54 protein-coding genes, 2 pseudogenes and 1 riboswitch (2 of these 57 running past the window's edge) are annotated in these 56592 nt (G+C 72.6%); of the genes and pseudogenes, 13 read left to right on the top strand and 43 right to left on the bottom strand.

The genetic code is table 11. From position 1 onward, the window contains the following. Positions 1-654 carry the 3' portion of a transketolase family protein gene (locus ACZ404_RS28875; protein WP_468444850.1) on the top strand. Its footprint begins 264 nt before the window's first position, so only the last 654 of its 918 coding nucleotides appear in the window; its start codon lies beyond the left edge, outside the window; the stop codon is at positions 652-654. 18 nt (positions 655-672) lie between these two features. On the opposite strand, the gene ACZ404_RS28870 is transcribed toward ACZ404_RS28875, so the two are convergent. The 12 genes from ACZ404_RS28870 to ACZ404_RS28815 all read right to left on the bottom strand — a co-directional run bounded on the left by ACZ404_RS28870 (position 673) and on the right by ACZ404_RS28815 (position 11134). Next, positions 673-1032: an MmcQ/YjbR family DNA-binding protein gene (locus tag ACZ404_RS28870; protein WP_468444848.1), complete on the bottom strand. Its 360-nt coding sequence runs from the start codon at positions 1030-1032 to the stop codon at positions 673-675. Between the two features lie 30 nt (positions 1033-1062). Then, positions 1063-1593: a GNAT family N-acetyltransferase gene (locus ACZ404_RS28865; protein WP_468444846.1), complete on the bottom strand. Its 531-nt coding sequence runs from the start codon at positions 1591-1593 to the stop codon at positions 1063-1065. Further along, positions 1590-2162 (bottom strand): helix-turn-helix domain-containing protein, encoded by a 573-nt coding sequence (locus ACZ404_RS28860; protein ID WP_468444844.1) that lies wholly within the window; start codon positions 2160-2162, stop codon positions 1590-1592. Before ACZ404_RS28860 ends, ACZ404_RS28865 begins: the two co-directional genes overlap by 4 nt. 46 nt (positions 2163-2208) lie before the next feature. Then, positions 2209-3111: a LysR family transcriptional regulator gene (locus ACZ404_RS28855; protein WP_468444842.1), complete on the bottom strand. Its 903-nt coding sequence runs from the start codon at positions 3109-3111 to the stop codon at positions 2209-2211. A 31-nt stretch (positions 3112-3142) separates the two neighbouring features. Then, the gene (locus tag ACZ404_RS28850; protein WP_468444841.1) at positions 3143-4342 is read right to left on the bottom strand and encodes a glycine C-acetyltransferase; all 1200 of its coding nucleotides are present in this window, start codon (positions 4340-4342) and stop codon (positions 3143-3145) included. Positions 4343-4377: 35 nt separating this feature from the next. Then, complete coding sequence (gene tdh / locus ACZ404_RS28845) at positions 4378-5406, bottom strand: L-threonine 3-dehydrogenase (RefSeq protein WP_468444839.1); 1029 nt, start codon at positions 5404-5406, stop codon at positions 4378-4380. A gap of 178 nt (positions 5407-5584) precedes the next feature. Further along, positions 5585-6160, bottom strand: a complete 576-nt coding sequence (locus ACZ404_RS28840) for a GAF domain-containing protein (RefSeq protein ID WP_468444837.1) — start codon at positions 6158-6160, stop codon at positions 5585-5587. Positions 6161-6221: 61 nt separating this feature from the next. Further along, positions 6222-6821, bottom strand: coding sequence for a GTP-binding protein (locus ACZ404_RS28835; protein WP_468444835.1), 600 nt, complete (start codon positions 6819-6821; stop codon positions 6222-6224). Continuing rightward, the gene (locus ACZ404_RS28830) at positions 6799-7170 is read right to left on the bottom strand and encodes a DUF742 domain-containing protein (RefSeq protein ID WP_468444833.1); all 372 of its coding nucleotides are present in this window, start codon (positions 7168-7170) and stop codon (positions 6799-6801) included. The genes ACZ404_RS28835 and ACZ404_RS28830 overlap by 23 nt, the downstream gene beginning before the upstream one ends. Positions 7171-7172: 2 nt before the next feature. Further along, positions 7173-7607, bottom strand: coding sequence for a roadblock/LC7 domain-containing protein (locus ACZ404_RS28825; RefSeq protein WP_468444832.1), 435 nt, complete (start codon positions 7605-7607; stop codon positions 7173-7175). Between the two features lie 104 nt (positions 7608-7711). After that, the gene (locus ACZ404_RS28820; RefSeq protein ID WP_468444830.1) at positions 7712-9997 is read right to left on the bottom strand and encodes a sensor histidine kinase; all 2286 of its coding nucleotides are present in this window, start codon (positions 9995-9997) and stop codon (positions 7712-7714) included. Between the two features lie 273 nt (positions 9998-10270). Beyond that, positions 10271-11134 carry a UbiA family prenyltransferase gene (locus tag ACZ404_RS28815; protein ID WP_468444828.1) on the bottom strand — a complete coding sequence of 288 codons (864 nt, stop codon included), beginning with the start codon at positions 11132-11134 and terminating at the stop codon, positions 10271-10273. Positions 11135-11180: 46 nt separating this feature from the next. On the opposite strand from ACZ404_RS28815, the gene ACZ404_RS28810 reads away from it, so the two are divergent. Genes ACZ404_RS28810 through ACZ404_RS28800 form a run of 3 tightly spaced genes read left to right on the top strand, consistent with a single transcriptional unit; the run spans position 11181 to position 13870 of the window. Beyond that, positions 11181-12317 carry a type III polyketide synthase gene (locus ACZ404_RS28810; protein WP_468444826.1) on the top strand — a complete coding sequence of 379 codons (1137 nt, stop codon included), beginning with the start codon at positions 11181-11183 and terminating at the stop codon, positions 12315-12317. Positions 12318-12326: 9 nt separating this feature from the next. Next, positions 12327-12842: an isoprenylcysteine carboxyl methyltransferase family protein gene (locus ACZ404_RS28805; RefSeq protein ID WP_468444824.1), complete on the top strand. Its 516-nt coding sequence runs from the start codon at positions 12327-12329 to the stop codon at positions 12840-12842. After that, a complete protein-coding gene (locus ACZ404_RS28800; protein WP_468444822.1) occupies positions 12839-13870 on the top strand; it encodes an NAD(P)/FAD-dependent oxidoreductase in 1032 nt (343 codons plus the stop codon). Before ACZ404_RS28805 ends, ACZ404_RS28800 begins: the two co-directional genes overlap by 4 nt. A gap of 319 nt (positions 13871-14189) precedes the next feature. On the opposite strand, the pseudogene ACZ404_RS28795 reads toward ACZ404_RS28800, so the two are convergent. From ACZ404_RS28795 to ACZ404_RS28780, 4 genes and pseudogenes are all read right to left on the bottom strand, one after another. Then, a pseudogene (locus tag ACZ404_RS28795) lies at positions 14190-14882 on the bottom strand (polysaccharide deacetylase family protein); the annotation flags it as partial. Further along, complete coding sequence (locus ACZ404_RS28790) at positions 14879-15550, bottom strand: glycoside hydrolase family 11 protein (protein ID WP_468444820.1); 672 nt, start codon at positions 15548-15550, stop codon at positions 14879-14881. The gene ACZ404_RS28790 and the pseudogene ACZ404_RS28795, both read right to left, overlap by 4 nt. Positions 15551-15792: 242 nt before the next feature. Then, complete coding sequence (locus ACZ404_RS28785) at positions 15793-18960, bottom strand: amidohydrolase family protein (RefSeq protein WP_468444818.1); 3168 nt, start codon at positions 18958-18960, stop codon at positions 15793-15795. A gap of 92 nt (positions 18961-19052) precedes the next feature. Next, on the bottom strand, positions 19053-19421 hold the full coding sequence (locus ACZ404_RS28780; protein WP_468444816.1) for a bleomycin resistance protein: 369 nt from the start codon (positions 19419-19421) through the stop codon (positions 19053-19055). A 154-nt stretch (positions 19422-19575) separates the two neighbouring features. Here ACZ404_RS28780 and ACZ404_RS28775 point away from each other — a divergent pair, with 154 nt between their 5' ends. Continuing rightward, on the top strand, positions 19576-20316 hold the full coding sequence (locus ACZ404_RS28775; RefSeq protein ID WP_468444814.1) for a VOC family protein: 741 nt from the start codon (positions 19576-19578) through the stop codon (positions 20314-20316). 22 nt (positions 20317-20338) lie between these two features. Here ACZ404_RS28775 and ACZ404_RS28770 read toward each other — a convergent pair. Then, a pseudogene (locus ACZ404_RS28770) lies at positions 20339-21156 on the bottom strand (class I SAM-dependent methyltransferase). A 104-nt stretch (positions 21157-21260) separates the two neighbouring features. On the opposite strand from ACZ404_RS28770, the gene ACZ404_RS28765 reads away from it, so the two are divergent. After that, on the top strand, positions 21261-22238 hold the full coding sequence (locus tag ACZ404_RS28765; RefSeq protein ID WP_468444812.1) for an L-threonylcarbamoyladenylate synthase: 978 nt from the start codon (positions 21261-21263) through the stop codon (positions 22236-22238). Between the two features lie 118 nt (positions 22239-22356). Here ACZ404_RS28765 and ACZ404_RS28760 read toward each other — a convergent pair whose 3' ends face one another. Both ACZ404_RS28760 and ACZ404_RS28755 read right to left on the bottom strand, forming a co-directional pair. Next, positions 22357-22998 (bottom strand): carbonic anhydrase, encoded by a 642-nt coding sequence (locus ACZ404_RS28760; RefSeq protein ID WP_468444810.1) that lies wholly within the window; start codon positions 22996-22998, stop codon positions 22357-22359. Positions 22999-23143: 145 nt separating this feature from the next. After that, positions 23144-24328, bottom strand: a complete 1185-nt coding sequence (locus tag ACZ404_RS28755; protein ID WP_468444808.1) for an MBL fold metallo-hydrolase — start codon at positions 24326-24328, stop codon at positions 23144-23146. Between the two features lie 193 nt (positions 24329-24521). On the opposite strand from ACZ404_RS28755, the gene ACZ404_RS28750 reads away from it, so the two are divergent. The 3 genes from ACZ404_RS28750 to ACZ404_RS28740 are packed head-to-tail and all read left to right on the top strand — an operon-like array spanning position 24522 to position 26656. Then, the gene (locus ACZ404_RS28750) at positions 24522-25703 is read left to right on the top strand and encodes a glutamate dehydrogenase (RefSeq protein WP_468444806.1); all 1182 of its coding nucleotides are present in this window, start codon (positions 24522-24524) and stop codon (positions 25701-25703) included. Between the two features lie 17 nt (positions 25704-25720). Continuing rightward, a complete protein-coding gene (locus ACZ404_RS28745) occupies positions 25721-26026 on the top strand; it encodes a hypothetical protein (RefSeq protein ID WP_468444804.1) in 306 nt (101 codons plus the stop codon). A 9-nt stretch (positions 26027-26035) separates the two neighbouring features. After that, entirely contained in the window at positions 26036-26656 is a 621-nt protein-coding gene (locus ACZ404_RS28740) for a TetR/AcrR family transcriptional regulator (protein ID WP_468444802.1), read from the top strand. Between the two features lie 76 nt (positions 26657-26732). Here ACZ404_RS28740 and ACZ404_RS28735 read toward each other — a convergent pair whose 3' ends face one another. From ACZ404_RS28735 to ACZ404_RS28725, 3 genes are all read right to left on the bottom strand, one after another. Then, a complete protein-coding gene (locus tag ACZ404_RS28735; RefSeq protein ID WP_468445066.1) occupies positions 26733-27518 on the bottom strand; it encodes an SGNH/GDSL hydrolase family protein in 786 nt (261 codons plus the stop codon). Positions 27519-27684: 166 nt separating this feature from the next. Beyond that, a complete protein-coding gene (locus ACZ404_RS28730; protein ID WP_468444800.1) occupies positions 27685-28599 on the bottom strand; it encodes a M23 family metallopeptidase in 915 nt (304 codons plus the stop codon). Between the two features lie 3 nt (positions 28600-28602). Further along, positions 28603-28763, bottom strand: a riboswitch (cyclic di-AMP (ydaO/yuaA leader). Positions 28764-29071: 308 nt separating this feature from the next. Then, on the bottom strand, positions 29072-31144 hold the full coding sequence (locus ACZ404_RS28725; protein WP_468445064.1) for an alpha-galactosidase: 2073 nt from the start codon (positions 31142-31144) through the stop codon (positions 29072-29074). A gap of 172 nt (positions 31145-31316) precedes the next feature. On the opposite strand from ACZ404_RS28725, the gene ACZ404_RS28720 reads away from it, so the two are divergent. Continuing rightward, complete coding sequence (locus ACZ404_RS28720) at positions 31317-32114, top strand: tyrosine-protein phosphatase (RefSeq protein WP_468444798.1); 798 nt, start codon at positions 31317-31319, stop codon at positions 32112-32114. A 7-nt stretch (positions 32115-32121) separates the two neighbouring features. Here the strand turns inward: ACZ404_RS28720 and ACZ404_RS28715 are convergent, their stop codons facing one another. The 20 genes from ACZ404_RS28715 to ACZ404_RS28620 form a co-directional block, all read right to left on the bottom strand. After that, positions 32122-32244 carry a DUF6126 family protein gene (locus tag ACZ404_RS28715; RefSeq protein ID WP_468444796.1) on the bottom strand — a complete coding sequence of 41 codons (123 nt, stop codon included), beginning with the start codon at positions 32242-32244 and terminating at the stop codon, positions 32122-32124. Then, the gene (locus tag ACZ404_RS28710) at positions 32241-32864 is read right to left on the bottom strand and encodes a helix-turn-helix domain-containing protein (RefSeq protein ID WP_468444794.1); all 624 of its coding nucleotides are present in this window, start codon (positions 32862-32864) and stop codon (positions 32241-32243) included. Before ACZ404_RS28710 ends, ACZ404_RS28715 begins: the two co-directional genes overlap by 4 nt. Positions 32865-32931: 67 nt before the next feature. Beyond that, a complete protein-coding gene (locus ACZ404_RS28705; RefSeq protein WP_468444792.1) occupies positions 32932-34317 on the bottom strand; it encodes an aspartate aminotransferase family protein in 1386 nt (461 codons plus the stop codon). After that, positions 34314-36212 (bottom strand): 1-deoxy-D-xylulose-5-phosphate synthase, encoded by a 1899-nt coding sequence (dxs, locus tag ACZ404_RS28700; protein WP_468444791.1) that lies wholly within the window; start codon positions 36210-36212, stop codon positions 34314-34316. The genes ACZ404_RS28705 and dxs overlap by 4 nt, the downstream gene beginning before the upstream one ends. A gap of 36 nt (positions 36213-36248) precedes the next feature. Beyond that, entirely contained in the window at positions 36249-37382 is a 1134-nt protein-coding gene (ispG, locus tag ACZ404_RS28695; protein WP_468444789.1) for a flavodoxin-dependent (E)-4-hydroxy-3-methylbut-2-enyl-diphosphate synthase, read from the bottom strand. A 4-nt stretch (positions 37383-37386) separates the two neighbouring features. Next, positions 37387-38409: an adenosyl-hopene transferase HpnH gene (gene hpnH / locus ACZ404_RS28690; RefSeq protein WP_468444787.1), complete on the bottom strand. Its 1023-nt coding sequence runs from the start codon at positions 38407-38409 to the stop codon at positions 37387-37389. Positions 38410-38414: 5 nt separating this feature from the next. Continuing rightward, complete coding sequence (locus tag ACZ404_RS28685; RefSeq protein ID WP_468444785.1) at positions 38415-39056, bottom strand: phosphorylase family protein; 642 nt, start codon at positions 39054-39056, stop codon at positions 38415-38417. 2 nt (positions 39057-39058) lie between these two features. Next, positions 39059-41086 (bottom strand): squalene--hopene cyclase, encoded by a 2028-nt coding sequence (gene shc / locus ACZ404_RS28680; protein WP_468444783.1) that lies wholly within the window; start codon positions 41084-41086, stop codon positions 39059-39061. 116 nt (positions 41087-41202) lie between these two features. Continuing rightward, positions 41203-42339 (bottom strand): polyprenyl synthetase family protein, encoded by a 1137-nt coding sequence (locus tag ACZ404_RS28675; RefSeq protein WP_468444781.1) that lies wholly within the window; start codon positions 42337-42339, stop codon positions 41203-41205. Next, a complete protein-coding gene (gene hpnE / locus ACZ404_RS28670; protein ID WP_468444779.1) occupies positions 42339-43763 on the bottom strand; it encodes a hydroxysqualene dehydroxylase HpnE in 1425 nt (474 codons plus the stop codon). The genes ACZ404_RS28675 and hpnE overlap by 1 nt, the downstream gene beginning before the upstream one ends. Beyond that, positions 43760-43864 (bottom strand): DUF6380 family protein, encoded by a 105-nt coding sequence (locus ACZ404_RS28665; protein WP_468445062.1) that lies wholly within the window; start codon positions 43862-43864, stop codon positions 43760-43762. The genes hpnE and ACZ404_RS28665 overlap by 4 nt, the downstream gene beginning before the upstream one ends. Before the next feature lie 35 nt (positions 43865-43899). Beyond that, positions 43900-44850: a presqualene diphosphate synthase HpnD gene (gene hpnD / locus ACZ404_RS28660; protein ID WP_468444777.1), complete on the bottom strand. Its 951-nt coding sequence runs from the start codon at positions 44848-44850 to the stop codon at positions 43900-43902. Next, a complete protein-coding gene (gene hpnC / locus ACZ404_RS28655; RefSeq protein ID WP_468444775.1) occupies positions 44847-45773 on the bottom strand; it encodes a squalene synthase HpnC in 927 nt (308 codons plus the stop codon). The genes hpnD and hpnC overlap by 4 nt, the downstream gene beginning before the upstream one ends. A 329-nt stretch (positions 45774-46102) precedes the next feature. Continuing rightward, positions 46103-46900, bottom strand: a complete 798-nt coding sequence (locus ACZ404_RS28650; RefSeq protein ID WP_468444773.1) for an ABC transporter ATP-binding protein — start codon at positions 46898-46900, stop codon at positions 46103-46105. Further along, positions 46893-47822: an ABC transporter permease gene (locus ACZ404_RS28645; RefSeq protein ID WP_468444771.1), complete on the bottom strand. Its 930-nt coding sequence runs from the start codon at positions 47820-47822 to the stop codon at positions 46893-46895. The genes ACZ404_RS28650 and ACZ404_RS28645 overlap by 8 nt, the downstream gene beginning before the upstream one ends. A gap of 78 nt (positions 47823-47900) precedes the next feature. Further along, positions 47901-48773, bottom strand: coding sequence for a glycosyltransferase family 2 protein (locus tag ACZ404_RS28640; RefSeq protein WP_468444769.1), 873 nt, complete (start codon positions 48771-48773; stop codon positions 47901-47903). Positions 48774-48781: 8 nt separating this feature from the next. Further along, positions 48782-49561, bottom strand: coding sequence for a CDP-alcohol phosphatidyltransferase family protein (locus ACZ404_RS28635; RefSeq protein ID WP_468444767.1), 780 nt, complete (start codon positions 49559-49561; stop codon positions 48782-48784). Next, positions 49539-50600 carry an iron-containing alcohol dehydrogenase family protein gene (locus ACZ404_RS28630; protein WP_468444765.1) on the bottom strand — a complete coding sequence of 354 codons (1062 nt, stop codon included), beginning with the start codon at positions 50598-50600 and terminating at the stop codon, positions 49539-49541. The genes ACZ404_RS28635 and ACZ404_RS28630 overlap by 23 nt, the downstream gene beginning before the upstream one ends. After that, a complete protein-coding gene (locus ACZ404_RS28625) occupies positions 50588-51340 on the bottom strand; it encodes a phosphocholine cytidylyltransferase family protein (RefSeq protein WP_468444763.1) in 753 nt (250 codons plus the stop codon). The genes ACZ404_RS28630 and ACZ404_RS28625 overlap by 13 nt, the downstream gene beginning before the upstream one ends. Further along, entirely contained in the window at positions 51337-53136 is a 1800-nt protein-coding gene (locus tag ACZ404_RS28620) for a DUF5941 domain-containing protein (protein ID WP_468444761.1), read from the bottom strand. The genes ACZ404_RS28625 and ACZ404_RS28620 overlap by 4 nt, the downstream gene beginning before the upstream one ends. Before the next feature lie 274 nt (positions 53137-53410). On the opposite strand from ACZ404_RS28620, the gene galE reads away from it, so the two are divergent. The 3 genes from galE (at position 53411) to idi (ending at position 56267) form a co-directional block, all read left to right on the top strand. Beyond that, complete coding sequence (gene galE, locus ACZ404_RS28615) at positions 53411-54385, top strand: UDP-glucose 4-epimerase GalE (RefSeq protein WP_468444759.1); 975 nt, start codon at positions 53411-53413, stop codon at positions 54383-54385. A gap of 164 nt (positions 54386-54549) precedes the next feature. Then, on the top strand, positions 54550-55491 hold the full coding sequence (locus tag ACZ404_RS28610; protein WP_468444758.1) for a cation diffusion facilitator family transporter: 942 nt from the start codon (positions 54550-54552) through the stop codon (positions 55489-55491). Positions 55492-55673: 182 nt separating this feature from the next. Then, a complete protein-coding gene (gene idi / locus ACZ404_RS28605) occupies positions 55674-56267 on the top strand; it encodes an isopentenyl-diphosphate Delta-isomerase (protein WP_468444756.1) in 594 nt (197 codons plus the stop codon). A 17-nt stretch (positions 56268-56284) separates the two neighbouring features. On the opposite strand, the gene ACZ404_RS28600 is transcribed toward idi, so the two are convergent. Next, a protein-coding gene (locus tag ACZ404_RS28600; protein WP_468445060.1) for an ATP-binding protein crosses the window boundary here: on the bottom strand, positions 56285-56592 show its 3' portion. The gene runs 187 nt beyond the window's last position; 308 of the gene's 495 nt are visible here — the last part of the coding sequence; its start codon lies beyond the right edge, outside the window; its stop codon occupies positions 56285-56287.

The following is a 56592-nucleotide window of genomic DNA, read 5'->3' as shown; positions in this document are numbered from 1 at the left end:
GACCTCGGGCACCAGGACACGGGGGCGGTGCTGGTCAGTGCGGCGGCCTCCTTCGACTGGCCGGCCGGTGGCTACACCCACATGGCGCCCGCCGACGTGGCGCTGCTCGACACCCTGGACGGCTGGACCGTGCATGTGCCCGGGCATCCCGACGAGGCCGAGACGCTGCTGCGGCACGCGGTGGCCGCCGGGGACGACAAGGTGTACGTCCGGCTCTCCGTGCAGGCCAACGGGCAGGGCCGGACCGTCGACGGGGAGCACTTCCTGACCGTGCGCGAGGGGCGCTCCGGTGTGGTCGTCGCGGTCGGTCCGATGCTGGACGCGGTGCTCGCCGCCACGGAGGGGCTGGACCTGACCGTGCTGTACGCCACGACGGTACGGCCCTTCGACACGGCCGCACTCCGCCGGGCCACCGGGGCGTCGGGCACCGACGTGGTGCTCGTCGAGCCGTACCTGGAGGGCACCTCGACGCGCGCCGTCGCCGAAGCCCTGACCGACGTCCCGCACCGCGTCCTCGCCCTCGGGGTCCCCCGCCGCGAGCTGCGCCGCTACGGCACGATCGAGGAGCACGTGTCCGCCCACGGCCTGGACGCGGGAGCCCTGCGGGAGCGGATCGCGGCGTTCACGGGCGTGGGACCGTCCGCACGCGCGTGACCGCAGTCGCCGGGGCGGTCAGTGCCCGCCCGGCGCGCCCAGATCCGGGTGGGCCTCGACGAGGCGGGGCGGGGCGGCCTGGCGCCAGGAGTCGGTGAGGATGTCGCGCAGCTCCACCTCGTCCTCCAGCGCGGAGAGTCTCGCTCTCACCCAGGCGAACTGGGCCTCGTGGTCGGCGACCCAGAACTTGCCGGGCTCGGCCAGCACCAGTTCCGCGCGCTCCTCCTTCGGACAGCGCACGGCGATGGACGTCTCGTCCTCCGGGAGCGTGGCGAACATCTTCCCGGCCACCCGGAACGTCGGCATGCTCCAGGCGATCTTCTCCGTGGTGTCCGGCAGGGACAGGGCGATACGGCGTACGTCGTCTGCGTTCGGCATGCCACGCACCGTAGCCCGTGCCACTGACAGTCACCCCGGGAGAAGGCCCACCCGCTTGTAGTAGAGGGTCGTGGGGCGCAGGGCGCCGGACGGGTTCGCCGCGTAGTCGGGGATGGTGCCCGCGCGGGTCCAGCCTGCCGAGCGGTAGAGGTGCTCGGCGGGGCTGCCGGTCTCGGTGTCGAGGTGGAGGAGCGTGATGCCGGCGGAGGCGGCGGCCTCCTCGGCGGTGCCGAGGAGCCGGCGGCCGAGGCCCTGGCCGCGGGCGGAGCGGTGCACCATCAGCTTCACGAGTTCGGCGCGGTGCGAACTGTTGGGCTTGTCGGGCAGGTCCAGGCCGACGGTGCCGGTCACCCGGTCCGTGCCGTCCACGGCCACCCACACCGCCACCCGGCCGGCCGCCACCCCCTCGGCCCGCTGCCGCCACCAGGCGGCGGCCTCGGCCCGCCCGAGCGGCGCGAGGAAGCCGACCGAGGCGCCTCCGGCCACGGTGTCGGCCAGCAGGCTTCCCAACTCGTCGCTGCCCGCGCGTACATGGCCGGCGTCCCAGCGCAGCACCCTCACGGCCGCACCACCGCCAGCGCATAGCGCGCCTCGTCGGGCCCGGGGCAGCGGAACCCGGTCGGCCCGAAGACGCGCATCCGCAGACAGTCCCCGGCGTCGAGGTGGTGGGCCGTCTGCCCGATCGTCACCTCCAGCGCGCCCGCCAGGACCCACAGGTGCTGTTCCAGGCCGGGCACGGGCGGGCGGTCGTAGGCGAGGTCGGCGCCCGGGGTGAGCCTGCCCTCGACCAGTTCGCCGCGCAGGCCCGCGTGCGGCGGGGAGACGGAGCGCCGTACGAAGCCGGAGGCGCGGTCCTGCCACACCTGCTGCTCGGCCGCCCGGACCAGCGCGGCCGGCTCGGCCTCGACCTCGCTGAGGAGCTGGGACATGGTGCGCCCGTAGACGTGGCACAGCCGGTTGAGCACGGCCGCGGTGGCGCTGGTCTCGGCGCGCTCGGCGCGGGACAGGGTGGACCGGCTGACCCCGCTGCGCTCGGCCAGTTCGCCCAGGGACCAGCCGTGCTGGGCCCGCAGTTCGGCGAGCCGGGCGCCGATGCGGGCGTCGACGGGGTCGGATTCCTCGTTTCTCATATCCGGGACGCTATCCCTGAGATGAGACGGGCAGGTTACGGAAGCCTCACGCCCGCCCCGCCCAGGCCAGGGCCTCCAGCACCGGGCGGATCAGCGGATGTCCCTCGGCTCCGCGTCGCACGGCCGCGAAGACCCGGCGGGTCGGGGCCACGCCGTCGACGGGCCGGACGACCACGCCCGTGAGGTCCATGCCGCGCAGGGCCGAACGCGGCACGAGAGCCACGCCGGCGTCGGCCGAGGCCAGCGCGACCACCGCCCGGAAGTCGTCGGAGGAGTGTTCGAGGCGGGGCTGGAACCCGGCGCTCTCGCAGGCCAGCACGACCACGTCGTGGCAGGGGTTGCCCGGGTACGGACTGATCCACGGGTCCTTGGCCAGCTCCGCCAGCGGCACCTCGGAGGCGTCGGCGAGGCGGTGGCCGACCGGGACGACCGCGTCGAAGGGCTCGGCGTAGAGCGGGACGTGGGTGAGCCGGGGGTCGTCCGCGGGCGGCGCCCCCCGGTACTCGACGGCCACCGCCACGTCCACCTGCCGGTCCAGCACCATCGGCAGGCTGGCGTCGCCCTCGGCGTCCTGCACGCGGATGCGGATGCCGGGCGCGCAGTCGGCGAGCCGCGCCACGGCCGGGGCCACGACCTGGGCGATGCCGGTCGCGAAGGCGGCCACGGTGACCGTGCCGGCCTCCCCCGAGCCGTAGGCGGCCAGCTCCGCCTCGGCCCGCTCGAGCTGGGCGAGGACCGCGTTGGTGTGGCTGAGCAGGATCTCGCCGGCCGGGGTGAGCCGCACGCCCTTGGCACCGCGTTCGACCAGGCGGTGGCCGGTCTCCTGCTCCAGGGCCGTCAGCTGCTGGGAGACGGCGGAGGGGGTGAGATAGAGCGCGGCGGCTGCCGCCGTCACCGTGCGGTGGTCGGCCACCGCACGGAGGATGTGGAGCCGCCGTGCCTCGATCATGGGGTCAATTATCGCAAGCTGTCCGCGCTGGTCAGGCCTGAAGTTCCGCGCGGGCGGCGACGAACGCGGCCACGGCGCGGTCGACGTCCTCGGTGGAGTGCGCGGCGGAGAGCTGGACCCGGATGCGGGCCTGGTTCTGCGGGACGACCGGGTAGGAGAAGCCGATGACGTACACGCCCCGCTGCAGCAGGAGTTCGGCCATCCGGCCGGCCTTCGCCGCGTCCCCGATCATGACCGGGGCGATGGCGTGGTCGCCGGGGAGGATGTCGAAGCCCTCCTCGGTCATCCGGCGGCGGAACAGCGCGGTGTTCTCGGCGAGGCGGACGCGCAGGTCGTCGGCCGACTCCAGCAGGTCGAGGACCTTCAGGGAGGCGGCGGCGATCACCGGGGCGAGGGTGTTGGAGAACAGGTACGGGCGGGAGCGCTGGCGCAGCAGGGCGACGATCTCGGCGCGGGCGGCGACGTAGCCGCCGGAGGCGCCGCCGAGCGCCTTGCCGAGGGTGCCGGTGACGATGTCGACGCGGTCCATCACGCCGTGCAGCTCGGGGGTGCCGCGGCCGGAGGGGCCGACGAATCCGACGGCGTGCGAGTCGTCGACCATGACCATCGCGTCGTAGCGGTCGGCGAGGTCGCAGATCTCGCGCAGGGGTGCCACATAGCCGTCCATCGAGAAGACGCCGTCGGTGACGATCAGCTTCCGGCGCGCGCCGCCCTCGTCCGCCTCCTTCAGCTGCCGCTCCAGGTCCGCCATGTCGCGGTTGGCGTAGCGGAAGCGGCGGGCCTTGGACAGACGGATGCCGTCGATGATGGAGGCGTGGTTGAGGGCGTCGGAGATCACCGCGTCCTCGGCGTCGAGCAGCGTCTCGAAGACACCGCCGTTGGCGTCGAAGCAGGAGGAGTACAGGATCGTGTCCTCCTGCCCGAGGAAGGCGGACAGGCGGGCCTCCAGCTCCTTGTGCACCTCCTGGGTGCCGCAGATGAAGCGGACGGAGGCCATGCCGTAGCCCCAGCGGTCCAGGGCCCGGTGGGCGGCGGCGATCACCTCGGGGTGGTCGGCGAGGCCGAGGTAGTTGTTGGCGCAGAAGTTGAGGACCTCGCCGGGGCGGCCGCCGGCGGTGACCTCGACGGTCGCGGACTGCGGGGTGCCGATGACCCGCTCGGGCTTGTGCAGCCCGGCGGCGCGGATCTCGTCGAGGGTGGCGCGCAGGTCGTCGCGGACGGAGTCGAACATGAGGGGGCTCCTGAAGGTGCTGGCGGAGGAGGGGGTCACACGGTCCAGTCGAGGATGATCTTGCCGCCGGTGCCGCTCGCCGCGTCGGCGAAGGCCGCCTCGAAGTCGCGGAAGCCGTAGCGGCCGGTGATCACGGGGGCGAGGTCCAGGCCGCCCTCCAGCAGCACCGACATCGCGTACCAGGTCTCGAACATCTCGCGGCCGTAGATGCCCTTGATGGTGATCATCGAGGTGACGACGCGGGCCCAGTCGACCGGGAACTCCTGGGCGGGCAGGCCCAGCATGGCGATCCGGCCGCCGTGCGTCATGTTGGCGATCATGTCCTGCATGGCCTCGGGGCGCCCGGACATCTCCAGACCGATGTCGAAGCCCTCGCGCAGCCCCAGTCGCCGCTGTCCGTCGCCGATCGTGGTCTCGGCGACGTTCAGCGCGAGGGTCACGCCGATCTTGCGGGCGAGGTCCAGGCGCTCCTCGCTGACGTCGGTGATGACGACGTTGCGGGCGCCCGCGTGCCGGGCCACGGCGGCGGCCATCAGGCCGATCGGGCCGGCGCCGGTGATCAGCACGTCCTCGCCGACCAGCGGGAAGGACAGCGCGGTGTGCACGGCGTTGCCGAACGGATCGAAGATCGCGGCGACGTCGAGGTCGACGGGGACGCGGTGCACCCAGACGTTGGAGGCGGGCAGCGCGACGTACTCGGCGAAGGCGCCGTCCCGGCCGACCCCGAGCCCGACGGTGGCCCGGCACAGATGGCGGCGGCCGGCCAGGCAGTTGCGGCACTTCCCGCACACCAGGTGGCCCTCGCCGCTGACCCGGTCGCCGACCCGGATGTCGCTGACGTCGCGGCCGGTTTCGACGACCTGTCCGACGAACTCGTGCCCGAGCACGAGCGGAGTGCGGATGGCCTGCTGCGCCCAGCCGTCCCAGGCCCGGATGTGCAGGTCGGTGCCGCAGATACCGGTCCGCATGACCTTGATCAGCACGTCACCGGGACCGATGACGGGCTCCGGGACGTCCGCGAGCCAGAGCCCGGGCTCCGCCTTCTCCTTGACCAGCGCCTTCAACGCTACGACTCCTGTGGGTGAGGTCCCGGCCGCGGGCACACGCAAGCAGCCCGCACCGGGTCAGAGTGGTGGAATCACCCTGCAATCTGCCGTACGCGCGCCCGGTGGTCCATCGAGCTTTTCTTAACCGCCGCCTCAGCTTTCCTTCACGCCCCGTGCCCGCCCGGGCCGGCCCGTGTCAGAGGGGCAGACCGTCGTCCGCGCTCCGTTCGATGCGTACGGCGAGGTCGGCGGCGAGTGCCTTCATGGTCTCCAGGCCGGACTTCCCCCAGGACCGCGGCGCCACGTCGGCCACGCACACGGTGCCCAGCACCATCCCTGAGCTGTCGATGAGCGGGGCGCCCAGATAGGAGCGGATGCCGTAGTCGTCGACGACCGGGTTGCCGGCGAACCTCGGGTAGTCGCGGACGTCCTCCAGGGCCAGTGCCTTGCGGCGGACCACCACATGGGGGCAGAAGCCGTGGTCGCGCGGGAGGACCCGGCCGACCTCGCGCCTGCTGCCGTCGTCCCGCACCACCGGCGCGACCGCCGGGGCGCGCAGGCCGGCGAAGAACTGGTGGTCCTGGCCGATGAAGTTGACCATGGCGTACAGGGCGCCGGTGAGCTGGGCGAGGTGGTCCGCGAAGGCGTCGAGGCCGGGCTCGGGCCGCTCGCCGAGGCCGAGCCGGCGCAGCCTCTGGATGCGGGCGGGGGCCTCCTTGTCCTCGGGGGTGAGCAGCAGACCCCGGACGGGACGTGGCGGCTCGTAGCTCATGGCCGGGCTCCGTCGCTGTGGGCGTACCTCATATACGGGCTCCGTGGCAGGTAGGGCGGGATCACATGTGGGCGCCGTGGCTCGGCGCGGGCGCCGGGGCGTGGGCGATGAGGTGGCGGACGAGGGTGAGCAGGGTCTGCACGCCGGAGCTGGAGATCCGGGCGTCGCAGCAGACGACCGGGATGCCCGGGTCGAGGTCGAGCGCGATGCGCACCTCCTCGGGGTCGTAGCGGTAACCGCCGTCGAACTCGTTGATGGCGACGATGAAGGCGAGGCCGCGCTCCTCGAAGAAGTCCACCGCCGCGAAGCACTCCTCGAGGCGGCGGGTGTCGGCGAGGATGACCGCGCCGAGCGCGCCTTCCGACAGCTCGTCCCACATGAACCAGAACCGCTCCTGTCCCGGCGTGCCGAACAGGTACAGGACGTGCTGCGGATCGAGGGTGATCCGGCCGAAGTCCATGGCGACCGTCGTCTCGACCTTGTTCTCGATGCCGTCGAGACTGTCCGTGGCCGCGCTGACCGTGGTGAGCAGTTCCTCGGTGCTGAGCGGGGCGATCTCGCTGACCGCTCCCACGAAGGTCGTCTTGCCGACCCCGAATCCGCCCGCCACCAGGATCTTCAGCGCGGTGGGGAACGGGTCAGAGCTGTCGTCGTAGTCCATCGAGCACTGCCTCCAGCAGAGACCGGTCAGTGGGGTTGTGGTGGAAGGCGGGGGGCTTGGTGGTCAGCACCCCGCAGTCGACGAGGTCCGAGAGCAACACCTTGGTCACCACCGCGGGCAGTTTGAGGTGCGCGGCGACCTCGGCCACCGAGACCGGCGCCCGGCACAGGTCGAGTGCCTGGGCGTGCTCGGGGCCGAGGTAGCCGAGCGGGGTGACACCGGTGGCCATCACCTGCGACATCAGGTCGAGGGCGATGCTCGGCTTGGTGCGGCCGTTGCTGACCGTGAAGGGACGCACCAGCCGCCCGGCCGCGTCGTCGAGCCAGGGCCCGTCGCCGGCTGCGGTCACGCTCAAGGCCTCATCGCCGTGGGTTCGACGGCGTGCTGCCGGGGCGCGGTCACCAGGTAGGGGCGGACGCTCTTGACCAGCATCGCCATCTCGTAGCCGAGCACGGCGGCGTCGGCCTCGCGGCCGGCGAGCACGGCGAGGCAGGTGCCGGAGCCGGCGGTGGTGACGAAGAGCAGCGTCGAGTCGAGTTCGACGACGACCTGGCGGACTTCGCCGCCCTCGCCGAACCGGATGCCCGCGCTGCGGCCGAGGGAGTACAGGCCGGAGGCCAGGGCCGCCATGTGGTCGGCACTGTCGGCGTCGAGGCCGTGCACGGACTTCACCAGTCCGTCGCAGGACAGGAGCACCGCGCTGGTGGTGTGCGGTACGCGCTGCACGAGGCCGCTCAGCAGCCAGTCGAGGTCGGAGGCGTGGGCGGTCGGCGCATCGCTCGCCATGGTGGATCGACTCCTTGGGGTACGAAGGTCTGGAGGAGCGCTGGGGGTTCGGTCGGGGGTGGGGGTCGGACAGGGCGTGAGGGTGGGCGCGTGGCCCGGTACGGTCATCCGGCCGGTCTGCTCCCGTCGGACCGGCCGGTGCCCTCGGGCACGGGCGCGTGGAGGTGCTGGTGCGGCAGGGGCGCGGGAAGCAGGGGGGCCGCGTCCCCGGGGTGCGGGGCCGGCCGGCTCGCGTACGTGGGGTCGGGTGCGGCCTGTTCCAGGCTCTGCTGGGCCTCGGCGAGACCGATCCCGCGCTGGAAGGCGGCCATGAGGCCGGGGTCGTGGCCGACGACGGTGTCGCCGTCCTGGCGGGGTGCGGGGCCGCCGCGCAGTTGCGGGACGATGTGCTCCTGGGCACGGCGGCGGGGCAGTTGGGGCTTGCCCATGGTGCCGCGCACGGCCCCGGCGGCACGGGGCACGGGCGCGGTGCCGGCGTGGGCCTCGACGACGCGCCGGTGCTCGGGGCTGACACCGGGCACGGCATCGGCGGGATTGGGCCGTTGCCCATGCGCTCCCCGCACGGGCAACGGCGGCGGAGCCCCTCCACCGGCCGCGCCCCCTCGCGGCGGGACATCCCCACCGGACCGCCCCGCCGCGTCTCCGCTCGACGCACCCGACGCGTTTCCGCTTGCCAGGCCCGACGCGACCCTGCGCAACAGGCCCGCCGCGTCCCGGCTCGGCACATCCGATGCGTCCCCGCCCACCGCTCCCGGGGTGTCTCCGCCCGGCACACCGGACGCGTCCCGGCCCGGCAGGCCAGACGCACCGCCGGCGGACACGCCCGACACGTTCCCGTGCCGCACACCGGCCGTGCCTGCGCCCGGACCCGACAGGCCGGTGCCCGGCACGCCCGATGCCTCCCGGCTCCGCACACCGGATGCGTCCCCGCCCGGCAGGCTCGACGTACCACTGCCTGGCACGCCCGACGGCTCTCGGGCCGACTCGCCCGACGCACTTGCGTCCGGCAGGTCCGACGCGCGCCCGTCCGGCGCTCCCTGTGCATGTCGGTGGCGGCTGGACGGGGCGGGCTGTGGGGAGTGGGCGGCGGTGGGTGCGGCGCCGGTTCGGCCGGTCGGGTTCGGGGTTCCGCCGCCCCCCGCCGCGTCCCGGGGCTGCGGTACGGCTGCCCCGGGGACGCCCGGTGCGGGGCCCAGCAGGGCCTGGGGCACTACGAGTACGGCCTGCACGCCGCCGTAGATATTGGTCTGCAGGCGCACGGTGATGCCGTGCCGGCGGGCGAGTTGGGAGACGACGTAGAGGCCGATGCGGCCGTCGGCCAGGAGGCTCGCGACATTGACCTGGTCGGGGTCGGCGAGGAGGGCGTTCATCCTGGTCTGTTCGCCGACCGGCATGCCCAGTCCACGGTCCTCGACCTCCACCGCGAGCCCGGAGGTGACGAGGTTGGCGCGCAGCAGCACCTGGGTGTGCGGGGCGGAGAACACCGTGGCGTTCTCGACCAGTTCGGCGAGCAGATGGATGACGTCGGCGACGGCGTGGCCGCGCAGCTCCCCGTCGACCGGCGGCACCAGTTTCACCCGGGAGTACTGCTCGACCTCGGCGATCGCCGAGCGCAGCACCTCGGTCATGGACACCGGATTGCTCCACTGCCGACGGGAGACGGCGCCGCCGAGCACGGCGAGGTTCTCGGCGTGCCGCCGGATCCGGGTGGCCAGATGGTCGACGTGGAAGAGGCCCTTCAGCAGGTCGGGGTCCTCGATCTCGTTCTCCAGGTCGTCGAGGATCGAGATCTCCCGGTGCACCAGGGACTGAAGCCGCCGCGCGAGGTTGACGAAGACCTCGAGCTTCTGTTCGCTGCCCGCCTGGCTGGAGAGCTGGGCTGCCTGCACGACGGCGGTGACGGCGCCGTCGTGCGCGCGGGCCAGGTCGGCGGCGAGCAGTTCGAAGTCGTCGGCGTCCACGGGCGGCCGGCGGCGCTGCCCGCGCTGCGGCGGGGCCTCGCCCTGGCGCAGCGCCTCGACGAGGGCGCGCAGCTCTGCCTCGCCCCGGGCGGCGCTGCGGCGCAGGGCGTCGACGCGGTCACCGACCGAACGGGCGGCCCGGTCCGCGGCGACGGCCGCGATCAGGATGCCCGCGGTGGTCACCGCGACCGCTCCGCCGAGCACCGCCCACAGGGTGGGACCGGTGCGGGCGCCGGCGGTGCGGATGCTGAACAGCAGGGCCGCGCTGGCGCTGAGGGCGACGGCGACGGGCGGCAGCACGGCGAGCCGCATGAGCTGGGGCCGTATGTGCGTCTCGGGCAGTGCGGGAGCGGGTCGGGCGACCGGTCGCCCGTGCCGGCCGCCCTCCCGGCGGTCGGCGCGGGCGGCCGGTGCACGGAGGTGAGACATCTGCGTCCTCGTACTGGTCCTCGGGACTGGTTCGTCGCGCGTGCGCGCTGCGGGCATGCGCCCTCGCTCGCCGGCCGAGAAGGCCTGTTCGAGGCCCTGCGTCGCCCGGCGGACACTCACAGTAGTCGCCTGTGCATCATGTGCGGTGGGCAGTTGACAAAGTCACCCGGGCAGCGTCCCGCTCTGGTATGAAGCCTCGTACGACAGACCGACAACCGCGACGGACGGCGGGGCGGTAGACCGCGGCGGGGCGGCCGTGGCCCCCAGCCCGGGTCACACCATGTCCGAGCCCCGCAGCAGCAGTTGGGTCACCGCGATGCCCGCCACGACGATGGCCGCCCGGAACGGCCACCGGCTGCGCGGGTCCAGGGGCAGGGCCGTACCCGCGACCGCCACGGCCCCGGCCGCCCCCACCGGCGCCCAGGCAGCGAGCCCCACCGCGCCGGGCGGGCCCGTGACGAGCACCGCGACGGCCGCCAGCATCACGAGCGGTGCCAGCCACCGGCAGGTTCCGCGGCCGAGCCGTTGCGGCAGTCCGCGCACGCCGGCCGCGAGGTCGTCCTCGATGTCCGGCAATACGTTGACCAGGTGCGCCCCCACCCCGAGGAGCGCCCCGGCCGTCACCGCCCACCAGGCGGGCCGGACCGGTGCGGGCAGACCGAGGGTGACGAAGGCCGGCAGCGAGCCGAAGCCCAGGGCGTAGGGCAGCGGCGAGAGCACGGTGCGCTTGAGCGCCAGGTTGTACGTCCAGCCTCCGGCCACCACGCCCGCGAGGTGCGTGAACCCCGCGGCGGGGCCGCTCAGCAGGGACAGCGGCACGGACAGCGCGAGGGCGGTCCCGGCCGCGACGGCCACGGTCCGGGGCGGGAGTTCTCCGGTGGCCACGGGTTTGTCGCGGCGCCCGCTCACCGTGTCGCGCCGGGCGTCGACGGCGTCGTTGCACCAGCCCACCGAGAGCTGGCCGGCGAGCACGGCGGCGGCCACCGTGGCGCAGCCGACCGCGCCGCGGCCCGCCGCCGCGGCCAGCGCGGTCACGAACACCGTCACGGCGAGCGCCGGCTCCGGGTGGCAGGCGCGCAGCAGCGCCGGGAGGCGGTGTGCCGCCGGCCGGAGGGTGTCGGGCGGGTGGAGGGACACAAGGGGACGTTAATCGGATGTCGGGGATGAGGAAGGCATTACCGACATGCGTGTCCCTGTGATCATCGATGCCGCTCCCGCCCCGGCCGCCGCGCCGTGCGAGCCCGTGCGGCCCGCCGTGGCGACCACGATCGCCGCGGTCCGCACGGCGCTGCCCGCGCACCGCTACGCCCAGGAGGAGCTGACGGAGGCGATCGGCGATCTGTGCCTGGCGCCGGGGGCCGACCGCGCCGTGCTGCGCCGCCTGCACGCGTCGGCCGGTGTGCGGTCGCGCCATCTGGCCCTGCCGATCGAGCGGTACGCCGGTCTGGGCGACTTCGGGCGGAGCAACGACGCGTGGATGGCCGCCGGGCTGGAGCTGGGCGCGGAGGCGCTCACCGGTGCGCTGCGGGCGGCGGGGCTGGTCCCGGCCGACGTCGATCTGCTGGTGTGCACCTCCATCACCGGCATCGCCGCGCCGTCCCTCGACGCCCGGCTGGCCGGGCGGCTGGGGCTGCGGCCCGACGTCAAGCGGTTGCCGGTGTTCGGCCTGGGCTGCGTGGCGGGCGCGGCCGGGCTCGCCCGGGTGCACGACTACCTGTGCGGGCATCCCGACGACACCGCCGTGCTGCTCACCGTCGAGCTGTGCTCGCTGACGCTGCAGCGGCGCGACGACTCGCGGGCGAACCTCGTCGCCGGCGCCCTGTTCGGGGACGGCGCGGCGGCGCTCGTCGCCCGGGGCAGCGGCCGCGCGGGGCCGCGGGCGGCCGGGCCCACGGTGATCGCCACCCGCAGCCGCCTGTATCCGGACACCGAGCGGCTGCTGGGCTGGGACATCGGCGCGAGCGGGTTCCGCGTCGTCATCGACGCGGGCGTCCCGGGGGTCGTGCGCGACCACTTCGGCCGCCATCTGCGGGCCTTCCTGGCCGAGTACGGGCTGACCACCGACGACATCGGCACCTGGGTGTGCCATCCGGGTGGTCCCAGGGTGCTGTCCGCCGTGGGCGACGCCCTCGGCCTGCCCGCCGGCGCCCTCGACGCCGCCCGGCAGTCGCTGGCCACGGTCGGGAACATGTCCTCCGCCTCGGTTCTGCACATCCTGCAGAGCATCTGGGAGTCGCACCGGCCCGAGCCCGGCACCTGGGGGCTGGTCCTGGCGATGGGCCCCGGGTTCTGTTCCGAACTCGTCCTGCTGCGCTGGTGAGGGGTCGTCATGCCGTGGTACACCCTGCTCGTCCTGGCGGTCGCCGCCGAACGCGTCGTCGAACTCGTCGTGGCCCGGCGCAACGCGGCCTGGACCCGCGCCCGCGCCGGTGTGGAACACGGCCGCGGTCACTACCCGGTGATGGTGGTGCTGCACACGGGTCTGCTGGTGTGCTGCCTGCTCGAACCGGTGCTGGCCCGGCGGCCGTTCCTGCCCGCGCTGGGCTGGCCCATGCTGGCGCTGGTCGCGCTCGCGCAGGCGCTGCGCTGGTGGTGCGTCACCACCCTCGGGCCGTACTGGAACACGCGGGTCATCGTCGTGCCCGGGGCACGCCTGGTCGGCGCCGGACCGTACCGGTTCCTGCGCCATCCCAACTACGTCGCCGTCGTCGTGGAGATCGCCGCGCTGCCGCTGGTGCACTCGGCGCGGCTGACCGCGGCGGCGTTCACCGTGGCCAACGCGCTGCTGCTCGTGGTCCGCATCAGGTGCGAGAACGCGGCGCTGGGTGCGGCGGTGCCCGCGTGAGCGGCGGCCATGACCTGGTGATCGCCGGCGGCGGTCCGGCCGGGCTGGCGACCGCGCTGCACGCCGTCCGCGCCGGCCTGGACGTCGTGGTGGCGGAGCCGCGTCCGGCGCCGGTCGACAAGGCGTGCGGCGAGGGCCTGATGCCCGGCGCCGTCCGGGCCCTGGGCGCGCTCGGGGTCGAGGTGCCCGGCCGGCCGATCACCGGCATCCGGTACGTCCAAGGGCCGCGCCGCGTGCAGGCGGCGTTCCGGCACGGCCCCGGCCTCGGGGCGCGCCGCACCGGCCTGCACGGCGCCCTGCACCGGGCGGTGCTCGACGCGGGTGTGCCGGTGCTGCCGGTGCGCGTGACGGAGGTACGGCAGGACGCCACCGGGGTGACCCTGCCGGGGACCGGCCTGCGCGCCAGGTGGCTGGTCGCCGCCGACGGACTGCACTCACCGGTGCGCCGTGCGCTCGGCCTGGAGGTCAGAACGGGTGCCCCGCCCCGGTACGGGCTGCGCCGGCACTACGCGGTGCCGCCGTGGTCGTCGTACGTCGAGGTGCACTGGGGGCCGGACGCGGAGGCGTACGTCACGCCGCTCGGGCCCGCGCTCGTCGGGGTGGCGCTGCTGACGGTTCGGCGGGCGCCCTTCGACGCGCAGTTCGGCGGCTTCCCGGAGCTGGCGGCCCGGCTGCCGCCGGAGACGGCCGTGACGGCGGTGCGCGGCGCGGGCCCGCTGCGCCAGGGCTCGCGCGCCCGCCGCCACGGGCGGGTGCTGTTCGTCGGCGACGCCGCGGGGTACATCGACGCGCTGACCGGGGAAGGCGTCTCCCTGGCGCTGGCCGGCGCGCAGGCCCTGGTCCGCAACCTGTGCCGTGGTACGCCCGGCCGCTACGAGGCCGACTGGCACCGCGCGACACGCCGCCACCGGCTCCTCACGGACGCGCTGGTGCGGGCCCGGCAGCGGCCCGCGCTCGCTCCGCACATCATGCCGGCGGCCGCGCGCCTGCCCCGGCTGTTCGACGCTGCGGTGAACGCCCTGGCCTGAGCCGGCCGGAGCCTCCCGGGACCGGCCCCTCCTGCCCCGGGGCCCGGTGCCGAGTGCGCTCCGCGCCCTGCAGCATGCCGGGCGGCCGGTGCCGGGACGTCAGCGTGATCGGTTTCGACGACGCCCCGCGCGCGGGCTTCCTCACACCCGCCCTGAGCACGGTCCGCATGGACACCGGCAGCGCGATGCCGGCGTTCCACGGTGGGCCCCGCCCGTGAAGTGGCCCGTGTTCACGCCCGCGAGCGCTCGATCGTGCGGGCCGTCGCCGGGTCGATTCGGCGCCGGGGCTTTCTCGGCGCCGAATCGGTGGGCCTGTTCAGCCCGTGGGGGCGACGGCGCGGCCCGTCTGCGGGGAGATCATGCCCGCGCACAGGCCGCGGCTCGCCAGGGTCTGGGCGATGCGCGGGATCGCGGCGAGGGTGTTGGCCGGCCACTCGTGCATGAGGACGACCTGGCCGTTGGTCAGCCGGGACACGGCCTGGACGATGGCGTCGGTGCTCGCGCCGTTCCAGTCCTGCGAGTCGACGTCCCAGATGACCTGCGTCAAACCGTACTTGGCGGCCACCGTCCTGACCGTGGCGCTGGTCTCGCCGTACGGCGGACGGAACAGCCGGGGCGTCCCGCCGCCGGCCGCCGTGATCGCCTGCTGGGTGCGGGAGATCTCGGCGTCCGCCTGCGCCTGGCTCAGCTGCGTCAGGTGCGGATGGGTGTAGCTGTGGTTGCCGATCCACATCCCGGCGGCCGCCTCGGCCCGCACCTGGGCGGGATAGGCGGCCGCATACCGGCCCTCGTTGAACATGGTCGCCCGGAGCCCGTGCTGCCCGAGGGCACTGAGCAGGGCCGGGGTGTGGGCGTTGGACGGACCGTCGTCGAAGGTGAGTCCGACGTAGCCGGAGCAGGTGGCCGCGTGCGACGGGGCGGCGGTGACGGTGAGCGCGCCGGCGGCGGCCAGCGCGACGCCCGTGACGGCCGCCGTCAGCGGGCGTGCCGAGAACGGTCGTAAGGCCTTCACGACGTCACCGCGATGCTGGAGTTGCCGCTGCTCTGGTATCCCTCGGTGGCGAGGATCATGTAGTACTTGAAGCTGCCGAGGGTCATCCCGGCGCGGGCCCAGGCGTCGAAGTGGTTGCCGGTGGTGATGGTCCCTCCGGTCCGCTTCGACTGCCGCACGCTCCAGTACTGGTCGAAGGTCCTGACGCCCTCGACGGACGGGGCGTTGTACCGCGTCGTCCGGTAGATGTCGTAGGTACCGCCGTCGCTGGTGACCGTGCCCTTGTACGTGCCCGTGGGCCGGTAGGTGCCCCAGTTGTCGACGATGTAGTACTCGACGAGCGGGTTCGACGTCCAGCCGTAGAGGGACAGGTAGCCGTTGCCGGACGGGTTGAAGCTGCCCGAGTACGTCACGGTCCTCCGCGAGCCGTTGCTCCAGCCCTTGCCGGCGACGAAGTTGCCGGTGTTCCGCCAGCTCGTGCTGTAGGTGCCGCCGGAGCCCAGGGTCATGGAGACGGTGCCCTGGGCGTCGGTCCAGAACGAGTAGTAGTAGCCGTTGTTGGTGCCGGTCTGGTTCGTCGTGATGACGGTGGCCGCGCGGGCGGTGCCGGGCAGGGCCGGCCCGGCCGCTGCGCCCAGCAGCAGGGCGCCTGCGCTCCTGCGGCTCAGTGCGTGATCGAGCGGGTTCACTTGGTGTCGCCTCCTCGATGGCCTGTGCGGGTGTGTCTCGGAGGAGGAGTGTTGGCCTGCCCATGCCACCTGTCAATAGTTTCGGTGATTGTTTCGAAACATTCGGACGCAGTGATCAAGGCCCAGTGGCGCAATTTTTCCAGATGAGGGCGCATGAGTCCGATGACCCGCCTACACCAAATTCAGCACGGTCAGCAGATAGATCGAATTCACTCGATCTTGCTCCGAATGTTTCGAAGACCCTACTGTCCCCCGGCGTGGCAGCAGTGACCGCTCTGCACCAGGTGGGCCACGTCCTGCCAGTTCATGCCGTCCGGTGGCGTGGCCGACCTGCTGCCGGCGAACCCGCGCGTGAGCTCGCTCCGCCGGTACGGAACGCCGTCGCGCAGCACCATGTCGGTGTTGACGAGCGTGGCGAAGTCGGTGAAAGGGTCGCCCCGGACGACCGTGAGATCGGCGATCCTGCCCTCCTGCACGGTGCCGAGATGGGCGTCGAGACCGAACAGCCGTGCCGGGACGGTCGTGGCCAGGTGCAGAGCCTGGGCGGCGGTGAAGCCGTGCTCGTGCAGGGCCCGCAGGGCAAGGTGCAGGGACAGGCCCACCGGGACCAGCGGTGAGTCGGTGCCCAGGGCGAGTACGGCTCCGTGGGCGGCCAGACGCCGGTAGTCGGCCATCTCCCTGGCCAGCGCCTCTCGCTGCTGCTGCGTGGGAGCCGACTTGGCGCGTTCCTGGACGGCGGCGACGTCCCAGGGCGGCATCAGCACCTTCACGCGTGGGTCGTCGGCCAATGCGGGGTCGGCACCGAGGAGGCACTGCGCCGTGAACGGTGTGATGATCATCCGGAAGCTGCCGTCGGCGTACAGTTCGACCAGGTCCTGCCGGATGTGTCCGAGGGGCGTGGTGGCGTGCCCGTGGGGCAGACGTTGGGTGGCCTGCAGATGCGTGGTCAGGTCCTGGCCGGCCGCCCGCCCGGGCGAGCAGAGGTGGCTGCCGCAGGGCACCCCCAGGCGGTGCGCCGTGATGGCGGCCCGTGCCATGACCTCGCCCGGGGCACGGACGTAGGTCTTGACGAAGTCGACGTCCAGTTCGGCCACCCGGTCCAGGGTGCGCGCGACGCCTTCAGGGGTGCGGTGCGCACGACCCATGCTGTAGGCGGTGCGCGAGCCGTCGATGAGTTCGGCGCTCGCCAGTTGCCGAGGACTCGTCATGGCCGCGGCGTCGGCCGACTCGCGCAGCCGCACGGTCTCGTACAGGGGTCCGCCCATGCAGGCGGTCGTGGTGATGCCGTAGGCGAGGTTGGCAAGAGCCTGCCGCGCGCCGTAGGTGGCGGTGTAGGGATGCGTGTGGCTGTCGAAGAGGCCCGGGATCACGGTCTCGGTGGAGGCATCGATGGTGCGGTGGCCCGGCCGGCGTCGCTGATGGCGCTCGACGGCGGTGATCCGGTTGCCCTCGATGAGGATGTCGACGTCGTCGCGGAGGGTGGTTCCGGTGGCGTCCCAGAGTTGCCCGGCATGGATCCGGAGCTTTCCGGGCCGTGCGGTCGGGGTGCGCCGGGCGGTCAGGCCGGTGGGAAGGGTACGGGGACGGCCGGGCTCGGCGTCGTCGAGGGAGAGCAGGCGCATCCGTCCGCAGGACAGGTACAGCAGGGTGCGGCCGTCGCCGGACCAGCTCGGGTGGTCGGCGGGTTCGTCGGTGAGCCGGCGGGCGGGCCCGGCAGGGCTGCCGTCGGCGGTGACGGGCAGCAGCCACAGGGCCGACTCGGCGATCAGGGCCATCCAGCGGCCGTCGGGAGACCAGACGGGCCCGGCGGCGCCCCGGTCGGACAGCGACTGGTGCTCGGCCGGCAGGTGGTGCCGCTCGGTCCCGGTGCGGGTGTCGATGACGCGGATGAGGTGGTAGCCCTCGCGGAACCGGTGGTTGAGCCGGTTGCGGTCGCAGAAGGCGAGATGGCGGCCGTCCGGTGACCAGGTGGCGGCACCCGGAGGTCCGTCGGTGGCCAGCGGCCGGGCCACGATGCGCTCCTGCCCGGTGGCCACGTCGCGCAGCAGCAGGTTTCCGGTGACGTCCTGGCAGGCCAGAGTGGAGCCGTCCGGTGACAGCGCCGGGTACAGGCGACCGGTGCCGGTCATCGCCTCGTCGTCCTTGCCGTCCAGGCCGATCCGGTGCACGGCGGACAGGCCCTCCCGGTCCGTGCAGTACAGCAGGCTGCGCCCGTCCGGTGCCCAGGCGGGCGCCTGCAGATAGTGACCGGGCGCGGCCCGGACCAGCCTGCGGGGTGGGTGTCCGACCGGCATCAGCCACAGGGCGTCGAGGGCCACGAAGGCCACGCTCCGTCCGTCGGGTGACAGAGCGGGCCGATGGATGCCGCGGACCGGGAAGGAGGAATCCGCGTCGAGGTCACGTGCCTTGGGCGTCCAGTCGGGCGCGGGCATCACCGTGCGGGCGGTGAAAGGGATCTCGCGCACGCCGGGCGTGCCGATGGTGCGGACGCGGATACGGCCGTCTGCCACGTACAGCAGACGGTCCTCGTCCAGCCAGCAGGGCGGCGCCGCCGCCAGATCCTCGTCCGCCGTCACGGTCTTCCCGTCGACCACCAGTGCTGCCTCGGCAGCCGGCAGCGACGGCGAGCCGGTGGTTCCGGAGAGCTGCAGGTGGGCGATCCGGCCGCGCGGGGAGACGGAAGGGCACAGCAGCCGGCCTTCCGGCACCGTGCGCAGGACCTCGACGTCACCGCCGGCAACCGGCACGCGCACCAGGGTCAGGCCGCCGTCGTCGCCGCCGTCGGGCCGGTGGGCGGCACGCACGCACACCAGTGAACGGCCGTCCGGCCACCACACCGGGTCGAAGTCGTCGAAGTCCCCGTGGGTCACCTGCCGCATGCGACCACCGGCGGCCATGTCCCGGACCCACAGGCCGTAGGAAGCGCCCGTCACGGCGTCACCGCCACGCTCCGAGGAGAAGGCGAGGGACGCCCCGTCGGGAGACCAGGCAGCACCCCGGTCGTCCCACGGACCGTCCGTGAGCTGCCTCAGCTCGCTGCCGTCCGGCCTCATCACCCACACATGGAAGGAACCGCCCCGGTAGGCGCAGACGGCGACTCGGCCGCCGTCGGGCGACACGGCGGGCCGGGTCGCTTCCAGCGTCCAGTCCGTCAACCGCTCGGCCCGGCCACCGTCTTGGGGGACACGCCACAGGACCCCCTGCACCTCCGCCACGATCAGCCGTCCATCCCGGCTCGCGGCGACCGACCCCCCGGTCATCTCGTGGTAGAGCACCCTCTGCTCCTCGGCCCCGGCACGCAGCACGGGGTTCCCCGTAACGGTGACACCCCGGGTGTGGCGGATCGCGGCCGTGGCTCCAGCGGCGGAGACACCGAGGAACCGACGGCGGTTCAGGAAGCCGGAGTTCATGCCTTTGTCCTCATCGTCCTGCGAAGCGCACGGGGTGCGGCTCGGAGATCGGTGACGGCGGGCGAGCCGGGCGCTGCTTCTGCCCGTGCGCCTCAGTGTGCGAGCGGGGACCCCACGCGGTGAGCCGTGCCGTCGGCATCCACGTACGTGAACTCTCGGAGCCTGTACGGCGTGTCCGCCGGCTCGGCGAACCGACCCGCGACGCCGGACGACTTCCACTCGGCGTAGACGGCGTCGGCGTCACTCACGTAGAAGTAGACGACAGCACCGGTGCGACGAGGATCGTGCTCGGCCCACTCGCTGAGGTGGACGGAGACCGAACCCCGCTCGACGAAGCCATAACGGTCCGGGCCCTCGTACGCCTGCGCCGCGAAGCCCAGACGACGGTACCGGTCCAGAGCGGCGTCAAGGTCCCTGACAGGGACGACGGGCGCGACCTTGCTGAAGTCGACTTCTGGCATTCGGCCAGTCTTGCACGCAGGTGGTCCGGGAACCGTCTCCGGCACGGGTGGCCGCGCCCGTGTGCGTACGGCGTCGACACCAGGACCACTACGACGTCCCGGGCGGTGAAGCGGCTCCGCCGGGGCCGCGGAGCGGGTGCATAGGATCGTCGGCATGGCACTGCGACCCGTGATGGTGAACGTGAAGGCTCTCGATGCCTCGGCGGTCGGCAGGTTCTGGGCGCAGGCGCTCGGCTGGACCGCCTACAGCCCGGGCGTGACGACCTACGTCGGGCCCGGTGGGGGCCTCGTCTGGCCGGACCCGGTCGCCGTCGGCGTCGACGTCGTTCCCGTCCCGGAACCCAGGACCACGACGAAGAACCGTGTGCATCTCGATCTCGCCACCACTTCCGCGGCCCATCAGGCGGAGCTGGTCACGCGCCTGAAGGCTCTCGGTGCGAGGCCCGTCGACGTGGGCCAGGGCGACGTGCCGTGGACGGTCCTCGCCGATCCCGAGGGCAACGAGTTCTGTGTGCTGGAGCCTCGGGAGGTCTACCGGGACACCGGGCCGATCGCCGCGGTGGTGGTCGACTGTGCGGATCCGCGTGCCATGGGCCGGTTCTGGGGCGGGGCGATGGACTGGACCCTGCACGAGGTGACCGACGATCACGCGGTGCTGCGCTCCCCCAAGGGTGTCGGCCCCTATCTCGAGTTCCTGCGCACGCCCGACGTGAAGACCGTGCCGGACCGCGTCCATCTCGACCTGCTGCCGTACCCCGGTGACGACAAGGCAGCGGAGGTGGCCCGGCTGCGGGCGCTGGGCGCCACCGACCTCGACGTCGGCCAGGGCGACGTCCCGTGGACGTGCCTGACCGACCCGGAGGGCCACGAGTTCTGCGTCCTCGCCCTGCCCTGACGAGCCCCCTTCGGCGGCGGGCTCAGCCGCGAACGCCTCGGAGGCGGCGTTCCGCTTCGGCCCCCGGCGGTGGGGCCTTCTCCTTGCCGGCGCGTGCCACGAGCAGCGACTGGAAGAAGCCCGTCTCGTGGGGCATCCGCCACTGCGGGTCAACAAATCCCGCGTCGGTCACGAGGCGGGCCAGCCGCTCCCGTCCGAGTGCCCAGTAGACGGTCCGACGGACCTTGACGCGCCATTCTCCGCCGGTGGGGAGCAGTTGAAAGTGCTCCACGTCGTAGTGCTCGCCGTCCTCGTGCCAGTGCCAGAGCTGGAAGGTGACGGTCCGTTCTCCCCCGTCCGCGGGCCGGTGGACCTGCGGAGGCGCCGAAGCGGGTCGGTCGCGCAGCAGGTCGTCATAGGGGCGCGTACTGAGCAACAGCAGGCCGGCGGGACGCAGCACGCGGTGCATCTCCGCCAGGGCGGCGTGGACGTCCTGCTCCGTCGGGGCAGGGCGTTGTCGGCGCAGACGACGGTGTCGAACCCGCCGTCGGGAAATGGCAGGCGCCGCATGTCGGCGGCGGCGGTGCGCAGCGCCACCTCGCGGCGGGCGGCCTCGCGGGCGGCACGGGCGGCGGCACGGGCGCTGAGGTCCGTGCCGGTGACGCGGTGCCCGTGCAACGCCAGCCCGATGGCCTGCGTGCCGATGCCACAGGAGCAGTCGAGCACCGACGCGTTGCCCCGGTCCATCAGACCGTCCAGGGCATCTCCCTGCCGACGCACGCTCGCGTCCCAGTCTGCGTGGATCAGGTGGTAGTCATCGGCCAACTCGTCGTAGAAACGTGCCACCGAGGTCTCGGGCATGGGCCGAGGCTACTGCGTGCCAGACCCGGCGCAAGGCCCGGATCGTACCGGACCGGTCGCAGCCGGGCGAGGGGGCGGTGCGCAACAGTGAGAGGATTGCCCGCGTGACGGCAAGAAACAGTGACATCGAGAAGGCGGCCGGTGTGCTGCGCGCCGGAGGCTTGGTGGCCCTCCCGACCGAAACGGTCTACGGCCTGGGCGCCAACGCCGAGGACCCCGCCGCCGTTGCCCGTATCTTCCAGGTCAAGGGGCGTCCGCCCTCCCACCCGCTGATCGTCCACATCGGCGGCGCCGAGCATCTGGACGACTGGGTCCAGGACGTGCCCGCGACGGCGCGCCTGCTGGCCGAACACTTCTGGCCGGGGCCGCTCACCCTGGTCCTGCGGCGCGGTCCCCGCGTGCCCCTCGAAGCGACGGGCGGCCTGGAGACGGTGGCCGTGCGTGTGCCCGACCACCCTGTGGCCCTCGCGCTGCTGGCGGCCTTCGGCGGCGGTGTCACGGCTCCGTCCGCCAACCGCTTCGGGGCGGTCAGCCCCACGACGGCGGACCATGTGCGTGCGGAGCTCGGCGACGCCGTCGACTTCGTGCTGGACGGTGGCTCCTGCGAGGTCGGCGTCGAGTCGACCATCGTCGACGTCACGGGCGACGCCCCGAGCATCCTTCGGCCCGGTGGGGTGCCGCGCGAGGATCTCGAGGCAGTGCTGGGGTGCCCGCTCGCGGTCCCTTCGACCAGCCGTGTCCGGGTGCCGGGCCAGCATCCGTCGCACTACGCGCCGCGTGCGCGGGTCGTCCTCGTCGAGCCGGAGAAGGTCGTCGCCGAAGCGGAGCTGGCACAGGAGCTGGGGCACCAGGTGGGCGTCTTTCTTCCACCCTCCTTCACGGACACCCCGGTGAAGGCCCACGCGGTGGTGACGGTCCCCGGTTCGACGGCCACCTACGCGCGCGGGCTGTACGGGTTCCTGCGTGAGCTGGACCGGCAGGGGTGCGACCTCATCGTCGCCTCCTTGCCGGTGGAGGAGGGGCTGGGAATGGCGATCGCCAACCGGCTCCGCCGCGCCGCGGGGCCCCGGCCCACCCCGTGACCGGTCCTGCCCTGTGACCAGCACCGAGGCTCACGGCGCCGGGGGTGACTTTCCCTCCGGTGGCTCACGGAGCAAGCCGACGGGGTTCCTCATCCGCGAGCAGCCACGGCCCGGGCGGTCAGGATGCGGCGGGGACCGCCGCTTCGAGGCCCCGGGAGGCGACGAGCTGTGCACTGCCGTCGTCCAGGCGGTAGCACAGGCCCACGACTGCCGCCCGGCCGGCGGCGATCTTCTCGGCGAGGACCCGGGAGCGGTCGAGCAGCAGGTCGACGGTGTGCCTTATGTGCTCGGCGAGGATCTCCTCGGGCTCGACGTGTCCGGCGGCCCGCGCGGCCAGCACGCTGGGGGTCACGCGCTCGACGACGTCACGGACGTAGCCGGCCGGCGTCATGCCGTTCTCCAGGGCGGCACACGCTGCGCCGACCGCGCCGCACGAGTCGTGGCCGAGGACCACGACCAGGGGGCAGCCCAGGACGTCGACGCCGTACTCGATGCTGCCGATCACCTCCGGGCCCATGACGTGTCCGGCGGTGCGCACGACGAAGAGATCGCCCAGTCCGCGGTCGAAGATGATCTCGGCGGCCAGGCGGGAGTCGGAGCACCCGAACAGCACGGCGAAGGGCTGCTGGGAGGGTGCGATCTCGGTGCGGCGGGTGGCGTCCTGGTTCGGGTGCTCCGGGGCACCGGCGACGAACCGCTGGTTGCCGGCCAGCAGCAGCTCGAAGGCTTCACGGGGAGTTGCGGCTTGGATCTCGCTCATGGCCGCAGCTTACGTTCCCGGCCCCGCCGTCGAACTGCCAGGCCCATGCCGGCCGGGCGCGTCGCCGTCGCGATCATGGTCGGGGATCCGGCAGGACCACGTCCCCGGCCATCCCCGTCGATGACACCGGCCAACTTCCGGGCGTTCAGCCCTCGCCCACCAGGTCCAGGTCGTCACGGGAGGCCACGGGAGGGATCTCCGGGACGGGCCACTTGCGGTTCAGCGGCAGGGACGCGTCCCGCCACCAGGGGCGCGTGGGAAGGTCGCCGGCGGGTTCGAAGGGCCGGCCCGGGACGGGGAGGGCGACCGCCTGGCCGACCGCGGTCGACGCGGCCAGCGTCCACTCCCCCGGCTCGGCCCAGGGGTGTGGGGCGAGGTTGAAGGTGCCCCAGTGGATCGGCAGCAGCACGCCGTGCGGAGCACCGCCCTGGAGGTCGAGGTGGGCGCGCAGGCCCTCCTCGGGCGTCATGTGGATGTCGGGCCAGAAGTCGCTGTACGCGCCGACCTGGATCATCGTGGTGTCGAACGGGCCGTGTGCGGCGCCTATGTCCTGGAAGCCGCCGAAGTAGCCGGTGTCGCCGCTGTGGTAGATGCGGTGCTCGTCACCGGCGACGACCCAGGACGCCCACAGGGTGTGCTGGGTGTTGCGCAGGCCGCGGCCGCAGAAGTGGCGGGCCGGGGTGGCGGTCAGGGTGAGGCCGCCTGTCTTCGTGGACTCGTGCCAGTCCAGCTCGCGCAGCCGGTCCGCCGAGACGCCCCAGCGCTCGAGGTGGCCGCCGACGCCCAGCGGCACCGCGAACACGGTGTCCGTGCCGGCCAGCGCCTTGATCGAGGGCATGTCCAGGTGGTCGTAGTGATCGTGCGAGATGACCACCACGTCGACCGGCCCGAGCGCGGCCAGCGGCAGCGGCACGGGATGCAGCCGCCTGGGCCCGGCGAAGGGGAACGGGGAGCAGCGCTCGCCCCAGACGGGGTCGAACAGCACACGGTGGCCGTCGATCTCCGCGAGCACGCTGGAGTGGCCCAGCCAGGTCACGCGCAGCCCGGTGGCGGGCGGCCGGGCGAGGTCGGCGAAGGTGGTCGCGTGCACGGGCACGGTGCCGCGGGGGGCGCGCAGCGGCCGGGTGTCCTTGTCGAAGAAGACCTTCGCGAAGTCCAGCATGGAGCCGGAGGGCCGGGTGCGGGCGGTGCCGCCCGGGTTCTGGAAGACGCCGTCCTTGAAGTGGGGGGAACGGCGGATGCGCGCGAGGCGCTCACCGCGCGGTTCGGCGCCGAAGGCCTCGGGCCGCAGTGCGCCCAGCCCGGGCCTCGGGGAACTCAAACCGGTCACGGCACCTCCAGGGGGAATCGCTGAGACTCTCCATTATGGTCGGCGCCTCCGACCGTCCGGGTCCGCCGGGTCGCCCCCCGCTTCGCCCGGCCGTCGCCCGGGGCGTGCCCCTGCCGTCCGTTCGGCTCGTTGACAGGGAACCAGCCGCTCCGAATACTGACCCGCGATTCAGTAACCTCACCCGGGAGACCCGATGGCCGACGCGCCCCTGCTGTCCCTCGTCTGGACCGACCACGTCACCGGCCGCCGGGGCTACCTGGTCGTCGACCGGCTGGTGCGGGGCGTGGCCAGCGGCGGGCTGCGCATGCGGCCCGGCTGCACCCTGGAGGAGGTCGCCGGCCTCGCCCGCGGCATGACGATGAAGGAAGCGCTGCACTACGACCCGGCGAGCCGGTATGTGCCCCTCGGCGGCGCCAAGGGGGGCATCGACTGCGATCCGCAGGACCCGGAGGCGTACGGCGTGCTGGTGCGCTACCTGCGCGCGATGCGGCCGTACGTCGAGAGCTGCTGGACCACCGGGGAGGATCTGGGGCTCAGTCAGGACCTGGTGGACTGCGCGGCGGCGGAGGCCGGGCTGGTCTCCCCCGTCCAGGCCGTGTATCCGCTGCTGGACGACGAGACGGCGGCCCGCGCGCGGCTCGCGGAGGCCTTCGCGGTCGAGGTGGACGGCATCGGCCTGGACGAGCTGGTGGGTGGCTGCGGGGTCGCCGAGGCGGTGCTGGCGGCCCTGGACCGGGCGTCGATGCCGTACCGGGGCACCCGGGTGGCGGTGCAGGGTTTCGGCACGATGGGCGGGGCCACCGCGCGCTTCCTCACGCGCGCGGGGCTGACGGTGGTGGCCGTGGCCGACGTCAAGGGCACCATCGCCAATCCGGCCGGCCTCGACGTCGAGGCGCTGCTGTCCGCGCGGGACGCCTACGGCACCGTCGACCGCAGCGCGCTCGGCCCCGGCGACCGCGAACTGCCCGGCGACGCCTGGCTGTCGGCGCAGGCGGAGGTGCTGGTGCCCGCGGCCGTGTCGTACGCCGTCGACGCCCGGGACCAGGAGCGGATCACCGCCCGCTGGATCGTGGAGGCCGCGAACATGCCCGTACTGCCGGAGGCGGAGGCGCTGTTGTCCGCGCGCGGGGTGACCGTGCTGCCGGACGTGGTGGTCAACTCGGCAACCAACGCGTGGTGGTGGTGGACGCTGTTCGGGGACATCGGCCCGGACGCCGAGGAGGCGTTCGGCCACATCCGCCGCTCGATGCGCACCCTGGTCGACCTGATGCTCACGCGCGCGGAGAGCGACGGAACGACTCCGCGGGCCGCCGCGCACGCCCTTGTGGACGACCGGTTGCCGGTGATCGCCGAGCGGTTCGGGTGGTACCGGTGACGGCAGGGTCGGACAGCGTGACGATCCGCCTGTGCGTTCTGCTGTGGAGCCGTCCCGGGGCGGCCGAGGCCATGGCGGGGTACGAGGACAAGGTCCTGTCGCTGCTCGGCGACCACGGCGGCAGGGTGCTGCAGCGTGCCCGCACCGTCGGCGCCGACGGCGGTCCGGACGAGATCCAGCTCATCGAGTTCGCCTCGCAGGCCGGTTACGACGGGTTCCTCACGGACCGGCGGCGCACCGCACTGGCCGGCGAACGCGACGCGGCCGTCGCGCGGACCGAGCTGCACCGCGTGGAACTCGTACCCGGGTACCCCCACCATTAGGGTGACCGGGTGGCGAGAGTGCGGTTGAGTGTGGCCGAGCGGCGCGAGGAACTGCTGCGGGCCGCCGTCGAGCAGATCGAGGCACGGGGCGTGGCGGCGGTCCGGATCGCCGACGTCGCTTCCGCACTCGGCGTGAGCAACGCGCTGGTGCTGTACCACTTCTCGACGAAGGAGAAGCTGGTCGCCGCCGCGTTCACGTACGCGGCCGAGGGCGATCTCGCCCGTCTGCGCGGGCTGCTGGGCCGGCGGACCTCCGCGCTGCGCCGACTGCGGTCGGCCGTGCGCTGGTACGCGCCGACGGGACAGGCCAAGGGCTGGCGGCTGTGGATCGAGGGCTGGGCGGTGGCGCTGCGCGAGCCCGCCCTGCGTGAGGTCACCCGGGATCTCGACCAGCAGTGGAAGGCGGCGATCGCCGAGGTCCTCGCCGAGGGCGCGGCGGCCGGGGAGTTCACGTGCCCCGACCCGGCGGGCGCGGCGCTGCGGCTCACCGCGCTGCTCGACGGGCTGGCCGTGCAGCTGACGTCGTATCCGGGGTCGATACCGCGCTCACGGGCCCAGGAGTGGGTGGACGACGCCCTCGCGAGGGAACTCGGGCTGACCCGGGAGGCGCTGACCGCGCAAGGGCGGTGAACCGCCCCGTGCCGCGACAGCCGCGGCACGGGGCGGTCCGCAACCTCCAGGACCTGGGGACCGGGGCGAGCGGACCTCACGCCACCGGGGCGATCCGCATCCTGATGTCCTCCGGGGACAGCGCGCCCTTCGCCGTCACGTGGTCCCCGGAGGATTCGCCCCGCAGTCGGCGGCCGATCCACGGGACGAGGTACTCGCGGGCCCAGTGGACGTCGTCGCGGCGGATGTCCAGGGCGCCGCGGGGCGGGAGCGGCGGCCAGGGCTGCTCGGGATCGGCCGGGATCTCGAGGCCGAGTGCCTGGCCGGCGCGCAGTGCCACGCGCGTGTGCCCCTCGGGCGAGAGGTGCAGCCGGTCGTCGTCCCACGCCCTGCGGTCCTGCACGGACTTCAGGGACCACAGGTCGAGCACGGGACAGCCGTACCGGTCGGCGATGGCGCGGACGTGCCCGTTGTAGGTGGCGATCTTGCCGCGCAGATGCTTGAGCACGGGCACGCCACGGGTGTCGAATCCGGTCGTCACGAGTACGGTGCCCGCCACCGCGGTGAGCCGGGCCACCGCCCGCTCGAAGCGCTCGGCCACCTCGTCGGGGTCGGTGCCGGGCCGGATGATGTCGTTGCCGCCCGCGCAGAAGGAGACGAGGTCCGGGGCCAGTTCGACGGCCTTCGGAAGCTGGTCCTCGATGATCTGGTCGAGCAGCTTCCCGCGGACCGCGAGGTTGGTGTACCGGAAGTCGCCCTCCGGGCGCCGGTCCGCGAGCAGTACCGCGAACCGGTCGGCCCAGCCGACGAACGCCCCGTCGGGGCCGGGGTCGCCGACGCCCTCGGTGAAGCTGTCCCCCACCGCCACGTACGACCCGATCACTGATCTGTTGTCACTCTTCGAATCGTCTGCCACGTCGGACCATGATTCACCTTGCGATGTGACTTACGCGACCGTAATAAGGGGTTGACGGACGGTGAGATAAGCCACTTCCCGGACAGGCACCGTCCGGGAATAGGCATCCGGCCGACAGACCGGGCCGGCCTCCTCAGCCGACGGCCACGCCGTGCTCGCGCAGGTAGCCGACCGGGTCGATGTCGGATCCGTAGGACGGCGTCGTACGGATCTCGAAGTGCAGGTGTGGGCCGGTCACGTTGCCGGTCGCGCCGGACAGGCCGAGCTGCCGGCCCTCGGCCACGGTCTGGCCGACCGAGACGGAGAGCTGGGAGAGGTGGCCGTACTGGGCGTAGTGACCGTCGTTCAGCTTGATGACGACCTGGTTGCCGTACGCGCCGCCCCAGCCCGCGGTGACGACCGTGCCGGCGGCGACGGCCTTGACGGGCGCCCCGGTCGGGACGACGAAGTCGACGCCGGTGTGGTAGCCGCTGGACCACATGCTGCCGGGCACGTGGTAGCCGGTGCCGATGGTGGCGCCGGTGACCGGGAGGGTGTAGCCGGTGGCGGGGGCCGCCTGGGCGGTCTGCGGGGCCGGGGCCGCCTGGGCCTTGGCGGGCGACGGCTTCGCGGGCGTGGCGGGCATGACGGATTCGGTCCGTGCCGGTGCGGCCTTGCCGCCCAGGGTCAGCTTCAGGCCCGGGTGGATGAGCGAGGGGTCGGAGCCGACGGCCTGCCGGTTGTCCTCGTACAGCCGCTGCCAGCCGCCGTCGACATGCTGCTCGTCGGCGATCTTCGCGAGGCAGTCGCCGGCCTGCACGGTGTAGGTGCGCGCCCCGGAGGCCTGCTGCGCGGCCGTCTTCGTGCCGGTCGTCCGCTCGGCGGCCTGCAGGGACTGCAGGGTCTTCGAGGAGACAGTCTTCGACGAGACGGGCTGCGCCGGGGCGGCGTGCGCGCCCGCGGCCCCGATGAGCGGCAGGGCGAGTGCGGCGCCGCCGGTTCCGGCGGCGGCGATCGAGCGGGTGAGGCGCGGGGCCTTGGGGCGGCGGTGCTTACCCTTCGCGGGCATGGCTGCATTCCTCTCCGGCGCCTGCGAGGTGAGCTGTCGGGTTCGGACGGGAGCTGTCCGGCCGCGGGCTGCGCGGCTGCACCCCTGAGCCTGTCGCGGAGACCGGGACAGGCGGTCGTACCTGTGGGTCCCCCGCTCCTGCCGGGCACGGGTCATGTGTGCGGGAGGTCCGGGCGGCGGCAGGATTCGGCGTTCCGTCCGGATTGGGGGCGAAGGTAAGCGAGCGGGACGCAGCTGAACAAGCGGCCGGTTCCAGGAGTTGGCGTTCCAAAAGATCGGATTCGGGAATTCACGGTCACCCTCCGTGAATTCCCGTCCCCTTCTTTCTGTCAACGCCCTGCACGGGCACCGAAATTACGTGCACATGACGCGCCACCGACCGTCACGGATATGACGCTCCTCACGCACACTGCCGCCCGCTCTCCTTATTCCGGAACGAGTTGGAACGAAGGCGCTGATTCGGACAGAAGGCTCAGATACGGCGCAGGCGGAGAACCGTCGCATCCAGGTCGCCGCGCAGTCCGGTGCGCAGCCCGTGGTGCAGCAGCACGGCCCCCCGATGCACTTCGCCCGTTTCGCGGCATTCATACGATGCCGTCGGGTCGAGTCCACGCAGCCGCACCGCCGGCACCGGCTCGCCGTGGCTCTGGGCCTGGAGGCAGGCGAGGACGACCGTCTCGTCCCCGAGGACGTACTGCACGGCGCTCAGGCCGCCCGACGGGGGCCTGAGCCGGTACAGGTCGCCGCGCTGCACGACGGGACGGATCTCCTTGTACAGCTCCACCCACCGCCGCGCCTCGGCCAGTTCCTCCGCCGTCCACTCGGTGAGGTCGCCGCCGACGCCGAGAACGCCCGCCATGGCGCTGACAAAACGGAAACGCAGAGAGCTGACCCGGCCGTTGAGCTGGGTGTTCGGGCTGTCGGTGACCCAGGCGGCCATCACACGCGCGGGGTGGATCTGGGTGAAGCCGTGCTGGATCGCCAGCCGGTCCAGCGGATCGGTGTTGTCGGAGGTCCACACCTGGTCGGTGCGGCTCAGCACCCCGAGGTCGATCCGGCCGCCGCCGCCCGAGCAGGACTCGAAGGCGACCTGGGGGTGGGCGGCGCGCAGCCGGTCCAGCAGGGCGTACAGGGCGTGGACGTGGTCGACCCACAGGCGCTGCGGGTAGGGCTCCCCGGGCCAGCCGGCGTCGGTGAAGCAGCGGTTGAAGTCCCACTTGACGTAGTCGATCGGGGCGCTGGACAGCAGGGTGTCCAGCCGCTCCCAGAGGTACTCCTGGACGTCCTCGCGCGCGAGGTTGAGGACGAGCTGGTTGCGCAGCTCCGTGCGGGTGCGTCCGGGCTGGTACTGCACCCAGTCGGGGTGTGCGCGGTACAGGTCGCTGTCGGGGTTGACCATCTCGGGCTCGACCCAGATGCCGAACTGCATGCCGAGGCCGTGCACGCGGTCCGCGAGGGGCTTCAGGCCCTGCGGGAAGCGATCCGGGTTGGGCGTCCAGTCGCCGAGGCCGGCGCGGTCGCTGGTGCGGGCGCCGAACCAGCCGTCGTCGACCACGAACAGTTCGACGCCGATGTCGGCGGCACGCTGGGCGAGGGCGGCCTGCTGCTCCTCGGAGATGTCGAAGAACGTCGCCTCCCAGGAGTTGAACAGCACCGGCCGGTCCCGGTCCGCGTCCGGGACGACATGGGCCCGCTGGTAGGCGTGCCAGGTGCGGCTGGCGCCGCCGAAGCCGCCGTCGCTCCACAGGCCGGCGAAGACGGGGGTGGTGTACGACTCCCCCGGCTCGAGCAGCAGCAGCCCGGAGTCGTCGTAGCCGGCGCCGCCGGTGATCTGCACGCGCGCGTCGGGGAGTTGGGCGACGGCGATGCGCCAGGATCCGGACCAGCCGAGCGCGCAGCCGTAGACCTCGCCGCGCTCCTCGGTGGCGTCGGTGTCGAGGGCCACCCAGGGCAAGTGCTGGTGACCGGTGTGGCCGCGCCGGCTGCCGATGACCTTCTCGCCGTAGGTGAGGGATGTGGTGGTGAGCCGGGACTCGGCGGCCCAGCGGCCGTGCAGCTGGGAGAGCCGCCAGCCCTCGCGGTCGGGCAGGGTCCAGGTGGCCGCGTCGGCGCGCAGCAGCTCCACGCGCGCGTGGCCGCCGTTCTCCAGGCTCACCCAGCGCTCGACGACGTCGCCGCGCATCCGGTAGTGCAGGGTGATCGCCAGCCCGTCGTCGTCGAAGCGCAGCCGCAGCTCGTCGCCGTCGGTCTCGTACGCCGTGAAGCGCCACTCGGTGCCGCGGCGCTCGTCGGTGCGCACGGACAGGGCGGGGCGGACGAAACGGGGGCCGCCCTCGACGGGGTACTCCTCGCGGCCGTCGAGCGGGGACTCGAAAGGCCAGTAGCCGGGCAGCGGGCTCACCGCCAGGGCCTCGGCGTCGGCGAGCGCGATCCGGGGTCCCCAATGGAGGTGCAGCAGCTCGTCCGCCTCGGTGAGATGCAGCGCGTAGCTGCTGCAGGGCCCCGACAGGAGCCAGGTACGACCGTTTTCGGCGACGTTCACCACGAAGAGCCTCACAGGTGTCAACAGATCCGCGCAAGTGCGAACATCATCGACCCTGACGCCCCTGGTGGCAACGCCTGTGGACAACTCATTGCCCCAGGTAATCGATGTCGTATCGTCGAGGCCAGTGCCCGCCGACGAACCGCGCCGACGGGGCCGACCGGGAGGAGCACCCGTGACGCAACAGGTCCCGTCGACCGAGCCCCAGCTGGCCGGAGTGCGCAATTTCCGTGACGTGGGCGGCCTGCCCACCGTGGACGGCCGGCGCGTGCGCCCCGGAGTGCTGTTCCGCAGCGGCCACCTGGCGCACGCGACGCAGGAGGACGCGGCCTTCCTCGCCTCCCTGGGCCTGCACACGGTCTTCGACTTCCGCAACGCGGCCGACCAGAAGCTGGAGGGCCCGGACGTCGAGCTGCCCGGCGTGCGGAACGTGAACCTGCCGCTGAGCGACCCGGCGGACGGCGCCGAGTTCTGGAAGATGGTCCGCGACGGCGACCTGGACCAGCTGCGCGACATCCTCGCGGACGGCAGGGCGGCGGACCGGATGATCACCTCGTACCGGACGATCGTCACGCAGCGCACCGCCGAGCACTCGCGGGTGCTGCACGCGCTGGCCGAGGACAGCGTGCCCGCGCTGATGCACTGCGCGGCGGGCAAGGACCGGGCGGGCATCTCGATAGCCGTGACCCTCCTCGCGGTAGGTGTGGAGCGGGACGCGATCGTCGCCGACTACCTGGAGTCCAACGCCAAGCACCGCCGCTACAAGGTGCGGCGCAACGGCAGCCCGGACACCGCCTACACACCCGAGGTGATGGAGCTGCTCAGCCCGCTCTTCGACGCGCGCGCGGAATACCTGCAGGCGGCGTTCGACAGCATCGAGGAACGCTGGGGCGGGTTCGACACCTACTTCGCCGAGGGCCTGGGGCTCGCCCCGCAGACCCGGGAGCGGCTGCGCGCGCGACTGCTGGACTGACGGCGGATCAGCTCTTGGCACCCACCGCGAACAGCAGGTAGAGGAACGCGGCGAACAGGTGGCCCACGGCGATGTAGATGATCAGCCGGACCCACAGGGAGCGGGGGAACCTGGTCTCGTAGTCGCTCATGGCAGCTCTCCGGTCGGCGGGCCCAGGCACAGCGCGGCCGTGGGGCTCTGCAGCAGGGTGTGGACGAACAGCAGCTCGACGCCGTCGTGGTCCTCCGCGGCGAGCCGGTGCGGGGTCAGGGAGTCGAAGTGGGCGCTGTCGCCCGGCGCGAGCAGGTGCGCGGTGTCGCCGAGGCGCAGCCGCAGGCGTCCCTGGAGGACGTGGAGCCACTCCTCGCCGGGGTGCACGCGCACGATGTCGCGCTGCGTGCCGTACGGCACGCGCACGCGCAGCGCCTGCATGCCGCGCCCGGAGGCGCCGGCCTGGAAGTAGGTCCAGCCGCCCGCCCGGGTCGGCTCCATGTCGGCGGCGCGCACGATGGCGTCCCGGTCGGCGACCGTCTCACCGAGCAGCTCCGAGACGGTCGTACCGTAGATACGGGCGAGCGCGAGCAGCATCGGCAGCGAGGGCTGGCGCCCGCCGGTCTCCAGGCGCGAGAGATGGGCCGGCGAGAGTCCGGCGGTGCGGGCCGCGGCCTCCAGGGTGAGACCCGCGCGCCGGCGCAGGGCGCGCAGCTGCGGCGCCACGGCGGGCAGGTCGTCGCCCTGGTCCGCCGGCGGCGCGGCGTTCGAGGCGTTCATGCCTCCATCCAGCCCGAGCCTTGCCCGAGCGGCAAATTCGTTGCCTCAGAGGCAAAGCGGGCGGGTCTCAGCGGTTGGCCACCGCCTGCTTGATCAGGGTCTTGCCGAAGTCCCACACCAGCCCGCCGCCGCTGTGGGCGTCGTCCATCACGGCGGTGAAGGCCTCCACGAACCGGTCCACGTCGGCCGCGTCGAGGACCAGCGGCGGGATGAGCTTGATCACCTCCAGGTGGTCGCCGGAGACCTGGGTGAGGATCCGGTGCCGCTGCAGCAGCGGTACGACGACCATCTGGGCGAACAGGCCCTTGCGGGCCGCCTGCAGCATGGCCCAGCGGCCCCGCAGCTTCAGCGAGGAGGGCCTGCCGAACTCGATGCCGATCATCAGACCCCGGCCGCGGACGTCCGCGAGCAGCTCGTACCGGTCGATCAGCGCGGTGAGCCGGGACTTCAGCAGCTCCCCGGTGGTGCGCACACCGGCGACGATCTGCTCGTTCTCCATCACCGACAGCACGGCGAGCCCGGCGGCCATCGCCTGGGCGTTGGACCCGAAGCTGGCCGAGTGGACCAGGACGCGGTCCATGGAGGAGTAGACCTTCTTGAAGATCCAGTCCTTGCCCAGGGTGGCGCCGACCGGGACGTACCCGCCGGAGAGCGCCTTGGCCACGGCCACCAGGTCGGGCTCCACGCCGTCCTCGTGCTGGTAGGCGTAGAAGTCGCCGGTGCGGCCGAGGCCGGTCTGCACCTCGTCGGCGATGAGCAGCGCCTTGTGCTTGTGCAGCAGCTCCTGGGCGGCGCGCAGATAGCCGGGCGGTGCCTCGTGCACGCCCTTGCCCTGGATCGGCTCGACGATCAGGGCGGCGACGTCCCCCTTCTTCAGCTCCCGGGCCAGGGCGTCGAGGTCGCCGAGGGGGACGGCGGTGTCGGGCAGCAGCGGGGCGAAGCCGTCCCGGAAGCCGTCCTCGCCGTTGACCGACAGGGAGCCGGTGGTCAGGCCGTGGAAGGCGTGGTGGCAGTACAGGACGCGGGGCCTGCCGGTGGCGTAGCGGGCGAACTTCAGTGCGGTCTCCACCGCCTCGGTGCCGCTGTTGCCGAAGAACACCCGGTCCAGGTGCGGGCTGTGCGCGAGCAGCCGCTCGGCGAGCAGGCCGGGCAGCGGCGGGCAGTCGAAGCGGGTCAGGTCGGCGAGGTTCAGGTCCAGCACGTCGTGCAGCGCCCGGCGGACGACCGGGTGGTGACGGCCGAGGCCCATCACCCCGAAGCCCGCGAGCATGTCCAGGTAGTCGTTGCCGTCCGCGTCGAAGAAATGGGCGCCCTCGGCCCGTTCGTAGACCTTGTCGAAGCCGATGGTGTGCAGCATGCGCGGCAGCTGCGGGTTGAGGTGCCGGGCGTGCAGCTCGTAGCGTTCGGCTCCGCGCTCGGCGAGGAGGGCGCCGAGGTCGAACTCCGTGGTCATTCACTCTCCTTGGCTGTGCCGTCGGCGTCCTTGACGGCCAGGCTCGCGCTGATCCGCCCGGCGATCTCGACGGGCGTAAGGCCGATGTCGGCCAGGACCTCGCTGCGCTTGGCGTGCGCGAGGAACTGCTCCGGGATGCCGAACCGCCGTACCGGCACGTCCACGTCGGCGTCGCCCAGGGCCAGCGCCACGGCCGAACCCACCCCGGCGGCACGGCTGTTGTCCTCGACGACGGCCACCAGGCGGTGTTCGGCGGCGAGCCCGGGCAGCGCGGGGTCGACGGGCTTCACCCAACGGGGGTCCACGACCGTGCAGGTGATGCCCCTCGCCTCCAGCAGCTCGGCCGCCTGCAGGCACACCGGGGCCATCACGCCGACGGCCACCAGCAGGACCTCCGGGCGGTCGGCGCGGTGCAGGACGTCCATGCCGCCCACCTGGCCGACCGCGGGGATCTCGGGGCCGACCGACTCCTTCGGGAAACGCACCAGGGTCGGGGCGTCGTCCACGGCGACCGCCTCGCGCAGCTGGGCGCGCAGTTGCCCGGCGTCGCGCGGGGCGGCGATGCGCAGCCCGGGCACGACCTGCAGGACGGACATGTCCCACATGCCGTTGTGGGACGGCCCGTCGACGCCGGTGACGCCGGCCCGGTCGAGGACGAAGGTGACCCCGCAACGGTGCAGCGCGACGTCCATGAGCAGCTGGTCGAAGGCGCGGTTGAGGAAGGTGGCGTAGACGGCGACGACCGGGTGCAGCCCGCCCGTGGCGAGACCGGCCGCCGAGACGGCCGCGTGCTGCTCGGCGATCCCCACGTCCCACACCCGGTCCGGGAACCGCTCGGCGAACGGGCCGAGGCCGACGGGGTGCAGCATGGCCGCCGTGATCGCGACGACGTCCGGCCGCTCCTCGCCGATCCGGACGATCTCGTCGCCGAAGACGGAGGTCCACGAGGGCCCGCCGGCGGGCGTGAGCGGGGCGCAGGTGAGCGGGTCCATCACGCCGACGGTGTGGAAGTGGTCCTCCTCGTGGGCGAGGGCGGGCTCGTAGCCGCGGCCCTTCTCGGTGAGGCAGTGCACCAGGACGGGTCCGTGGAAGCGCTTGGCGCGGCGCAGGGCGGATTCCACGGCGCCGATGTCGTGGCCGTCGATCGGGCCGAGGTACTTCAGCCCGAGGTCCTCGAACATGCCCTGCGGGGCGAAGGCGTCCTTGAAGCCCTTCTTCGCGCCGTGCAGGGACTCGTAGATGGTGCCGCCGACGACCGGTGTGCGCAGCAGGACCTCCTTGCCCCAGGCGAGGACCTTCTCGTAGCCGTCCGTGGTGCGCAGGGTGGCCAGGTGGTTGGCCAGGCCGCCGATGGTCGGGGCGTACGAGCGCTCGTTGTCGTTGACGACGATGATCAACGGCCGGTCCCTGGCGGCCGCGATGTTGTTCAACGCCTCCCAGGCCATGCCACCGGTCAGCGCGCCGTCGCCGATCACTGCGACGACGTGGCCCTTCTCCCCCTGCACCTGGTGGGCCTTGGCGAGCCCGTCGGCCCAGCCGAGCGCGGTGGAGGCGTGGCTGTTCTCGATGACGTCGTGCTCGGACTCCTCGCGCGAGGGGTATCCGGACAGTCCGCCCTTGCCGCGCAGCTTGGAGAAGTCCTGACGCCCGGTCAGGATCTTGTGGACGTAGCTCTGGTGGCCGGTGTCCCACAGGATGCGGTCGACCGGCGACTCGAAGACCCGGTGGAGCGCGACGGTGAGTTCCACCACCCCCAGATTGGGCCCGAGGTGGCCGCCGGTTCTCGACACCGCGTGCACCAGGAACTCACGTATTTCCTCGGCAAGTTCGCCGAGTTCTGCCTCGGACAGCGCCTTCAGGTCGCGTGGTCCCCGGATGGTCTCCAGAATGGTCACGCTGGGCCCCCTCTCGGTCCGTGCCGTGCTCTTCGCTCAACTCACTTCGTCTGCGGGGCTCGTCACCTCGGCGAGCTTCATGGCCTCCTCGATGAGGGTCTCCACGATCTTCGACTCCGGGACGGTCTTGACGACCTCGCCCTTGACGAAGATCTGGCCCTTGCCATTGCCCGAGGCAACTCCGAGGTCCGCCTCCCGCGCCTCCCCCGGGCCGTTGACCACACAGCCCATCACCGCGACCCTGAGCGGCACCTCCAGGCCGTCCAGCCCGGCCGTGACCTCGTCGGCCAGCTTGTACACGTCCACCTGGGCGCGCCCGCAGGAGGGGCAGGAGACGATCTCCAGGCGCCGCTGCCGCAGGCCCAGGGACTCGAGGATCCGGATGCCGACCTTGACCTCCTCGGCCGGCGGCGCGGAGAGGGAGACGCGGATGGTGTCGCCGATGCCCTGGGAGAGCAGGGCGCCGAAGGCGACGGCGGACTTGATGGTGCCCTGGAACGCCGGCCCGGCCTCGGTGACACCGAGGTGGAGCGGGTAGTCGCACTGCTCGGCGAGCCGGCGGTAGGCCTCGATCATGACGACCGGGTCGTTGTGCTTGACGGAGATCTTGATGTCCCGGAAGTCGTGCTCCTCGAAGAGCGACGCCTCCCACAGCGCCGACTCGACCAGGGCCTCCGGGGTGGCCCTGCCGTACTTCTGCAGCAGTCGCCTGTCCAGGGAGCCCGCGTTGACGCCGATGCGGATCGGGGTGCCGTGGTCCTTGGCGGCGCGCGCGATCTCCTTCACCTGGTCGTCGAACTTCTTGATGTTGCCGGGGTTCACCCGGACCGCCGCGCAGCCGGCCTCGATGGCCGCGAAGACGTACTTCGGCTGGAAGTGGATGTCCGCGATCACCGGGATCTGCGACTTGCGGGCAAGGGTGGCGAGCGCGTCCGCGTCGTCCTGCGTGGGGCAGGCGACGCGGACGATCTGGCAGCCGGACGCGGTCAGTTCCGCGATCTGCTGCAGGGTGGCGCCGATGTCCGAGGTCCGGGTCGTCGTCATCGACTGCACCGACACCGGGGCTCCGCCCCCGACCGCCACCGGCCCGACATGGATCCGCCGCGACACGCGCCGCGGTGCGACCGGCCGGGCCGGTACCTCGGGAACGCCCAAGGGAACGGCGGTCACGGCGTCACTCCCGGTTTCCGGAGACGGTCTCGCGCATGGCCCGCAGCGACTCCTTCAAGGAGCCCATGGTGGCGAGGACGGCCGTGGGCTCGTAGCCGCAGTGCGCCATGCAGTTGGCGCAGCGCGGATCCTTGCCGCGGCCGTACTTGTCCCAGTCGGTCTCCTCGATGAGTTCGCGGTACGTCGGCACGTACCCGTCGCTCATCAGGTAGCAGGGGCGCTGCCAGCCGAAGAGCGAGTAGTTCGGGATCGCCCACGCGGTGCACGGGAAGTCGACCTTGCCCTCCAGGAAGTCCAGGAAGAGCGGGGAGTGGTTGAGCCGCCAGCGGCTCCGGTTGCCGCCCGCGAAGGACTTGCGGAACAGCTCGCGGGTCTGCTCGACACCGAGGAAGTGCTCCTGGTCGGGTGCCTTCTCGTAGGCGTAGGCGGGCGAGATCATCATCTCGTCCACCTTCAGGTCGTCGTTGAGGAAGTTGAGCACCTCGATGACGGTCTGCGGGGTGTCGGTGTTGAAGAAGGTCGAGTTGGTGGTCACCCGGAAGCCGCGCCGCTTGGCCTCCTTGATGGCCTCCACGGCCTCGTCGAACACGCCCTCCTTCGCCACGGACTCGTCGTGCCGCTCGCGCAGCCCGTCGATGTGCACCGCGAAGGCGAAGTAGGGGGACGGCTTGAACTTGTCCATCTTCTTGCGCAGCAACAGGGCGTTGGTGCACAGGAAGACGTACTTGCGCTTGGCCACCAGCTGGCGCACGATCTCGTCGATCTGGGGGTGCATCAACGGTTCGCCGCCGGCGATGGACACCATCGGCGCACCGGACTCCAGCACCGCGCCCACGGCCTGGGCGACCGGCATGCGCTGTTTCAGCACACCGGCCGGGTGCTGGATCTTGCCGCAGCCCTCGCACTTGAGGTTGCAGGCGAAGAGCGGTTCCAGCTCGACGATGAGCGGAAACTTGTCCCGCCTGCGGAGCTTCTGTTCAGCCAGGTATGCAGCGACCTTGATGGACTGACGCAACGGCATGGCCATCTGGCTCACCTCCGGGGGAGCAGCAAAGAACGGTGCCATTCGAAAAAAGCGGGGAGAACGCAACGAAGTACGCGGAAAGCCGATATTCCACCGCGCACCGTGCCGATCCGGACGAGTTCATGTTCAGGAGCGTCCACGACCACCCGTACGGCCGCAACGGGGCGCTCGCCTGCCCGCACGGCGCTCAGGAGCGTGGCCGCCGACTCCATGTCGACCGCGATCGCGCCGGTGGCGCGCAGGTCGGCCCGCTCGGGGCCGCGCACCACGTGGTCGGATCCGGTGAGCGGACCGGTGTGGACCGTGCGCCCGGGCAGGATGCGCACGAGTTCCTTCACCAGCAGTTCGGTGCCCACGCAGGCGACGGTTCCGCGCGGGTCCCGGGTCTCCTCGGCGACGACCAGGTCGCCGGGGTGCATACCGGGGGCGAGCCCGGCGCAGAAGCCCGTGGCCAGCACGGCAGCCCCGGTGAGTGCCGGTTCGGCCAGGTGCCGGGTGAGGGAGCGTTCCGCCGCCCGGGGGCCCATGCCGGTACGGACGAAGGTGACCGGCCCGTCCGCCCCGCTCCGGTCGCCGGTGCGCAGGGCGAGGTGCTCGATGCCGAGCGCGCAGGCGATCAGCAGCGGGGCGGGAGCGGGCTGGTTGCTCAAGGTCAGCCCCCCTGGCCCTCGGGGAGGGGCTGCCGGGTGAGCAGGTTCCGCTCGAAGGGGTCGCCGTGCAGATAGCGGCCGAGTGCGGTGAGCGGGAACACCTGCCGGTAGAGGTGGTAGTTGATGGAGAAGTCCCAGGGGAAGCCGGTGCCGGTGAAGTACGGCTCGTCCCAGGAGCCGTCCTCCCGCTGGGTGTCGGCCAGCCACCGGATGCCGCGCTCGACGGCCTTGGACTCCTTCTCCCCCGCCGCGAGCAGCGCCATCAGCGCCCACGCGGTCTGCGAGGCGGTGGAGGCGCCGCGGCCGCTCCACTCCTTGGCGTACTTGTAGGAGCGCAGGTCCTCGCCCCAGCCGCCGTCGTCGTTCTGCACCGACTCCAGCCAGGCCACCGCCCGCCGGATCGCGGGGTGCGAGCCGGGCAGGCCGGCGGCGGTCAGCGCGGGGACCACCGACCCGGTGCCGTAGATGTAGTTGACGCCCCAGCGGCCGAACCACGAGCCGTCCGGTTCCTGTTCGGCGAGCAGCCAGTCGATGCCGCGCCGGGTGCGCGGGTCGTGGGCGAGGCCCTCGGCGGCGAGCATCTCCACCACGTGCGCGGTGACGTCCGCCGACGGCGGGTCGATGACCTCGCCGAAGTCGCAGAACGGCAGCCGGTTGGGGAAGGGGCTGGTGTTGTCGGCGTCGAAGGCTCCCCACGCGCCGTTCTTCGACTGCATCCCGAGGTTCCAGCGCACGGCCCGTCCGATGGCCCTGTCGACGCGCTCGGGGTCGTGGTGCCGGACCCGGCGCAACGCGAGGGCGACCTCGGCGGTGTCGTCGATGTCCGGATAGTTGTCGTTGTGGAACTCGAACGCCCAGCCGCCGGGCGGCAGTCCGGGACGGCGTACGGCCCAGTCGCCGGGCCGGACGATCTCCTCGCCGAGCATCCAGTCGGCCGCCTTGACCAGTTGCGGATGGTCGACCGGGAGTCCGGCGTCGACGAGCGCGATGGTGGCGAGGCAGGTGTCCCACACCGGGGACTGGCAGGCCTCGATCATCCGGGCGCCGTCCTCGCGCCAGACGGCGAAACGGTCCAGCGAGGCGAGGCCCTCACGGAGCACCGGATGCTCCAGGTCGTAGCCGAGCAGGTGCAGGGCGATGACCGAGTACACGGCCGGGGGCTGGATGCCGCCCCAGCAGCCGTCGTTCTCCTGCCGCTCGATGATCCAGCGGGCGGCGGAGTTCATCGCGGACCGGCGCAGTCTGCGCACGGCGACCTTCCGGTAGCCGCGGACCACCTTGTCGAGCCGCTGGAAGAGACCGTCCCAGCTGGTCACCGGGGCGAGCGGCTGCGGCGGGTTGGGGTTCGCGGGGTCGGTGTGCAGTTCGTCCAGCGGGAAGGGCGCCGGGCGCACGGGCCGCTTGGCGGAGACGACGGTGAGCGGCACGATGGTCTGCCGGGCCCAGCAGCCGAAGTTGTAGATGTTGAGCGGGAACCAGGTGGGGAAGTAGATCAGCTCCGGCGGGAGTTCGGGCAGGTCCTCCCACTTCCACCAGCCGAACAGGGCCAGCCAGATCCGGGTGAAGACCCGGGCGGAGGCGATGCCGCCGCGTTCGCGGACCCAGGCGGACGCCTTGGCCATGTGCGGGGCGTCGGGCGCGTCGCCGGCCAGGCGGAGGGCGACGTAGGCCTCGATGGTCGTGGACAGTTCGCCGGGGCCGCCGTAGAAGGTGGCCCAGGTGCCGTCCTCGCGCTGCTCGCCGCGGATGAAGAGGGCGGCCGCCTGCGCGGTCTTCTCGTCGAGAATGCCCAGGAACTGACGCAGCAGCAGGTCCTCGGCGTCCATGGTGACGTTGGTCTCGAGGTCGCCCTTCCACCAGCCCTGGGCGTCCTGGCGGGCCAGCAGGAAGTCGGTGGCGCGCCGGCTCGCGTGTTCGGCGGCTTGGTGTACCCCGGCCGCCGCGGGGGTGGTGATGTCGGTGGTTTCGCTGGCCGCGGCAGCGCGGGGCGGCAGGGTCGCCCCGGTGCTTCCGTCGGTCGTCGCTGTCATGGCTTCCCCTTCGTGCAGTCGTGCGAGTCGTGCTGCTGTGGGTCCGCCGTCGGCCGGTGTCCGTCGTCCCTCGACACCGGCCGGCGACTACGCGAGGGCTATTCGACCGATAATGATCATCTCTTTCGTACGACGACGAAGTCGGCGAGCGCCGTGAAGGCGGCCCGTACCCGGTCGGGCATGTGCACGGCGTCGAGGGCTTCGATGGCGATGGTGTGCTGACGACGCGCCTCCTGCGCCGTCCACTCGCGGCCCCCGGCCTCCTCGATGAGGGCCGCGCGGGCCGCGAACTCCTCCTCGGAGAAGTTCTCGAAGTCGCTGCTCTTGGCGTCGGCGGCGAGGATCTCGCCGAGCCGCTCGGAGGCCTCGCCGCCCGCTGCGAGCGCGGCCACCACCGGCAGGGACTTCTTGCGCTGGCGCAGGTCGCTCCAGGTCTGCTTGCCGGTGGCCTCCGGGTCGCCCCAGATGCCGAGCAGGTCGTCGACGGCCTGGAAGGCCAGGCCCAGGTGATAGCCGTAGCGCTCCAGCGCGTCGGCGGTGGCGTCGTCCGCGCCGCCGAGGACCGCGCCGATGGAGCTGGAGGCGGCGAGCAGGGCGCCGGTCTTGTTGCCCTCCATCTCCAGGCACTCCTCGACGCTGACGCGGTCGCGGTGCTCGTAGGAGATGTCCTGCGCCTGACCGTCGATCAGGGCGCGGGTGGCGGTGGTCAGCCGGCGGGTGGCGCGGCCGGCCTCGACGGTGCCGAGCTCCAGCAGCACCTCGTTGGCGAGGGCGAACAGGGCGTCGCCGACCAGGATGGCCTGCGCGGGGCCGTGCACCTTCCAGACGGTGTCGCGGTGGCGGCGCTGCTCGTCACCGTCCATCAGGTCGTCGTGCAGCAGCGAGAAGTTGTGGACGAGTTCGACGGCGACGGCACCCGGGATGCCCACCTCGGGCGCGGCGCCGGTCACCTCGGCGGAGAGGACGGCGAGGGCCGGGCGCACGGCCTTGCCGCCGTCGCCGTCGGCCGGGTTGCCGGCGGCGTCGATCCAGCCGAAGTGGTAGGCGGCGACGGTGTCCATGGGAGGCGCCAGGCGGTCGACGGCCGCACGCAGGACCGGTGTCGCCAGGGTCCGGCCGCGCTCCAGCAGCGCGGTCACGTCCACCGCGGCCCTGGGAACGGGCGTCGAGGCCGGGGGCACAGTGGGCACAGTCTCTCCTCTTGTTGCGGTACCGGGGGTGCGGGGACCTGCCGCGCCGTGCTGATCGAGCATCAGGCCGCCTCCTCGAGGGAGAAGAGGCGGCTGGGGCGGGGCCGGCCCAGGGTGCTCAGCGCGGCGTCGGCCGCGCTCACTCCGCTGCGGACCGCACTCTCCATGGTCGCGGGCCACCCGGTGGCGGTCCACGCTCCGGCCAGGTACAGGCCGGGGGCCTTGGTGCGGGCGCCGGGCCTGAGGCGTCCGACGCCGGGGGTGGGGGCGAACGTGGCCGTGCGCTCCCGGGTCACGAAGAAGTCCTTGACCACGGCGGCGCGCGTACCCGGAATCAGCCGCTCCAACTCGGGGAGGTAGCGCTCGCGCAGGACGGCGACCGGCGCGTCGATCTCGTCCTGCGCGGCCGACTGGGACAGCGCGAGGTACTGGCCCGCGCGCAGCCCGGAGGCGTCGGTGCGGTCGAACACCCACTGCACGGGGGTGCCGAGGGCCGCGAAGAAGGGCCGTGCGAGCACCTTGCGGTCGTAGACGACATGCACGTTGAGGATGGGCGCGGTACCGATCTCCAGCAGCCGCTCGGGGGCGTCGAGGGCGCCGGGCGGCAGCAGGTCGTGCGTCTCGCGCTGGGGTACGGCGAGCACGACGGCGTCGGCCCGCAGCGTCTCGCCGGGAACCTGAACGCTCCAGCTCCCGTTGTCGTTCATGGAGACGGAGGTGACGCGTGTACGGACCTCGGTACGGACGCCCGCGGAGTCGAGCGCCTTGCGGGCGAGCCGGTCGTGCAGTTCGCCCAGCGGGACGCGGGCCCAGCCGATGTCGGCCGCGCCCGGGTCGGACAGCAGACCGGTCTTGAACACCATCGCGGCGAGCCCCAGTGAGGCGTCGCCCGCGACCGCGTTGAGGGTGGCGACCCCGACCAGGTCCCACAGGGCCTCGACGGCACGCGCCGACTGGCCGTGGCCGGCCAGCCAGCTGCCGAAGTCCTGGGTGTCCAGGGCCGGATCGGCGAGGTCGAGCCCCTTCAGCGCGAGCGCGGCGCGCCCGACCGCGGCGCGCTCGGCGAGCGAGAGATGCGGATAGGCGGCCAGGCTGCGCCCCAGGTGGAGGGGGACGGGCAGCGGGTCGCGCCGCAGCCGGCCGAGCCGTCTGCCCTCGGGCTTCGCGACGTCGACGACGGGGACGTCGAGGCGGTCCTGCAGCGGTGCCAGCGCCGCGCCCTCGATCCGGTCGAGGAACCAGCGGTAGGCGGTGCAGCAGCGCAGGTACACGTGCTGACCGTTGTCCACGGTCAGCTCGCCGCGCTGGAAGGAGAAGGCGAGGCCGCCCAACCGGGGCCTGCCTTCGAGCAGGGTGACGTGGACGCCCGCGTCGGCGAGCGCGAGCGCCGCGGTGATGCCGGCGAGTCCGCCGCCGACGACGACGGCGCTGCGGCCGGGCGCGGCCGGGCTGCCGGAGTGCGCCCTGGGGCGTGGCCCGTCGCTCATCGTGCGTCCTTCCGTGCGTCCCGGGCGTGCTGGATGAACGGTGCACGGCCGGCCGTCGCAGTCAGGGACGCCACGCCGCGGCGGAGGGTTGCCCGCCGCATCGGCGGGTGGTGGCCGGCCTGCTCCACGGAGCCCATCAGGCGCGCCTCCTGACGGTGTGCCGGGACACGTGCCGGGCGTCGAGGCCGGACAGGCCGCGCACGGCGACGTAGGCCTTCTCGCGTCCGGGCAGCGAGACCCGGCCGCGCAGCACGGCCTCCGGGTCGCGCTCGATGCGGTCCAGCAGCCGGCGGTAGATGCCGGCCATGGCGGCCACGCACGCGCCGCTGCGCCGGTCGAGCATGGGAAGCAGCCGGTAGCCCTCGGCGAAAAGGGCGCGGGCCCGTCGCACTTCGAAGTGCACGAGGCCCGCGAAGTCGGAGCCCTCCGGTGGTGTCGGCCCGTGGAACCCGGCCGAGCAGCCGAACTTGGCGAGGTCGTCGGCGGGCAGATAGGTGCGGCCGCCCTCGGCGTCCTCGCGGACGTCTCTGAGGATGTTGGTGAGCTGCAGCGCGAGCCCGAGCGTGTCGGCGTACTCGGGCGCGCGCTCGGCGCCGCGCGCCCCCGGTTCGGTGCCGAACACGCCGAGGGACAGGCGACCGATGGCGCCGGCCACGCACCGGCAGTAGACCTTGAGGTCGTCCCAGGTCTCGTAGGTCTCCCCGCGCACGTCCATCTGGACGCCGTCGATCAGCTCGTCCAGGCCGCCGAGCGGGATCGGGAAGGCGTGGGCGGCATGGGTGAGGGCGACGGCCACCGGGTCGGTGTCGTCCTCCTCGACCTCGCCCTCCCGGATGCGGGTGAGCAGCGCCCGGGTGTCCTCCAGACGGGCCACCTTGACCTCGCCGGGCAGGTCGCCGTCGCCGATGTCGTCGACGCGCCGGGAGAACGCGTACAGCGCCGACATGGCGCGGCGCTTGGGCGTCGGCAGCAGCCGGATGCCGTAGGCGAAGTTGCGGGCCTGCTGCCCGGTGACGGCCTCGCAGTAGCTGTAGGCGGCGAGTACCGGTGCGGACACGTGCGGCGGAGAATCCACGGTCCGGATCACCCCTCTCCTCGCAGGGTCAGGCCCACCTCGCGCAGCAACTGGACCTTGCCGGGCTTGGGCGGGCCGGGAAGTACGTCGAACTCGGCGGCGGCGATCGCGTCGATCGCCGCCCTTCCTCCCGCCACGAACCCCGCGAGCAGCAGCTTCAACCTGCCGTGGACGCTACCCACCAGGGGGGCGCCTTCATTCAGCAGATCGCGGGCGCGTTGCGCTTCGTATGCAACCAGGGCGCGCACCGATGCGCCCGTGATTTTCGCGGCGAGGTCCGCTTCCTGGACGTGGAACCGCTTCATGTCCTCGGCGGGCAGATAGATCCGGTCGCGGCCGAGGTCCTCGGCGACGTCCTGAAGGTGTTCGACGATCTGCAGTGCGGTGCAGATCGCGTCGGACAGCCGGATCCGCTCGGGGGTCGCGGTGCCGGTGACGGCGAGGACGAGGCGGCCGACGGGGTTGGCGGACAGCTCGCAGTAGGCGAGGAGGTCGTCGTAGGTCTCGTACCGGGTGACGAGCTGGTCCTGGCGGTTGGCGGCGATCAGGCCGAGGAACGGCTCGGGGGTGAGGGCGCGGCGGCGCACGGTGCGCTGCAGGCGGCGCAGCAGGGGGTGGCGGGGCGTCCCGCCGAAGACGCGGTGCAGGTCGGTCTCGAAGGCGTCGAGGAGGGCGAGGCGGTCGCCGGCCTCGGTGGCCGACACGCCGAGGGCGCGGGCGTCGGCTCCGCCGGGGGCGAGGTCGCCGTCGCCGATGTCGTCGACCAGGCGGGCGAAGCCGTAGACGGCCATGAGGTCGTCGCGCCAGGCGCGGGGCAGGAAGAAGGGGGCCACGGGGAAGTTCTCGCTCGCGGCCTTGTCCAGCGTGGCGCGTTCGAGGTCGGGCGCCATGCGGGTTCCCGTCACCGCGCGCTGCCCGGGGCGGGGACGGCACATGCTGCGTTGAGCTGGGGAGTTTCCGTAGCCATTGCCGTCACATCTCCCGTTCTACACTGCCGATCCGATACACACTATTTCGGACACGCCGCCTGGCCCTCCGCGGGGTCGCCCGGCGGAGGGTGTCGCGCATTATCGCCCCACTTGCCGCTTTCCGGGACCGGTACAGCTTACGTTGTACAACGCACGTCGGTCCGGCGGGGTGTCCCGCGCATCACAACAACACACCGATTGGCGTCAAGATTCCTAAGGACGCACGGAGTTGACACTTCTTTTGCAGACGCGGGGCCCCGCCGGGCGGGTTCCGGCGGGGCCCTCGGTCAAACCGGCTACTTGCCCGTGAACTTCTCGTATTCCTTGAGGACCTCTTCGGTGGGCCCGTCCATGCGCAGCTCACCGCGTTCCAGCCACAGGACGCGGTTGCAGGTGTCGCGGATGGACTTGTTGTTGTGGCTGACGAGGAAGACGGTGCCGGCCTCCTTGCGCAGTTCCCGGATGCGTTCCTCGGAGCGCTTCTGGAACTTGCGGTCGCCGGTGGCCAGCGCCTCGTCGATCATGAGAACGTCGTGGTCCTTGGCGGCGGCGATGGAGAAGCGCAGCCGGGCCGCCATGCCGGAGGAATACGTGCGCATCGGCAGGGTGATGAAGTCGCCCTTCTCGTTGATCCCGGAGAAGTCGACGATGTCCTGGTAGCGCTCCTTGATCTCCTCGCGGGACATGCCCATGGCCAGGCCGCCGAGGATGACGTTGCGCTCGCCGGTGAGGTCGTTCATCAGCGCCGCGTTGACGCCGAGCAGGGAGGGCTGGCCGTCGGTGAAGACCTTGCCCTTCTCGGCGGGCAGCAGGCCGGCGATGGCACGCAGCAGGGTGGACTTGCCCGAGCCGTTGGAGCCGATGAGGCCGATGGCCTCGCCGCGGTAGGCGACGAAGGACACGCCTCGCACGGCGTGCACCTTGCGCACGCCCCGCGCCGCGTCGTCGGAGCCCCGCCTGAGGATGCGGCTGAGCGCGGCCGTGGCGCTGCCCTTGCCGGTCTTGGCGCCGTTGACCCGGTAGACGATGTGCAGGTCGTCCGCGATGACGGTCGGCCGCCGGGCGGCATCGACCTGGGGGTTTCGCTCAGCCACGGCCGTACCGCTCCTCCGCCTTCCAGAAGTACACGAAGCCGCCGGCGAAGACGGCCACGGCCCAGAACAGGGCGATGGCCCACACGTGCGGCGGCAGGTTCGAGGCGCCGTAGCCGTCGATGAGCGCGTAGCGCATCAGGTCCATGTAGACCGCGGCCGGGTTGACCTGCAGCAGCCGGACCGCCAGTTCGGACCGCCCCTCCATCATCTTGTTGATGGAGAACATGACGCCGGAGGCGTACATCCAGGTCCGCAGCATGAACGGCATGAGCTGGGCGAGGTCGGGCGTCTTGGCGCCCATGCGGGCCACGATCAGCGCGAGCCCGGTGTTGAACAGGAACTGCAGCGCCAGCACCGGCACGATGAGCAGCCAGGACAGCCCCGGGTAGCTGCCGAAGCCGATCGCCACGATGAACATCACGATCATCGAGAACAGCAGCTGCTGGAGCTGCTGCAGCGAGAAGGAAACGGGCAGCGAGGCGCGCGGGAAGTGCAGGGCTCGCACCAGGCCGAGGTTGCCGGAGATCGCACGGACGCCGGACATGACCGAGCTCTGCGTGAAGGTGAACACGAACACGCCGGTCACCAGGAACGGGATGTAGACGTCCTGGGACATGCCCCGGCTGGCGTGCAGGATGACGCCGAAGATGAAGTAGTAGACGCCCGCGTTCAGCAGCGGGGTCGCCACCTGCCAGAGCTGGCCGAGCTTGGCCTGGCTGTACTGCGCGGTCAGCTTCGCCTGGGAGAAGGCGAGGATGAAGTGCCGTCGTCCCCACAGCTGACGGACGTACTCGACGAGCGAGGGCCGGGCGCCGCTCACGGCGAGCCCGTACCTGGCGGCGAGCTGCTGCGCCGTCAGTCCCTCGTCGGGCGACGGGGCGGCGGTCACCGCGACCGTGCCGTCATGCGTTGTCTCACTCACGGGTGGAAGCTTTCGTCCTCGGGTGCGTCGTTACGTCTTCGTGTCCGCGCCATGCGCGACCCCTCACGGTCGAGCTTGTCAGATGACCGGGGGCCGGCCCAGTCGGGTGAGCCGCCACACCGTACGCCAGCGCATGGGGCGGCGGGGACCGCACGGGGTGGTCCAGCCCTCCTTGAAGCCGCCGAACCAGGCCTTCAGGGCCGGCCCGGAGGGGCGGCGCAGCAGGGTCAGCGCCAGCCAGACCCCGAGGTAGACCGGGACCAGCGGGGCGGGCAGGTTGCGGCGGGCCAGCCAGACCCGGTTGCGGGCGACCATGCGGTGGTACACCGCGTGCCGCGAGGGAGCGGTCGTCGGGTGGTAGAGCACCATGTCGGACCGGTAGTCGATGAGCCAGCCGGCGTCCAGGGCCCGCCACGCCAGGTCGGTCTCCTCGTGGGCGTAGAAGAACTCGTCCGGCAGGCCGCCGACCTGGGCGAAGACCTTCGTGCGGACGGCGTTGGCGCCGCCGAGGAAGGTGGTGACCCGGGAGGAGCGCATCGGGTCGGAGGCGCGCAGCCGGGGCACGTGCCGGCGCTGGGTCTCGCCGGTGTCGGGGTCGGCGATGCGGAAGCTGATGATGCCGAGCTTCGGGTCGGCCTCGAACGCCTCGCGGCACAGCCGGGCGGTGTCGGTGCGGGCGAGCAGGCCGTCGTCGTCGAGGAAGAGCAGGATGTCGACGTCCGTGCCGCCCGGCCCGAAGGCCTCGATGCCCACGTTGCGGCCGCCGGGGATGCCCAGGTTCTCGGGCAGCTCGACGGTGCGCACGCCCGCGGGGACGTCCGGCACGGGCGAGCCGTTGCCGACGACGACCACCTCGACCGGGTCGCCGTCCTGCCGGGCGACCGAGTCGAGCAGCGCGCGCAGCTCCTCGGGGCGGTTGCCCATGGTGATGATGACGGCACCGACCTTCATGGACACGCTCATTTCAGCCTGCTGGACGCGAGGATGGACACGAGGTGGAGCAGGGTCTGCAGCAGGGCGATGCCGGCGAGGACGGCGGTGCCGAGCCGGGTGAAGAACAGGTCGCCGTGGATCTGGTCCGCGACGGCGAGGACCACGATCAGCAGGGACGCCTCGATACCGAGGATCAGCCGGTGAAACTTCAGCGCGGAGGCGGCCCGGCGGGCCAGCGCCATGCCGGAGGAGCGCGGCTCGGACGCGGCCTCCTGGACCGGCGGCTTGCCGGTCTGGTGCCGTGCGACGCCGACCAGGTCGGTCTCGGCCTTGATCAGAATGGCGCCGAGCGCGGCGAGCGTGCCGAGGAAGGCCCACAGCCAGTCGATACGGCCGCTGCCCCACAGGTCGGCGGCGCGCAGCCCGAGCCCGACCAGCACGGCCGCGTCGGTGAGGTAGGCACCGACCCGGTCGAGGTAGACCCCGCCCAGGGAGTACTGCTTCTTCCAGCGCGCTATCTCGCCGTCGACGCAGTCCAGCAGCAGGTACAGCTGGGTGGCGACGACGCCGAGCACGGCGCCCGCGATCCCCGGCACCAGAAGGGCCGGGGCCGCGAGCACACCGCAGACGGTCATCAGGTACGTGAGCTGGTTGGGCGTGACCCTGGTGTTCACCAGGTAGCGGTCTATGCGCAGGGAGACCTCGCGCATGTACAGGCGTCCCGCCCAGTGCTCACCGCTGCGCCGGTCCTTCACCCCGGCGGGGTGGACGACCGGCCGGAGTTCAGCTACCGATGGCCTTGACATAGTCGGCGTAGATGTCCTTGATCTGGGTCGGCTTGAGGTCGAGGTGTTCGAGGATGGTGTAGCGGCCGGGCCGGGTCTCCGGGGCGAACTCCACGGCGCGGACGAACTCGTCCACCGTGAAGCCGATCTCCTCCGGCAGGACCGGAAGCCCGTGCCGGCGCAGCACCTCGGCCATGTGCGCCGACTCCTCGTGCGCGCCGCGCAGGTACATCGCGAAGGCCGCGCCCAGACCGCACTGCTCGCCGTGGGCGGCCGCCCGCTTGGGGAACAGCAGGTCGAAGGCGTGGTTGATCTCGTGGCAGGACCCGGAGGACGGGCGGGAGTCGCCCGAGACCGACATCGCGATGCCGCTGAGGACCAGCGCCTCGGCGAGCACCTGCAGGAACTCGTTGTCGCCGATGCCACCGGGGTGGCGCAGCACCGCCTCGCCGGCCTGCCGGGCCATGGCGGCGGCCAGGCCGTCGATCTTCTCGCCGTTGACGCGGTTGGACAGCTCCCAGTCCGCGATCGCGTTGACGTTGGAGATCGCGTCGCCGATGCCCGCCCGGACGTAAAGGGCCGGGGCCTCGCGGATCACGTCCAGGTCGATGACCACGGCGATCGGGTTGGGCACACCGTAGGAGCCGCGGCCCGCGTCGTTGTCGAGGGTCGCGACCGGCGAGCACAGGCCGTCGTGCGCGAGGTTGGTGGGGACGGCGACCAGCGGCAGGCCGACACGGGCCGCCGCGAACTTGGCGCAGTCGATGATCTTGCCGCCGCCGAGCCCGACCACCGCGTCGTAGCGGCCGGACTTCATCTCGCCGGCCAGCCGGATCGCGTCGTCGAGGGTGCCGCCCCCGACCTCGCACCAGGTGGCGCCGGGCAGGGAGGGGGCGATGCGCTCGCGCAGCTTGGAGCCGGAGCCGCCGCTGACCGCGACGGCGAGCCGGCCGGACTGGGCGATGCGTTCGTCGGCGAGGACGGCTCCCAGGTCGTCCAGGGCACCCGGGCGGATGTCCACGACGACCGGCGAGGGAATGAGCCGAGTCAGTAGCGGCACGCGATCTCCCGTCCGCGCGCGAGGTCGTCGTGGTTGTCGATCTCGACCCACTGGACGTCGCCGATCGGCGCCACGTCGATGCGGAAGCCGCGGTTGACCAGCTCCTGGTAGCCGTGCTCGTAGAACTGCTGGGGGTCGGTCTCCCAGACCGTCTTCAGCGCGTCGGCGAGCTCGGCGGCCGCGTCGCCCTCGATCAGGGTGACGCCGATGTACTCGCCGGTGGCCTCGGCCGGGTCCATCAGCTTCGTGATCTTCTGGACGCCCTTCTCGGGGTCCACGACGACCTTCATCTCCTCGTCGGCGAGGGACTTCACGGTGTCCAGCGCGAGGATGATCTTCTTGCCCTCGCCGCGCGCGGCCAGCAGCGTCTTCTCGACGGAGACCGGGTGCACGGTGTCGCCGTTGGCGAGTATCACACCGTCCTTGAGGGCGTCACGGCCGCACCACAGGGAGTAGGCGTTGTTCCACTCCTCGGCCTTGTCGTTGTCGATCAGGGTGAGCTTGAGGCCGTACTTCTGCTCCAGGGCCTCCTTGCGCGCGTAGACGGCCTCCTTGCGGTAGCCGACGATCACCGCGACCTCGGTCAGGCCGATCTCGGCGAAGTTGCCGAGGGTGAGGTCGAGGACCGTGGGCTCGCCCTCCATGCCTTCCGGCCCCACCGGCACCAAGGCCTTGGGCAGGGTGTCGGTGTAAGGGCGCAGACGCCGGCCGGCGCCGGCCGCCAGCACGAGGCCGATCATGCGGGTTCTCCTTCGTCGTGTACGGCGGGCGCCCCAGCGGACACCCAGAAGCGGATGCTCTCGGCGAGCACCAGCAGGGCGACGACCACGGCGAGAACCGTGAGCGCGACCTTGAACTGTGAGGCGGTGAGCACTGCGGCCAGGACGGTGACCAGCAGCGTCCGCCCCTCGTGCCCCCCGATCGAGCGCACCAGCCAGGCCGGGGGCGCTCCGGCGTTCCCGCGGATGCGGTACACCGTGTCGTAGTGATGGTAGGCGACGGCCGCCACCAGGCCGAAAGCCGCGGGAAGGGCTCCGTTCACCCCGGCTTCGGCCGCCAGGACGAGGACGGTGCCGTACTCGGCGGCCCGGAACAGCGGGGGGACGAGCCAGTCGAGGGGGCCCTTGAGGGGCTGGGACAGGGCGAGGCCGGAGGTGACGACGTAGACGACCGCGCCGACGACCGCCGTGCGGGAGCCGCCGGACAGGACGTTCGCGAGCAGGGCGACGACGCCGATGGCCGCCAGCAGCAACGGTGAACTCGAGTGGAAGCGGGTGTTCGGGCTGCGCCACTTCGCCACGAAGGCGGCCGTCGGCCCGTTGTCCGCGAGGTCGGCCAGCGCCTGCGCCGCCCGGTCCGTGCGCCGCGCCTTGCGCGTCAGCGACCGCAGCACGCGGCCCGCCGTCGTGTACGTCGCCGCGAGGGCGCAGCCGACGAGCAGGACGTAGAAGGTGATCCGGGGGGTGGTGACCGCCGTGAGGACGGCGATCATGGCCCAGCGTTCGCCGATCGGCAGGACGATCATCCGTCGTAGCCACACCGTCCAGCCGACGCTGTCGAGCCTGTCGGACAGGGCGGCAGTGGGGCTGGTGTTGGCGGTGGCGTCGTGGTTGGCCTCGTTGAAGGAGAAGTCGACCACGTGCCGGCAGGTCTGCAGGACCATCGCGCCGAGCGCCAGGGCCCACACGTCGTCGCCGCCGCGGGCCGCGCCGAGGGCGAGGCCCGCGTAGTAGGCGTACTCCTTGGCCCGGTCGAAGGTGGCGTCCAGCCAGGCGCCCAGGGTGGAGTACTTCAGGGCGTAGCGGGCGAGCTGGCCGTCGGTGCAGTCCAGGACGAACGAGGCGATCAGCAGCACGCCGGCCGCGACGAAACCGGCCCGGGTGCCGGTCGCCGCGCAGCCCGCCGCTATGAGCGCGGTGAGCAGCGAGGCGGTGGTGACCTGGTTCGGGGTCAGGCCCCGGCGGGCGCACCAGCGGGCGAGGTAGCGCGAGTAGGGGCTGATGAAGAACGTGGTGAAGAAGCCGTCGCGGGACTTCACGGCCGACTTCAGGCGGACGGCCTCGTCGTCCACGGCGGCGACCGCCTGACGGGCCTCGTTGCGGGCCTGGGGGTCGGCCGGGACGGCGGCGACCAGGCTGCCCAGCTCGGGGCGGTGCACGTCCGCGCCGTCGGCGGCCAGGGCGGTGATCATGCGGTCGGCCAGGCTGTCCACGGCGACCGCCGTGCCGCCGCCCGTGGAGGTCTCGCGGTCCAGCGCCCGGGTCAGCGCCGGCCGGGCGGCGGGCTGGGCGGTGACGGCGCCGGGGACGGCGGCCAGCGGGAAGCGCGGGTCGGTGAGGCCGAGGCGCAGGGCATGCCGGTGGCCGACGAAGCGGGCGTCGACCAGGGCCACGCGCCGGTCGGCGGGCACGGCCGCGAGCAGCGTCCGCGCCTCCGCGGCGTCACCGGCCACGCGCACGTCGAAGCCGAGGGACCGCAGATCGCTCTCGAGCGACGATCCGGGGACCGGCTGACCGGTGACGATGGCGGTCGGCAACCGAACTCACTCCCTGGTCGGCCGGCGCGGCGCCGGTCTCTGACGTGGTGGGGCGCCCTGCCTGCGGCATCCGGGCGGCATGTCGGCAGAGGCTATCGGATGGGCCGAAGACCGTGTTCACCGGCCGTTCACGGCCCGGCCCACGGGGGCTGCACCGGCCTTTGCCGCGATCATCATCGGGGATCGTGGGCCCGGCCCACAAACCGCGGCCCCAGACCCGGGCAACCCCTGGCATCACGGACACGCGGCCGGGGTCGGCATAGGGTGGGCGACCATGACGTGGCTGATCACCGGCGGAGCCGGATACATCGGGGCCCATGTGGCACGGGCCATGGCGGGCGCCGGAGAGAGCGTGCTGGCGCTGGACGACCTGTCGGCCGCCGTGCCCGCACGGCTCCCGGCGGACGTGCCGCTCGTCGAGGGCTCGACGCTGGACGGGGACCTGCTCAAGCGGGTCTTCGCCGAGTACGGCGTGACGGGCGTGGTCCATCTCGCCGCGCGCAAGCAGGTCGCCGAGTCCGTGGCGCAGCCCACCCGCTACTACCGGGAGAACGTGGGCGGCCTCGCCACGCTGCTGGACGCGATCGCCGAGGCGGGGATCCGGCGGCTGCTGTTCTCCTCGTCGGCGGCCGTGTACGGCAACCCGGACGTGGACCTGATCACCGAGGACACCCCGTGCGCGCCGGTGAACCCCTACGGCGAGACCAAGCTGGCCGGGGAGTGGCTGGTGCGGGCGGCGGGCCGGGCGCACGGGATCTCCACGGTGTGCCTGCGCTACTTCAACGTGGCGGGCGCGGCGGCGCCGGAGCTGGCGGACACCGGTGTGTTCAACATCGTGCCGATGGTCTTCGACCGGCTCACCCGCGACGAGGCGCCGCGGATCTTCGGCGACGACTATCCGACACCGGACGGCACCTGCATCCGCGACTACATCCATGTGGCCGACCTCGCGGAGGCGCACCTCGCCGCCGCGCGGCGGCTCGGTGAGGACGGCCTGCCGGACGACCTGACGCTGAACATCGGCCGCGGCGAGGGCGTCTCCGTGCGGGAGATGGTCACGGTCATCGGTGAGGTCACCGGCGACCGGCGGGCCGCGGTGGTGGAGGGGCGCCGCCCGGGGGACGCGCCGCGCGCGGTCGCCTCGGCCGCGCGGGCCGCCGAGGCGCTCGGCTGGCAGGCCCGGCGCGGGGTGCACGAGATGGTCGAGTCGGCCTGGCAGGGCTGGCAGATGCACCGCGCCGGGCGCTGACCGGGCCCGCGGCCGCACCGGCCCGCTGATGCGGCACCGCCCTGACCTGCGGATCGTTTCCGCAGGTCAGGGCACATGACAACGGTGTTCAGTGCCGCGTTGCCCGATACCCCCCGCCCGTAGTTCACTGTGGGCCCGGGCGGAACACGGAAGGCGGTCTCTCCATGGGGGCAGGGCACGACCACGGGCATGCGCACAGCCATGCGCCGCCCACGGGGACGGCCACGGCGGCGTACCGGGGACGGCTGCGCGTCGCGCTCGGCATCACCCTGGTGATCATGGTGGTGGAGATCGCCGGCGGTCTGCTCGCGGACTCGCTCGCCCTGATCGCCGACGCGGCCCACATGGCCACCGACGCCGTCGGCCTCGGCATGGCCCTGCTCGCCATCCACTTCGCGAACCGCCCGGCGAGCACCAACCGCACCTTCGGGTACGCCCGCGCCGAGATCCTGGCGGCCCTGGCCAACTGTGTGCTGCTGCTCGGCGTCGGCGGCTATGTGCTGTACGAGGCGATCCAGCGGTTCCTCACGCCCGCGGACACCGAGGGCGGACTGATGATCGCGTTCGGTCTGTTCGGTCTGCTCGCCAACAGCGTCTCGCTGGTCCTGCTGATGCGCGGGCAGCAGGAGAGCCTGAACGTGCGCGGCGCCTTCCTGGAGGTCGCGGCGGACGCGCTGGGCTCGGTGGCGGTGCTGATCTCGGCGGCCGTGATCCTGGCCACCGGCTGGCAGCAGGCCGACCCGATCGCCTCGCTCCTCATCGGGCTGATGATCGTACCGAGGACGCTGAAGCTGCTGCGCGAGACGCTGGACGTGCTGCTGGAGGCGGCCCCGAAGGACGTGGACATGGCGGAGGTGCGGGCGCACATCCTGGCCCTGGACGGCGTGGAGGACGTCCACGACCTGCACGCCTGGACGATCACCTCCGGCATGCCGGTGCTCTCGGCGCACGTGGTGGTCAGCTCGGAGGTGCTGAACGCGATCGGCAACGAGAAGATGCTGCACGAGCTGCAGGGCTGCCTCGGCGACCACTTCGACGTGGAGCACTGCACGTTCCAGCTGGAGCCGGGCGGACACGCGGAGCACGAGGCACGGCTCTGCCACTGACCCTGCGGACTCCTGTTCGACGCATCCCCGGGCGGTTCCGGGGCGGGGGTGCCGGGCACGATGATCTACCGGATCCCACTGCGGCGCCGCCCCGCGCGGGACATGCGGAGGCGCGGGAAGTGCCGGGAGTGCCGGATTCGTGTAGCAGACTTGGGGTGCGAAGACCGAGGCGAAGGATGGGTATGCCGATCACACCTGCCACCGAGACGCACAGCTCGTCGAACGGCACCGCGGAGACGATCTTGCTGGAACTCGTCGACGAGAAGGGCGTGACGATCGGCACCGCGGAGAAGCTCTCCGCCCATCAGCCGCCGGGGCAGCTGCACCGCGCGTTCTCGGTGTTCCTCTTCGACGAGCAGGGCCGGCTGCTGCTCCAGCAGCGGGCGCCCGGCAAGTACCACTCCCCCGGCGTGTGGTCCAACACCTGCTGCGGCCACCCCTACCCCGGTGAGGCGCCCTTCGCGGCGGCGGCCCGGCGCACCGGCGAGGAGCTGGGCGTCTCGCCGTCACTGCTGGCCGAGGCGGGCACGGTGCGCTACAACCACCCGGACCCGGCCTCGGGCCTGGTCGAGCAGGAGTTCAACCACCTGTTCGTCGGCATGGTGCAGGCGCCGCTCGCGCCGGACCCGGAGGAGGTCGGGCAGACCGCGTTCGTGACGGCGGCCGAACTGGCCGAGCGGCACGCCCGGGACACTTTCTCGTCCTGGTTCATGACCGTGCTGGACGCGGCCCGCCCGGCGATCAGGGAGCTGACGGGCCCGTCCGCCGGCTGGTGAGCGGTGCGCGTGCCGCGTTACGGCAGGGCCGCCGGCTTGAGCGGCAGGGCGGCCCAGATCACCTTGCCGCCGCTCGCCGTGTGCTCCACGTCCACCGCCCCGCCCGCCTCCCGGGCCACCTCACGCACCAGCAGCAGCCCCCGGCCGCCGGTCTGGGCGTGGTCGGCCTCCAGGGCGGTCGGGCGGTAGGGGTGGTTGTCCTCCACGGACACCCGCACCCACTCCGCGCCGACGGCCACCTCCACGGCGAGCACCGGCGAGAGCAGCGCCGCGTGCCGCACCGCGTTCGTGACCAGCTCGGAGACGATCAGCAGCAGCCCGTGCA

This window comes from Streptomyces sp. NPDC030798 (assembly GCF_055572275.1).
This window is presented reverse-complemented; position numbering and strand designations above follow the sequence as displayed.

Excerpts from the sequence above, each read along its gene's own strand:
- ACZ404_RS28860 (WP_468444844.1), bottom strand. The coding sequence starts at position 2,162 with ATGAGAAACGAGGAATCCGACCCCGTCGACGCCCGCATCGGCGCCCGG.
- ACZ404_RS28625 (WP_468444763.1), bottom strand. The coding sequence starts at position 51,340 with ATGATCGGCCTCGTGCTGGCGGCCGGCGCCGGCCGGCGTCTGCGCCCT.
- ACZ404_RS28855 (WP_468444842.1), bottom strand. The coding sequence starts at position 3,111 with ATGATCGAGGCACGGCGGCTCCACATCCTCCGTGCGGTGGCCGACCAC.
- ACZ404_RS28665 (WP_468445062.1), bottom strand. The coding sequence starts at position 43,864 with ATGCGGCGGGCAACCCTCCGCCGCGGCGTGGCGTCCCTGACTGCGACG.
- ACZ404_RS28785 (WP_468444818.1), bottom strand. The coding sequence starts at position 18,960 with ATGAACTCCGGCTTCCTGAACCGCCGTCGGTTCCTCGGTGTCTCCGCC.
- ACZ404_RS28675 (WP_468444781.1), bottom strand. The coding sequence starts at position 42,339 with ATGCTCGATCAGCACGGCGCGGCAGGTCCCCGCACCCCCGGTACCGCA.
- galE (WP_468444759.1), top strand. The coding sequence starts at position 53,411 with ATGACGTGGCTGATCACCGGCGGAGCCGGATACATCGGGGCCCATGTG.
- ACZ404_RS28870 (WP_468444848.1), bottom strand. The coding sequence starts at position 1,032 with ATGCCGAACGCAGACGACGTACGCCGTATCGCCCTGTCCCTGCCGGAC.
- ACZ404_RS28760 (WP_468444810.1), bottom strand. The coding sequence starts at position 22,998 with ATGAGCGAGATCCAAGCCGCAACTCCCCGTGAAGCCTTCGAGCTGCTG.
- ACZ404_RS28730 (WP_468444800.1), bottom strand. The coding sequence starts at position 28,599 with ATGCCCGCGAAGGGTAAGCACCGCCGCCCCAAGGCCCCGCGCCTCACC.
- ACZ404_RS28635 (WP_468444767.1), bottom strand. The coding sequence starts at position 49,561 with ATGTCAAGGCCATCGGTAGCTGAACTCCGGCCGGTCGTCCACCCCGCC.
- ACZ404_RS28805 (WP_468444824.1), top strand. The coding sequence starts at position 12,327 with ATGCCGTGGTACACCCTGCTCGTCCTGGCGGTCGCCGCCGAACGCGTC.
- ACZ404_RS28775 (WP_468444814.1), top strand. The coding sequence starts at position 19,576 with ATGGCACTGCGACCCGTGATGGTGAACGTGAAGGCTCTCGATGCCTCG.
- ACZ404_RS28840 (WP_468444837.1), bottom strand. The coding sequence starts at position 6,160 with ATGAGCTACGAGCCGCCACGTCCCGTCCGGGGTCTGCTGCTCACCCCC.
- ACZ404_RS28640 (WP_468444769.1), bottom strand. The coding sequence starts at position 48,773 with ATGAAGGTCGGTGCCGTCATCATCACCATGGGCAACCGCCCCGAGGAG.
- hpnE (WP_468444779.1), bottom strand. The coding sequence starts at position 43,763 with ATGAGCGACGGGCCACGCCCCAGGGCGCACTCCGGCAGCCCGGCCGCG.
- hpnH (WP_468444787.1), bottom strand. The coding sequence starts at position 38,409 with ATGGCCATGCCGTTGCGTCAGTCCATCAAGGTCGCTGCATACCTGGCT.
- ACZ404_RS28705 (WP_468444792.1), bottom strand. The coding sequence starts at position 34,317 with ATGACCACGGAGTTCGACCTCGGCGCCCTCCTCGCCGAGCGCGGAGCC.
- ACZ404_RS28710 (WP_468444794.1), bottom strand. The coding sequence starts at position 32,864 with ATGAACGCCTCGAACGCCGCGCCGCCGGCGGACCAGGGCGACGACCTG.
- ACZ404_RS28750 (WP_468444806.1), top strand. The coding sequence starts at position 24,522 with ATGGCCGACGCGCCCCTGCTGTCCCTCGTCTGGACCGACCACGTCACC.
- ACZ404_RS28810 (WP_468444826.1), top strand. The coding sequence starts at position 11,181 with ATGCGTGTCCCTGTGATCATCGATGCCGCTCCCGCCCCGGCCGCCGCG.
- idi (WP_468444756.1), top strand. The coding sequence starts at position 55,674 with ATGCCGATCACACCTGCCACCGAGACGCACAGCTCGTCGAACGGCACC.
- ACZ404_RS28820 (WP_468444830.1), bottom strand. The coding sequence starts at position 9,997 with ATGTCTCACCTCCGTGCACCGGCCGCCCGCGCCGACCGCCGGGAGGGC.
- ACZ404_RS28850 (WP_468444841.1), bottom strand. The coding sequence starts at position 4,342 with ATGTTCGACTCCGTCCGCGACGACCTGCGCGCCACCCTCGACGAGATC.
- shc (WP_468444783.1), bottom strand. The coding sequence starts at position 41,086 with ATGACAGCGACGACCGACGGAAGCACCGGGGCGACCCTGCCGCCCCGC.
- ACZ404_RS28780 (WP_468444816.1), bottom strand. The coding sequence starts at position 19,421 with ATGCCAGAAGTCGACTTCAGCAAGGTCGCGCCCGTCGTCCCTGTCAGG.
- hpnC (WP_468444775.1), bottom strand. The coding sequence starts at position 45,773 with ATGTGCCGTCCCCGCCCCGGGCAGCGCGCGGTGACGGGAACCCGCATG.
- ACZ404_RS28835 (WP_468444835.1), bottom strand. The coding sequence starts at position 6,821 with ATGGACTACGACGACAGCTCTGACCCGTTCCCCACCGCGCTGAAGATC.
- ACZ404_RS28715 (WP_468444796.1), bottom strand. The coding sequence starts at position 32,244 with ATGAGCGACTACGAGACCAGGTTCCCCCGCTCCCTGTGGGTCCGGCTG.
- ACZ404_RS28610 (WP_468444758.1), top strand. The coding sequence starts at position 54,550 with ATGGGGGCAGGGCACGACCACGGGCATGCGCACAGCCATGCGCCGCCC.
- ACZ404_RS28825 (WP_468444832.1), bottom strand. The coding sequence starts at position 7,607 with ATGGCGAGCGATGCGCCGACCGCCCACGCCTCCGACCTCGACTGGCTG.